This is a genomic window from Pseudomonas jinjuensis (genome assembly GCF_900103845.1).
Classification (GTDB): Bacteria; Pseudomonadota; Gammaproteobacteria; order Pseudomonadales; family Pseudomonadaceae; genus Pseudomonas; species Pseudomonas jinjuensis.
The window spans coordinates 57672-114315 of the sequence record NZ_FNIJ01000019.1; the positions used below are offsets into that span (position 1 = coordinate 57672).

Annotated in this window: 51 protein-coding genes, 1 other RNA gene and 1 pseudogene (2 of these 53 only partly in view); 15 read left to right on the plus strand and 38 right to left on the minus strand. The window is 66.3% G+C overall.

Annotated elements, in window-relative coordinates:
- Together BLR75_RS27415 and BLR75_RS27420 are read left to right on the plus strand one after the other, a co-directional pair.
- Nucleotides 1-502: pseudogene (locus BLR75_RS27415) on the plus strand (cache domain-containing protein) (its annotated part extends 539 nt beyond the left edge of the window); the annotation flags it as partial.
- A 90-nt stretch (nucleotides 503-592) separates the two neighbouring features.
- Entirely contained in the window at nucleotides 593-1357 is a 765-nt protein-coding gene (locus BLR75_RS27420) for a methyl-accepting chemotaxis protein (protein ID WP_371858098.1), read from the plus strand.
- Nucleotides 1358-1536: 179 nt separating this feature from the next.
- Here the strand turns inward: BLR75_RS27420 and BLR75_RS22650 are convergent, their stop codons facing one another.
- From BLR75_RS22650 to BLR75_RS22700, 11 genes are all read right to left on the minus strand, one after another.
- Nucleotides 1537-3003, minus strand: a complete 1467-nt coding sequence (locus BLR75_RS22650; RefSeq protein WP_084309472.1) for a helicase HerA-like domain-containing protein — start codon at nucleotides 3001-3003, stop codon at nucleotides 1537-1539.
- Between the two features lie 98 nt (nucleotides 3004-3101).
- Nucleotides 3102-4298 carry a nicotinate phosphoribosyltransferase gene (gene pncB, locus BLR75_RS22655; protein ID WP_084309471.1) on the minus strand — a complete coding sequence of 399 codons (1197 nt, stop codon included), beginning with the start codon at nucleotides 4296-4298 and terminating at the stop codon, nucleotides 3102-3104.
- A 229-nt stretch (nucleotides 4299-4527) separates the two neighbouring features.
- Nucleotides 4528-4755, minus strand: coding sequence for a hypothetical protein (locus BLR75_RS22660; RefSeq protein ID WP_084309470.1), 228 nt, complete (start codon nucleotides 4753-4755; stop codon nucleotides 4528-4530).
- Entirely contained in the window at nucleotides 4752-5456 is a 705-nt protein-coding gene (locus tag BLR75_RS22665; RefSeq protein WP_084309469.1) for a lipopolysaccharide kinase InaA family protein, read from the minus strand. The genes BLR75_RS22660 and BLR75_RS22665 overlap by 4 nt, the downstream gene beginning before the upstream one ends.
- A gap of 3 nt (nucleotides 5457-5459) precedes the next feature.
- Nucleotides 5460-6131 (minus strand): class I SAM-dependent methyltransferase, encoded by a 672-nt coding sequence (locus tag BLR75_RS22670; RefSeq protein ID WP_084309468.1) that lies wholly within the window; start codon nucleotides 6129-6131, stop codon nucleotides 5460-5462.
- An 82-nt stretch (nucleotides 6132-6213) separates the two neighbouring features.
- Nucleotides 6214-7488, minus strand: a complete 1275-nt coding sequence (locus tag BLR75_RS22675) for a sensor histidine kinase (RefSeq protein ID WP_084309467.1) — start codon at nucleotides 7486-7488, stop codon at nucleotides 6214-6216.
- Nucleotides 7478-8161, minus strand: a complete 684-nt coding sequence (locus BLR75_RS22680) for a response regulator transcription factor (protein ID WP_084309466.1) — start codon at nucleotides 8159-8161, stop codon at nucleotides 7478-7480. The genes BLR75_RS22675 and BLR75_RS22680 overlap by 11 nt, the downstream gene beginning before the upstream one ends.
- Before the next feature lie 199 nt (nucleotides 8162-8360).
- Nucleotides 8361-10001: a chaperonin GroEL gene (gene groL, locus BLR75_RS22685; RefSeq protein ID WP_084309465.1), complete on the minus strand. Its 1641-nt coding sequence runs from the start codon at nucleotides 9999-10001 to the stop codon at nucleotides 8361-8363.
- Between the two features lie 47 nt (nucleotides 10002-10048).
- Nucleotides 10049-10342 (minus strand): co-chaperone GroES, encoded by a 294-nt coding sequence (locus BLR75_RS22690; protein ID WP_084309464.1) that lies wholly within the window; start codon nucleotides 10340-10342, stop codon nucleotides 10049-10051.
- A gap of 193 nt (nucleotides 10343-10535) precedes the next feature.
- A complete protein-coding gene (locus BLR75_RS22695) occupies nucleotides 10536-11006 on the minus strand; it encodes an FxsA family protein (RefSeq protein ID WP_084309463.1) in 471 nt (156 codons plus the stop codon).
- A gap of 62 nt (nucleotides 11007-11068) precedes the next feature.
- Nucleotides 11069-11806: a HugZ family pyridoxamine 5'-phosphate oxidase gene (locus tag BLR75_RS22700; RefSeq protein WP_084309462.1), complete on the minus strand. Its 738-nt coding sequence runs from the start codon at nucleotides 11804-11806 to the stop codon at nucleotides 11069-11071.
- Nucleotides 11807-11917: 111 nt separating this feature from the next.
- Here BLR75_RS22700 and BLR75_RS22705 point away from each other — a divergent pair, with 111 nt between their 5' ends.
- Nucleotides 11918-12676: an SDR family oxidoreductase gene (locus BLR75_RS22705; protein ID WP_084309461.1), complete on the plus strand. Its 759-nt coding sequence runs from the start codon at nucleotides 11918-11920 to the stop codon at nucleotides 12674-12676.
- A gap of 52 nt (nucleotides 12677-12728) precedes the next feature.
- Here the strand turns inward: BLR75_RS22705 and BLR75_RS22710 are convergent, their stop codons facing one another.
- Nucleotides 12729-13736: a DUF481 domain-containing protein gene (locus tag BLR75_RS22710; protein ID WP_090416146.1), complete on the minus strand. Its 1008-nt coding sequence runs from the start codon at nucleotides 13734-13736 to the stop codon at nucleotides 12729-12731.
- A 216-nt stretch (nucleotides 13737-13952) separates the two neighbouring features.
- On the opposite strand from BLR75_RS22710, the gene BLR75_RS22715 reads away from it, so the two are divergent.
- Together BLR75_RS22715 and BLR75_RS22720 are read left to right on the plus strand one after the other, a co-directional pair.
- On the plus strand, nucleotides 13953-14324 hold the full coding sequence (locus BLR75_RS22715; RefSeq protein WP_084309459.1) for an MGMT family protein: 372 nt from the start codon (nucleotides 13953-13955) through the stop codon (nucleotides 14322-14324).
- A 36-nt stretch (nucleotides 14325-14360) separates the two neighbouring features.
- A complete protein-coding gene (locus BLR75_RS22720; protein WP_084309458.1) occupies nucleotides 14361-16160 on the plus strand; it encodes an AmpG family muropeptide MFS transporter in 1800 nt (599 codons plus the stop codon).
- A 65-nt stretch (nucleotides 16161-16225) separates the two neighbouring features.
- Here the strand turns inward: BLR75_RS22720 and BLR75_RS22725 are convergent, their stop codons facing one another.
- Entirely contained in the window at nucleotides 16226-17254 is a 1029-nt protein-coding gene (locus BLR75_RS22725) for a GlxA family transcriptional regulator (protein ID WP_084309457.1), read from the minus strand.
- Between the two features lie 193 nt (nucleotides 17255-17447).
- Entirely contained in the window at nucleotides 17448-18857 is a 1410-nt protein-coding gene (gene gabP / locus BLR75_RS22730; protein WP_084309456.1) for a GABA permease, read from the minus strand.
- Nucleotides 18858-19331: 474 nt separating this feature from the next.
- Here gabP and BLR75_RS22735 point away from each other — a divergent pair, with 474 nt between their 5' ends.
- From BLR75_RS22735 to BLR75_RS22745, 3 genes are all read left to right on the plus strand, one after another.
- Entirely contained in the window at nucleotides 19332-20096 is a 765-nt protein-coding gene (locus BLR75_RS22735; RefSeq protein WP_084309455.1) for an SDR family NAD(P)-dependent oxidoreductase, read from the plus strand.
- Nucleotides 20097-20195: 99 nt separating this feature from the next.
- Nucleotides 20196-21428, plus strand: a complete 1233-nt coding sequence (eutH, locus tag BLR75_RS22740) for an ethanolamine utilization protein EutH (protein ID WP_084309454.1) — start codon at nucleotides 20196-20198, stop codon at nucleotides 21426-21428.
- 123 nt (nucleotides 21429-21551) lie between these two features.
- Entirely contained in the window at nucleotides 21552-22358 is an 807-nt protein-coding gene (locus tag BLR75_RS22745) for a helix-turn-helix transcriptional regulator (RefSeq protein ID WP_084309453.1), read from the plus strand.
- A 65-nt stretch (nucleotides 22359-22423) separates the two neighbouring features.
- Here the strand turns inward: BLR75_RS22745 and BLR75_RS22750 are convergent, their stop codons facing one another.
- Nucleotides 22424-23269 carry a mechanosensitive ion channel family protein gene (locus BLR75_RS22750; protein ID WP_084309452.1) on the minus strand — a complete coding sequence of 282 codons (846 nt, stop codon included), beginning with the start codon at nucleotides 23267-23269 and terminating at the stop codon, nucleotides 22424-22426.
- Between the two features lie 111 nt (nucleotides 23270-23380).
- Nucleotides 23381-23860, minus strand: a complete 480-nt coding sequence (locus tag BLR75_RS22755; protein ID WP_084309451.1) for a YajQ family cyclic di-GMP-binding protein — start codon at nucleotides 23858-23860, stop codon at nucleotides 23381-23383.
- 138 nt (nucleotides 23861-23998) lie between these two features.
- Here BLR75_RS22755 and BLR75_RS22760 point away from each other — a divergent pair, with 138 nt between their 5' ends.
- Genes BLR75_RS22760 through BLR75_RS22775 form a run of 4 tightly spaced genes read left to right on the plus strand, consistent with a single transcriptional unit; the run spans nucleotide 23999 to nucleotide 28596 of the window.
- A complete protein-coding gene (locus BLR75_RS22760; RefSeq protein ID WP_084309450.1) occupies nucleotides 23999-24964 on the plus strand; it encodes a response regulator in 966 nt (321 codons plus the stop codon).
- 38 nt (nucleotides 24965-25002) lie between these two features.
- On the plus strand, nucleotides 25003-25914 hold the full coding sequence (locus BLR75_RS22765) for a putative 2-dehydropantoate 2-reductase (protein ID WP_084309449.1): 912 nt from the start codon (nucleotides 25003-25005) through the stop codon (nucleotides 25912-25914).
- Between the two features lie 54 nt (nucleotides 25915-25968).
- Entirely contained in the window at nucleotides 25969-28020 is a 2052-nt protein-coding gene (locus BLR75_RS22770) for a sensor histidine kinase (protein WP_084309770.1), read from the plus strand.
- Nucleotides 28021-28023: 3 nt separating this feature from the next.
- Nucleotides 28024-28596 carry a cob(I)yrinic acid a,c-diamide adenosyltransferase gene (locus tag BLR75_RS22775; RefSeq protein WP_084309448.1) on the plus strand — a complete coding sequence of 191 codons (573 nt, stop codon included), beginning with the start codon at nucleotides 28024-28026 and terminating at the stop codon, nucleotides 28594-28596.
- Nucleotides 28597-28693: 97 nt separating this feature from the next.
- Here the strand turns inward: BLR75_RS22775 and BLR75_RS22780 are convergent, their stop codons facing one another.
- From BLR75_RS22780 to secA, 4 genes are all read right to left on the minus strand, one after another.
- Nucleotides 28694-29641, minus strand: a complete 948-nt coding sequence (locus BLR75_RS22780) for a Nudix family hydrolase (protein ID WP_084309447.1) — start codon at nucleotides 29639-29641, stop codon at nucleotides 28694-28696.
- A gap of 15 nt (nucleotides 29642-29656) precedes the next feature.
- Nucleotides 29657-30286, minus strand: coding sequence for a glutathione S-transferase family protein (locus BLR75_RS22785; RefSeq protein WP_084309446.1), 630 nt, complete (start codon nucleotides 30284-30286; stop codon nucleotides 29657-29659).
- 106 nt (nucleotides 30287-30392) lie between these two features.
- A complete protein-coding gene (gene argJ, locus BLR75_RS22790; protein ID WP_084309445.1) occupies nucleotides 30393-31610 on the minus strand; it encodes a bifunctional glutamate N-acetyltransferase/amino-acid acetyltransferase ArgJ in 1218 nt (405 codons plus the stop codon).
- A gap of 87 nt (nucleotides 31611-31697) precedes the next feature.
- Entirely contained in the window at nucleotides 31698-34454 is a 2757-nt protein-coding gene (gene secA, locus BLR75_RS22795; RefSeq protein ID WP_084309444.1) for a preprotein translocase subunit SecA, read from the minus strand.
- Nucleotides 34455-34744: 290 nt separating this feature from the next.
- On the opposite strand from secA, the gene BLR75_RS22800 reads away from it, so the two are divergent.
- A complete protein-coding gene (locus BLR75_RS22800; RefSeq protein ID WP_084309443.1) occupies nucleotides 34745-35209 on the plus strand; it encodes a DciA family protein in 465 nt (154 codons plus the stop codon).
- Between the two features lie 46 nt (nucleotides 35210-35255).
- On the opposite strand, the gene lpxC is transcribed toward BLR75_RS22800, so the two are convergent.
- From lpxC to rsmI, 18 genes are all read right to left on the minus strand, one after another.
- Complete coding sequence (gene lpxC / locus BLR75_RS22805; protein ID WP_084309442.1) at nucleotides 35256-36167, minus strand: UDP-3-O-acyl-N-acetylglucosamine deacetylase; 912 nt, start codon at nucleotides 36165-36167, stop codon at nucleotides 35256-35258.
- Nucleotides 36168-36279: 112 nt separating this feature from the next.
- Nucleotides 36280-37458: a cell division protein FtsZ gene (gene ftsZ, locus BLR75_RS22810; protein ID WP_084309441.1), complete on the minus strand. Its 1179-nt coding sequence runs from the start codon at nucleotides 37456-37458 to the stop codon at nucleotides 36280-36282.
- Nucleotides 37459-37515: 57 nt separating this feature from the next.
- The gene (ftsA, locus tag BLR75_RS22815; protein WP_084309440.1) at nucleotides 37516-38760 is read right to left on the minus strand and encodes a cell division protein FtsA; all 1245 of its coding nucleotides are present in this window, start codon (nucleotides 38758-38760) and stop codon (nucleotides 37516-37518) included.
- Between the two features lie 23 nt (nucleotides 38761-38783).
- Nucleotides 38784-39650: a cell division protein FtsQ/DivIB gene (locus tag BLR75_RS22820; RefSeq protein ID WP_084309439.1), complete on the minus strand. Its 867-nt coding sequence runs from the start codon at nucleotides 39648-39650 to the stop codon at nucleotides 38784-38786.
- A 4-nt stretch (nucleotides 39651-39654) separates the two neighbouring features.
- A complete protein-coding gene (locus tag BLR75_RS22825; RefSeq protein WP_084309438.1) occupies nucleotides 39655-40602 on the minus strand; it encodes a D-alanine--D-alanine ligase in 948 nt (315 codons plus the stop codon).
- Complete coding sequence (gene murC, locus BLR75_RS22830; RefSeq protein WP_090416147.1) at nucleotides 40602-42056, minus strand: UDP-N-acetylmuramate--L-alanine ligase; 1455 nt, start codon at nucleotides 42054-42056, stop codon at nucleotides 40602-40604. Before murC ends, BLR75_RS22825 begins: the two co-directional genes overlap by 1 nt.
- Nucleotides 42049-43122: an undecaprenyldiphospho-muramoylpentapeptide beta-N-acetylglucosaminyltransferase gene (gene murG / locus BLR75_RS22835; protein ID WP_084309436.1), complete on the minus strand. Its 1074-nt coding sequence runs from the start codon at nucleotides 43120-43122 to the stop codon at nucleotides 42049-42051. Before murG ends, murC begins: the two co-directional genes overlap by 8 nt.
- On the minus strand, nucleotides 43112-44311 hold the full coding sequence (ftsW, locus tag BLR75_RS22840) for a putative lipid II flippase FtsW (protein ID WP_084309435.1): 1200 nt from the start codon (nucleotides 44309-44311) through the stop codon (nucleotides 43112-43114). Before ftsW ends, murG begins: the two co-directional genes overlap by 11 nt.
- On the minus strand, nucleotides 44311-45657 hold the full coding sequence (murD, locus tag BLR75_RS22845; RefSeq protein WP_084309434.1) for a UDP-N-acetylmuramoyl-L-alanine--D-glutamate ligase: 1347 nt from the start codon (nucleotides 45655-45657) through the stop codon (nucleotides 44311-44313). Before murD ends, ftsW begins: the two co-directional genes overlap by 1 nt.
- Nucleotides 45658-45670: 13 nt before the next feature.
- Complete coding sequence (gene mraY / locus BLR75_RS22850; RefSeq protein WP_084309433.1) at nucleotides 45671-46753, minus strand: phospho-N-acetylmuramoyl-pentapeptide-transferase; 1083 nt, start codon at nucleotides 46751-46753, stop codon at nucleotides 45671-45673.
- Nucleotides 46753-48117, minus strand: coding sequence for a UDP-N-acetylmuramoyl-tripeptide--D-alanyl-D-alanine ligase (locus BLR75_RS22855; protein WP_084309432.1), 1365 nt, complete (start codon nucleotides 48115-48117; stop codon nucleotides 46753-46755). Before BLR75_RS22855 ends, mraY begins: the two co-directional genes overlap by 1 nt.
- Nucleotides 48110-49573, minus strand: coding sequence for a UDP-N-acetylmuramoyl-L-alanyl-D-glutamate--2,6-diaminopimelate ligase (locus BLR75_RS22860; RefSeq protein ID WP_084309431.1), 1464 nt, complete (start codon nucleotides 49571-49573; stop codon nucleotides 48110-48112). The genes BLR75_RS22855 and BLR75_RS22860 overlap by 8 nt, the downstream gene beginning before the upstream one ends.
- Nucleotides 49573-51318, minus strand: a complete 1746-nt coding sequence (locus tag BLR75_RS22865) for a peptidoglycan D,D-transpeptidase FtsI family protein (protein WP_084309430.1) — start codon at nucleotides 51316-51318, stop codon at nucleotides 49573-49575. The genes BLR75_RS22860 and BLR75_RS22865 overlap by 1 nt, the downstream gene beginning before the upstream one ends.
- The gene (gene ftsL / locus BLR75_RS22870; protein ID WP_084309429.1) at nucleotides 51315-51608 is read right to left on the minus strand and encodes a cell division protein FtsL; all 294 of its coding nucleotides are present in this window, start codon (nucleotides 51606-51608) and stop codon (nucleotides 51315-51317) included. Before ftsL ends, BLR75_RS22865 begins: the two co-directional genes overlap by 4 nt.
- On the minus strand, nucleotides 51605-52546 hold the full coding sequence (rsmH, locus tag BLR75_RS22875) for a 16S rRNA (cytosine(1402)-N(4))-methyltransferase RsmH (RefSeq protein WP_084309769.1): 942 nt from the start codon (nucleotides 52544-52546) through the stop codon (nucleotides 51605-51607). Before rsmH ends, ftsL begins: the two co-directional genes overlap by 4 nt.
- An 8-nt stretch (nucleotides 52547-52554) precedes the next feature.
- On the minus strand, nucleotides 52555-53010 hold the full coding sequence (gene mraZ / locus BLR75_RS22880; RefSeq protein WP_084309428.1) for a division/cell wall cluster transcriptional repressor MraZ: 456 nt from the start codon (nucleotides 53008-53010) through the stop codon (nucleotides 52555-52557).
- Between the two features lie 306 nt (nucleotides 53011-53316).
- Nucleotides 53317-53673: RNase P RNA component class A (rnpB, locus tag BLR75_RS22885), an RNA gene on the minus strand.
- 40 nt (nucleotides 53674-53713) lie between these two features.
- Nucleotides 53714-54562: a 16S rRNA (cytidine(1402)-2'-O)-methyltransferase gene (rsmI, locus tag BLR75_RS22890; protein ID WP_169720206.1), complete on the minus strand. Its 849-nt coding sequence runs from the start codon at nucleotides 54560-54562 to the stop codon at nucleotides 53714-53716.
- A 125-nt stretch (nucleotides 54563-54687) separates the two neighbouring features.
- Here rsmI and BLR75_RS22895 point away from each other — a divergent pair, with 125 nt between their 5' ends.
- A complete protein-coding gene (locus tag BLR75_RS22895; RefSeq protein ID WP_084309768.1) occupies nucleotides 54688-56502 on the plus strand; it encodes a penicillin-binding protein activator in 1815 nt (604 codons plus the stop codon).
- On the plus strand, nucleotides 56499-56644 hold the 5' portion of the coding sequence (locus BLR75_RS22900) for a YraN family protein (protein WP_084309426.1). It continues 232 nt past the right edge of the window; 146 of the gene's 378 nt are visible here — the first part of the coding sequence; it begins with the start codon at nucleotides 56499-56501; its stop codon lies off the right edge, out of view. The genes BLR75_RS22895 and BLR75_RS22900 overlap by 4 nt, the downstream gene beginning before the upstream one ends.

A 56644-nucleotide genomic window follows, 5' to 3' on the forward strand; every position in this document is an offset into this window, starting at 1 on the left:
CGTAACCTCGATCGTCAATTCGCTGAAGTTCAATGGCAAAGGCTATGCCTTCCTGGTCAGCGACGCCGGCAAGATCCTGGTCCATCCCGACACCCAGCTGGTATTCAAGAACCTTTCCGAGGTCTATCCGGAAGGCGCACCGAAGCTGAGCGAAGGCCTGCAGGAGATCGACGCCAAAGGCCGAGCCGAACTGATCTCCCTGAGCCCGGTGAAGGGCCTGCCGGGGGTGACCTGGTACGTCGCCCTGGCGCTGGACAAGGACGCCGCCTACGCCAGCCTCGGCGAATTCCGCACCTCGGCGGTGATCGCCACGCTGATCGCCATCGTCGCCATCGTCCTGCTGCTCGGCATGCTGATCCGCGTGCTGATGCAGCCACTGACCGCCATGGGCCGCGCCATGCAGGACATCGCCCAGGGCGAGGGCGACCTGACCCGCCGCCTGGACGCGCACAGCCGCGACGAATTCGGCGCACTGGCGGAAGCCTTCAACCGCTTCGTCGAGCGCATCCACCAGTCGATCCGCGAGGTCGCCACCACCGCCCGCCAGCTGCATGACGTCTCGCAACTGGTGGTCAACGCCTCCAACTCGTCGATGAGCAATTCCGACGAGCAGGCCAGCCGCACCAACAGCGTCGCCGCCGCGATCAACGAACTCGGCGCCGCCGCCCAGGAAATCGCCCGCAACGCCGCCGACGCCTCGCACCACGCCACCGACGCCAGCCACCAGGCCGGCGACGGCCGCCAGGTGGTGGAGCAGACCATCGCGGCGATGAACCAGCTGTCGGAGAAGATCAGCGCGTCCTGCAGCAACATCGAGTCGCTGAACAGCCGCACGGTGAACATCGGCAAGATCCTCGAGGTGATCAAGGGCATCTCCGAGCAGACCAATCTGCTCGCCCTCAACGCCGCCATCGAGGCCGCCCGCGCCGGCGAGGCGGGCCGCGGCTTCGCCGTGGTCGCCGACGAGGTACGCAGCCTCGCCCACCGCGCCCAGGACTCCGCCCAGCAGATTCAGCAGATGATCGAGGAACTGCAGGTCGGCGCCCGCGAGGCGGTGGACACCATGACCGAGAGCCAGCGCTACAGCCTGGAAAGCGTGGACATCGCCAACCGCGCCGGCCAGCGCCTGGCCACGGTGACCGGCCGCATCGGCGAGATCGACGCGATGAACCAGTCGGTCGCCACCGCCACCGAGGAACAGACCGCGGTGGTGGAGTCGCTGAACATGGACATCAACGAGATCAACACGCTGAACCAGGAGGCCGTGGAAAACCTCCAGGCCACCCTGCGCGCCTGCGCCGAACTGGAAAACCAGTCCGGCCGGCTGCGGCATCTGGTGGATAGCTTCAGGATCTGACGACCAGGCGCTGCGGCGGGTTGCACCTGCCCTACGGTGCGAAGTGATGCGGCATTCGTAGGGTGGATCACGCTTCATCGATCCACCATGGCCGCGCATGCGGCCCCGCAATGGTGGATGAAAAAAGCCTCATCCACCCTACAGGGGCGATGCCATGCAGGGCGGGTGCAACCCGCCGCTTACCTCCGCTTGCCGCCCAGCAGCGCGCCCATCAACCCGCGCACCAGCTGCCGGCCGATCTGGTTGGCCGCCTGGCGCACCATGGTCTTCGCCGTCTGGCTGGCCAGCGTGCCGAGCAGGTCGCCGGCCAGGCTCCCCAGGTCGGTGCCTTTCCCCGCCTTTTCGGTACTCGGCGCCATCTTCTGGTCGGTGCGGCCGGTGAGCATCTCGTAGGCCGATTCGCGGTCGATCGGCTGGTCGTAACGCCCGGCCAGCGGCGAACGGCGCACCAGGTCGGCGCGTTCGGCGTCCGCCAGCGGGCCGATGCGCGATTGCGGCGGGGCGACCAGCACGCGCTGGACCATGGCCGGGGTGCCCTTCTCTTCCAGCGTGCCGACCAGCGCCTCGCCGATGCCCAGCTCGGTGAGCACCTTGAGCGTGTCGAACGCCGGGTTCGGACGGAAGCCGTCGGCCACCGCGCGCAGGGACTTCTGCTCCTTGGCGGTGAAGGCGCGCAGGCCGTGCTGGATGCGCAGGCCGAGCTGGGCGAGCACGTCGTCGGGCAGGTCGCTGGGCGACTGGGTGACGAAGTAGACGCCGACGCCCTTCGAGCGGATCAGCCGCACCACCTGCTCCAGGCGCTCCTGCAGCGCCCTGGGCGTGTCGTTGAACAGCAGGTGCGCCTCGTCGAAGAACAGCGCCAGCACCGGCTTGTCCGCATCGCCGCGCTCGGGCAACTGCTCGAACAGCTCGGCCAGCAGCCAGAGCAGGAAGGTCGCGTAGACCTTGGGCGCCTCGTGCACCAGCTTGCTGGCGTCGAGCAGGTGGATGCGGCCGCGGCCATCCGCATCGGGGCGCAGGAGATCTTCCAGCTGCAGCGCCGGCTCGCCGAAGAACGCCTCGGCGCCCTGCTGTTCGAGCAGCGCCAGGCGTCGCAGCAGGGCCTGGGACGAGGCGCCGGTGAACAGCGCGCTGTCCTGGCCGAGCACCTGCGGGTTTTCCTTGAGGTGGTTGAGCAGCGCCTTGAGGTCCTTCAGGTCGAGCAGCAGCAGGCCCTCGCGGTCGGCCACCTGGAAGGCGGCGAACAGCGCGGCCTGCTGGCTGTCGCTCAGCTCCAGCAGGTTGGCCAGCAGCAGCGGGCCCATTTCCGAGAGCGTGGTGCGCAGCGGGTGGCCGGTCTTGCCGGCGACGTCCCACAGGCTCACCGGGTAGGCCTGCGGCTGGTGGTTCAGCCAGGGCATGCCGGCGATCCGCTCGGCCACCTTGCCCTGCGGGTTGCCCGCCGCGGCGATGCCGCACAGGTCGCCCTTGATGTCGGCGGCGAACACCGCGACGCCGGCGTCGCTGAAGCATTCGGCCAGGTGCTGCAGGGTCACGGTCTTGCCGGTGCCGGTGGCGCCGGCGATCAGCCCGTGGCGGTTGGCCAGCTTCCAGGCCTGGCAGACCGGCTGGCCGTCCGGGCCGGCACCAATGATCAGTTCGTTCATCGCATTGCGTCCTTGAGTTGAGAAGCGCGCCGGCGGCGAGCCGCCGATCCATCAAGAGTGATACCTGCCGCGCCGCTGCGCAAACCGCGCGGTGCGATTCAGCCCACCCGGAACACGTGCCTGAGGTAGCGCAGGAAGTTCTCGTCGTTGCACTGGGTCTTGCCCGGCGCGTCGGAGATCTTCGCCACCGGGTGGCCGTTGCAGGCGGTCATCTTCAGCACGATGTTCATCGGCTCGACGCCGGGGATGTCGCAGGTGAAGTGGGTGCCGATGCCGAAGCTGACGTCGATCCGCCCGCGGGTCGCCCGGTAGATGGCCAGCGCCCGCGGCAGGTCGAGGCCGTCGGAGAACACCAGGGTCCTGCTGCGCGGGTCGATGCCCAGCTTCTCGTAATGGGCGATGGCCTTTTCCGCCCAGACCAGCGGGTCGCCGGAATCATGGCGCAGGCCGTCGAAGAGCTTGGCGAAGTACAGGTCGAAATCGGCGAGGAAGGCGTCCATGGTGATGCAGTCGGTCAGCGCGATGCCGAGCTGGCCGCGGTACTCGCGCACCCAGCAGTCCAGCGCGGCGCTCTGGCTGTCGATCAGCCGCGGGCCGAGCTGCTGGTGCGCCATCAGCCATTCGTGGGCCATGGTGCCGAGCGGCTTGACGTCGAGGATGCGCGCCAGGTGGACGTTGCTGGTGCCGACGAAGACGCCCGGGAAGTCGCTCTTCAGGCCGCGCACCACGGCTTCCTGCACCGGATAGGAGAAGCGCCGGCGGGTGCCGAAGTCGGCCATCCTGAAGCCGGCCAGTTCCTCGGCGCTGGCCTCGCGGCGCAGCCAGTCGAACTTCTCCTGCAGGCGCCCGTGCACCGCGTCGAGGCCGACCTGTGGATAACGCTGACGGTTGCGCAGTTCGCTGATGGTCGCCAGCAGCGGCACCTCGAAGAGGATCACGTGCAGCCAGGGGCCTTTCAGGCGCAGGCTGAACTCGCCCTTGTCGATGCCGACCTGCACGTAGTCGGGGTTGAAGCGGAACAGCCGGAGGAAGCGGATGAAGTCGGGCTTGAAGAACGGGATGCGCTGCAGGAACTCCAGTTCCTCGCCGCTGAACGCCAGCCCGGCGAGCGCCTCGATCTGCTCGCGGACCTGCGCCAGGTAGGGGCGCAGGTCTTCCCGGTTGCGGCAGCGGAATTCCCATTCGACTTCGGCGTTGGGGTAGTTGTGCAGGACCGCCTGCATCATGCTCAGCTTGTAGAAGTCGGTATCCAGCAGGTTCTGCACGATACGCGGGGAGAATGCGCTGTCGGTCATGCTCGAGGATTTCCAGGGCTGGGTCGGGGGTCAGTCTAAGGGATAAGCGGCTCGGGCGGAGGTCTGGACGCGGAAATCTGAGAACGATGAACGGTCGGGGCAGGCGTAGGGTGGATCAAGCTCGATCGATCCACCACGGCCGCGCAGGCGGCCCCGCGATGGTGGATGACGAAGTTGGCTGAAAAAAGAAAACCCCGCCAAGGCGGGGTTTTCCCATTGCAGCCATCCTTCAGCGCCACTGCGCCCCGGCGCCCTGCGACAGGCCGAACATCAACAGCAGCAGGTTGCGATCGGGACGGACTTCCTGCCGGGTCTGCTCCTGCCCGGCCGCCTGGCTGGCCTTTCCGTCCCTGGTCTGAATCACCGACAGTGAGGGTTCCTGCAAGGCGGCAGCGGCCAGGCTGGCGATGCCCAGCGCCCCGGCGAGGAGCAAACCTCGTGTGATTTCTAGTTTCATATATGCAACCCTTTGATAGCGCTGCCAAACGCCGTCTGGTAACCATAGACAAAGGCCTTCCATTGCGCTTCCGTCCACGACGAACGGCGGCGCACCTGCTCGAGGTCGCGTCGAACGGCGCGTTTCACGCTGAGGCGGCGGCGGGCCTTTTCCAGGTCGATCAGGGCTACCTCGATCTTCTCGCCTTCCACCCGCACGAACAGGTGCTTGGGATACAGGCAGCCATGCTGCCAGCGCGCGGCGTTCAGCCTGGCGATCATGCCGCCGAACTGCTGGAGGATGCGCTGGTGCATGGCCTCGCCCCAGCGATCCTGGTCGCGGCGGGCGTAGCACTCCGCCAGGCTGGAATAGCCGTCCAGCGCTTCGGTCACCAGCAGCGCCTGCCATTCGCCGTCGAGCTTGCGGCAGCCGGCATAGACCACCCGCGGCACCCTGATTCCCAGTTCGCCGATGGCCTGCAGGGAGTGGTATTCGCGGATGGCCGTCGGATAGCCGAAGGGATGCCGCCAGTCGCGGCAGATGTGGCCGACCTGCTGCTTGCGGTAGAGCAGGCGGCCGTCGTCGGCCAGCACCCGCTGCACCCCGCTTTCGCCACCACGCCGACGGTTCGGCTCCTCCACCCATTTGCCAGGCACCTGCAGCCAGCGTTCGAGAACGCCGTCGCCGGCAACCTGCTGCGGAAACGCCAGATCAGCAGCCATCCATCACTCCTTGCGCAGTATGTACACCCGCCACATGTGGATCAGCGGGCAGAAATCGATGCGGTCCTGCACTACAAACCCCGCCTGGCGGAACTCGGCCTCGACGGTGCGGGCCGGGATCACGAAACGGTTCTGGTACGGACGCCCCTCGCGCCGCGCCTCCAGCCGCTTGCGTTTCCACGACTTGAGGTTGCCATCGACCCACAGCGAGACGATCACGCTGTCCCGCGTCACCCGGTGGAACTCGCGAAGCATGTTCATGCGGTCTTCGGAACGGCCGATGTGGTGCATCAGGCGCATGCAGAAGATGCTGTCGACGGCGTTGTCCGACAGCTCGATGGCGAAGGCGGACGTCTGCAGCGGCCGCACGCGGCTGACCACTTCCGACGGCTGGCTGGCGCAGGCTACCGCGAGCATGTCGGCGGAATTGTCCGCGCCGATGATCACCCGGTTCCCCATTTCCGCCAGCATCGGCCAGAAGCGCCCTGCCCCGCAGGGAAGGTCCAGCACCAGGTTCGGCTGGCCGGCGAGCTTGAGTGCCTTGCGGGCTATCTGGACATCCCGCCAGTGGGAAAGTTTCCGGGAAAAGCCGTCCTGGTGCTTGTGCAGATACTCCTCGGAATGCTGGCGGTCGTACTTCCGGGAGAATTCGAGGGCGACGGATTTGTGAGGCATGTGGAGAGGTTCCTGTACAGATTCTGCACAGAACCTAAACCCCGCCTTGTCATCTGCCTGTCAGAGAGTCGTGAAGAAAAGGTCAAATGGCCGACAGCCTGACTTCGAACCGGCAGCCATGCGGCTCGACCTGATGCAGGTTCACCGTCCAGCCCTCCGAGGCGCAGATCCGTTTCACCAGCGACAGCCCCAGGCCAAGACCCTCGCCCCGGGGCGACTGGCCGCGGACGAAGGGCTGGAAGACGAGTTCGCGCTGGTCCTCGGGTATGCCCTGGCCGGTGTCCTCGACGACGAATCCGCTGCCGGAGAGCCGCAGGCGGATGCTGCCGCTCTCCGTGTAGTGCATGGCGTTGCGCAGCAGGTTGCCCATCACCGAACGCAGGAACGGCGCATTGAACTCGCCCTCCGGCACCTGTTCGGGCGTGTAGAGCATGGCCAGGCCCTTGGCCTCGATGGGGCCGCGCCATTGCTCGACCATCTCGTCGGCGACCTGCCGCAGCCCAGCGCGCGGCGCCATGTCCAGTTCGGCGCGGTTGGTCCGCGCCAGCAGCAGGAAGGTCTGCACCAGGTCGCGCATTTCCTCGCAGGCGCCGGTCATCCGCGCCAGCTGGGCGCGCGCCCGGGGTCCCAGCGTGGGCTCCTCGGCGAGCAGCTCGCAGCTGCTGGCGATCACCATCAGCGGCGTGCGCAGCTCATGGCTGACGTCGCTGGTGAAGAGCTTCTCCCGCGTCAGCACGTCCTGCAGGCGGCCCATGGCGTAGTCGAACGCCGCCGCCAGTTCGCCGACCTCGTCGTTGGCGTAGTCCGGCGCCAGGGGCGGCGCCACTTCCAGCAGCTGGTCGCGATGGCGGACCTGGCGCGCCAGGCGCGACACCGGTTCCATCACCTTGCGCGACAGCAGCCAGCCGAGCAGCGCGGCCAGGGTCAGGCTGAGGATGTAGCCGCTGACCACCGCGGCATAGAGCACCTGCTCGCGGGCCTCGAAATCGCTCTGGTCCTGCAGCAGCACATAGCGCCTGCCGCCAACGGTGCGCACCAGCGCGTGGAACGACAGCTCGCCGTCGAACACCTCGTGGAAGCCGTCGTCCAGCCGCGACAGCGCCGGCGGCATGGCGTAGATGCCGAAGCCGTCGCTGACGAAGAAACGCATGCCCGGATCGAGCCGCGGGCCCCTGCCGCTGGCGAGGTCCTCGCGGATGATGCGCACCAGCTCGCCGCCGAGATCGCGGGAGATCAGGCGTTCCTCGACCACGTGCACCACGCCGACGATGCCCACGGAAAACAGCCCGCCCACCGCGGCGGTCATCAGGATGAAGGCGATGACGATCCGCCGCGACAGGCTCTGCCTATATTCCATGGGTGTCCTCGGCCAGCCGGTAGCCGACGCCGTGCACGGTGTGCAGCAGCGGCCGGTCGAACGGCTTGTCGATCACCTGGCGCAGCTGGTGGACGTGGCTGCGCAGGCTGTCGCTGTCCGGACAGTCGTCGCCCCACACGGCTTCCTCGAGCACGTCGCGGCGCACCACGTGCGGGCTCTTCTGCATCAGCACGGCGAGCAGCTTGAGGGCGATGGGGTTGAGCTTGAGCGGCTTGCCGGCGCGGGTCACTTCGAGGGTGTCGAGGTTGTAGCCGAGATCGGCCACCTGCAGTTCGCGCTTGCCGCCGCCCTGGGTGCGCCGCAGCACCGCCTCGATGCGCGCGGCCAGTTCGGACAGGGCGAAGGGCTTGAGCAGGTAATCGTCGGCGCCGGAGCGGAAGCCTTCCAGGCGGTCGTCCAGCTGGTCGCGGGCGGTGAGCATGATCACCGGGGTGTCGCGGCGGGCCTCCTCGCGCAGGCGCCGGCACAGGGTGAAGCCGTCCAGCGCCGGGAGCATGACGTCGAGCACGATCAGGTCGTAATGTTCGGTCGCCGCCAGGTGCAGGCCGGACAGGCCGTCCTGGGCGCAATCCACGGTGTAGCCCTTGAGCCCGAGGTAGTCGGCCATGTTGGCCAGGATGTCGCGATTGTCTTCAACCAGCAGGATGCGCATGCGGATCTCCTCTGCGATTCCCTAGGGTAGCGCCACGCGGCCGGCAAGCCGACATCCTTGACGCTTTCTTCACACTCGATTCACCGCGCGGCAGCGGCCCGGCCGCCGAGGCGGTCCGCCAGGCATGCCGAAAAATCCGCACCCATGAAAAAGCCCCGCCGAAGCGGGGCTCTTTCCACAGCAGGTGCCGGGGGGCCGATTACATCATGCCGCCCATGCCACCCATGCCGCCCATGTCCGGCATGGCCGGACCGGCCTTGTCGTCGACCACTTCGGCAACCATGGCCTCGGTGGTGACCATCAGGCCGCCGATGGAAGCAGCAGCCTGCAGGGCCGAACGGGTGACCTTGGCCGGATCGAGGATACCCATCTCGATCATGTCGCCGTACACACCGGTAGCGGCGTTGTAGCCGAAGTTGCCCGAACCCTGCTTGACCTTGTCGACCACCACGCTCGGCTCGTCACCGGCGTTGGCGACGATCTGGCGCAGCGGAGCTTCGACAGCGCGACGCAGCAGAGCGATACCGACGTTCTGGTCTTCGTTGTCGCCCTTCAGGCCTTCGATGGCCAGCAGAGCGCGCACCAGGGCTACGCCACCGCCAGGAACCACGCCTTCTTCCACAGCAGCGCGGGTAGCGTGCAGGGCGTCTTCGACGCGGGCCTTCTTCTCTTTCATCTCGACTTCGGTGGCAGCGCCGACCTTGATCACGGCAACACCGCCGGCCAGCTTGGCCAGACGCTCTTGCAGCTTCTCACGGTCGTAGTCCGAGGAAGTCTCTTCGACCTGCTTGCGAATCTGCAGGACGCGGGCTTCGATGTCGGCCTGGGTGCCAGCGCCGTCGATGATGGTGGTGTTTTCCTTGCTCAGCACGACGCGCTTGGCGTTACCCAGGTGCTCCAGGGTGGCGCCTTCCAGGCTCAGGCCGACTTCTTCGGAGATGACGGTGCCGCCGGTCAGGATGGCGATGTCCTGCAGCATGGCCTTGCGGCGGTCGCCGAAGCCCGGAGCCTTGACGGCAGCGACCTTGACGATACCGCGCATGTTGTTGACGACCAGGGTAGCCAGGGCTTCGCCTTCGACGTCTTCAGCGACGATCAGCAGCGGACGGCCGGCCTTGGCGACAGCTTCCAGCACCGGCAGCATTTCGCGGATGTTGGAGATCTTCTTGTCGACCAGCAGCAGCAGCGGGCCTTCCAGCTCGGCAACCATGGTGTCCGGCTTGTTCACGAAGTAGGGGGACAGGTAGCCGCGATCGAACTGCATGCCTTCCACGACGGACAGCTCGTTCTCCAGGCCCGAACCTTCCTCGACGGTGATCACGCCTTCTTTACCCACTTTGTCCATGGCTTCGGCGATGATTTCACCGATGGATTCGTCGGAGTTGGCGGAGATGGTGCCGACCTGGGCGATGGCCCGGGTGTCGGTGCACGGCTTGGCCTGCTCCTTGAGCTGGGCAACGATGGCTACGGTGGCCTTGTCGATGCCGCGCTTCAGGTCCATCGGGTTCATGCCGGCGGCAACGGCCTTCAGGCCTTCGTTGACGATGGCCTGGGCCAGGACGGTAGCGGTGGTGGTGCCGTCACCGGCAGCGTCGTTGGCCTTGGAGGCAACGTCCTTCACCAGTTGGGCGCCCATGTTCTCGAACTTGTCCTTCAGCTCGATTTCCTTGGCGACGGAAACGCCGTCCTTGGTGATGGTCGGAGCACCGAAGGACTTGTCCAGCACCACGTTGCGGCCTTTCGGGCCGAGGGTGGCCTTGACGGCATCGGCGAGTACGTTCACGCCGATCAGCATTTTCTTGCGAGCGGAATCACCGAACTTAACTTCTTTGGCAGCCATGTTCTCTTTCCTCTAATTCGAATGCGATGAAAACGGGACGGGAGGGATCAGTCTTCCAGGACGGCGAGGATCTCGGACTCGCTCATCACCAGCAGATCTTCGCCATCGACCTTGATGGTGTTGCTGCCGGAGTACGGGCCGAACACCACCTTGTCACCCACTTTCACTGCCAGAGCGCGCACTTCACCGCTGTCCAGCACGCGGCCGGTGCCTACGGCTACCACTTCACCGCGGTTCGGTTTTTCCGCGGCGGAACCCGGCAGCACGATGCCGCCTGCGGTCTTGGTTTCTTCCTCGCTGCGACGGATGACGACGCGATCATGCAGAGGACGAAGCTTCATAGTCGTAACTCTCCCAAACAGTGGTTTCCAACGGCCGGATCGGTATCCGGCAAGTTTTTTTAGGCCGGCGTGGCCGGCTCGCGACCCGACGGGCGAATCGCATGAGATAGCCTGTCCGTTCGACAGGGGACCTTGCGGTGACTGCTACATAAGGCCGCACGGAAGCGTTTCAAGGGCTGGCCGGAAAAATTTTTCAGCGCAGCCGGTCGTTGTCGCGGCGCTGGTACTCGCCCTCGATCACATTGGGCCGCTGCGGCCCGGAGGCATCGCGCGCCTGCGGGTCGTCGGCGAAGGCGCGGCGGCGCTCCGCCTGCTCCTGCATGCTGCGGCGCACGCGGCCGAGCAGCATCCGGCGGGTGAACGGCAGCAGGCAGAACAGGCCGATGACGTCGCTGATGAAGCCCGGCAGCATCAGCAGGCCGCCACCGATGGCGATCACCAGGCCTTCGAGCATTTCCTGCTCGGGCAGCTCGCCCCGGGCCAGGCGCTCGCGGGCGCGCCAGGCGGTCGCCACGCCGGCTACGCGCAGCAGGGCCGCGCCAACGAAGGCGCTGGCGATGATCAGGAACAGGGTCCAGCCGACGCCGATGACGCTGCCGACCTTGATCAGTACGGCCAGTTCGATCAGCGGGAAAAGCAGGAACAGAAGCAGGGAAGCGCGCATGTGAGGATCCTTGGCGGGCAGCTGCCCGGAAAATTCTTAGGTGGAGCCGCCGCCCGCGATATTCAAGCCAGGATGACTTCGCTGCCCGGCCACGCCTCGGCGTGGGCGAGCTGCACCAGCGCCTGGCGAACCGCGCCAGGATTGGCGCACGGCGCGGGGAACGGCAGCCAGTGCAGGGCCTGGCCGATACGCAGGTGGAAACCTTCCGTATCGATTCCCGCCAGTTCCGCCGGGGCGTTGTCCGGCAGGCCGGCCAGTTCGACATAGTGGGCGATGGCACTGGCATGGTCGCTGTTCATGTGCTCGACCATGCTCCGCTCCGCCTCGCCGACGAAGGGATTGGCCAGCGGCACGCTGTCGGCGGCGAGCCAGTGGATATCGCCGAAGCCGCCGATGAAGCGCCATTGCACCGGCTCCAGCACCCAGAAATCGAAGTCGTGCACACGATGGTAGTCCTGCGAATCGGGGAAATAGCGGTAATAGCGCTGGGCGGCCGTCTCGATGGCATCCGCCTCGGTGATCTGCCGCGCCTCGGCGAGCAGGGTCAGGCGGCCGGCGGCCTGGATGTCGTCGGCGTTGCGCTCGCCGACCAGCATCGAACACTTGGCATCGACCTTGAGATTCTGGGTGTGCTGGGCGATCCGGCTGATCAGGATCAGCGGCCGCCCCGCCTCGTCCAGGCAGTAGGGAACCACCGAGCCGAAGGGGTAGCCCGCCCACTTCCGCGACTGGGTGGAGAGTACGGCGCGGTATTCCTTGAGCAGCATTTCTCGGGCATGCTTGGCAGCTTTGACACTCACGTTGTAACTCCTCGCGAAGAACCGTCTCGAACGGACGGGAAGAAAACGACCACCTAGAGTCTTACAGCTTCCAGCGGGGCTCCACCAGAATCTGCTCGTAGGGGTTTCAAGATGCAACTGAAAGACAAGGTCATCATCATTACCGGCGGCGGCCAGGGCCTGGGCCGCGCCATGGGCGAGTTCCTCGCCGCCAGGGGCGCGAAACTCGCGCTGGTCGATCTGAACGCCGAACGCCTGGAATCCGCCGTGGCCGCCTGCAAGGCCGCCGGTGGCGACGCCCGCGCCTACCTGTGCAACGTGGCCAACGAAGAGCAGGTTAGTCACATGGTGGCCCAGGTCGCCAGCGACTTCGGCCAGATCAACGGCCTGGTGAACAACGCCGGCATCATCCGCGACGGCCTGACCCTCAAGGTCAAGGACGGCGAGCTGAGCAAGATGTCGCTGGCCCAGTGGCAGTCGGTGATCGACGTCAACCTGACCGGCGTGTTCCTCTGCACCCGCGAAGTGGCGGCGAAGATGATCGAGCTGAAGAACGAAGGTGCGATCGTCAACATCTCCTCGATCTCCCGCGCCGGCAACATGGGCCAGGCCAACTACTCCGCGGCCAAGGCCGGCGTCGCCGCCGACACCGTGGTCTGGGCGAAGGAACTGGCGCGCTACGGCATCCGCGTCGGCTGCGTGGCCCCGGGCTTCATCGCCACCGAGATCCTCGAAGGCATGAAACCGGAAGCGCTGGACAAGATGACCGCCGGCATCCCGCTGCGTCGCCTGGGCCGTCCGGACGAGATCGCCCACACCGTGGCCTACATCCTCGAGAACGACTATTTCACCGGTCGCGTCGTCGAGCTGGACGGCGGCCTGCGTCTGTAGGGCTTTCGCCGGGAATGCAGAAAGGGCGCCATCGCGGCGCCCTTTTCATTTCCTACCAGCCGACGCCGAGGCCGAAGGTGTAGCGGCGCTCGTTGACGTCGCCGTCGTTGCTGCTGAGCTTGTCCCATTCCGCCTTCAGGCTGAGCGACGCCCAGGAAGTCAGCTTGTAGCGAATACCCGCCTCGCTTTCGAAGGCATAGTCCACGGCCGAATCCAGCGGCTTGCCCACTTCGCCATTGGTGAACAGCTCGAACTGCTTGGCCAGCAGGTAGCGGTTGTAATCCCACTTCACGCTGCCGGAATAGAAGTGCTCCTTCTCGCCGTTACGGAAGTCGTAATCGTTGCGGTTGACCAGGGTGGCGATGGAGAAGGCGCCCAGCTCGTTATCCCAGAACTGGTAGCCCGGGCCGGTACCCACAGTGCGCTTCTTCTCCAGGTCTTCGATCATGTCGCGCTTGAACTCCCCCCTGCCCTGCCAGAACCAGTGCTCGTCGAGGAAGCGGTCGAGGGCGTATTCGGCCGAGTAGTTGTCGGTGCTGACCACGTCGTCCTTCTTCTCGCGGTTGTATTCGCCGGCCAGGTTGTGCCGCCAGCGGCCGTGGCGCGCGTTGGTCTTGAAGTCGACATCGTAGTCCTCGACGTCGTTCTCCGCCTGCTTGTGGTCGAGGGAGAAGTCGACGTTGCCGTTCCATACCCAGTCCTCGAGGATCGGCTTGGGCGGCATCATCTGCTGGATCGCCGCCAGTTCGACGGTCTCGTCGGCGCCGTTGACCAGCTTGACGCGCCCAGGCTCCGCCGGCTTCAGCCCCTTGGAGTGCTCGCCGGTGGCGTCGTCGGTCTTCACCAGCAGATTCTGGTCGGATTCCAGGGTGGCGATCTTGTCCCACTTCAGCGGGATGTCGCCGGCGTAGTCGGTTTGCAGCAGCAGCTTGCCGCCGTCGTACAGCTTGATCTTGCCGGTGAGGCGGTCACCATTCTTCAGCCATACGGTGTCGGCGAAGGCCGACAGCGAGGACAGGGCAAGGACGAAGCACAGCAGGTTTCGCAACAACATGAGCAATATTCAACTGGGTCCGATGAACGAAAGGCCGGGCATTATCCAGAAGCCAGGCGCTGGAGCAAGGACTGACCGGGGTACTTGCATGGAGTTCAGCATCACTGATGAACGGGACCGTCCGGAGTGGAATCCGCCGCTCCGCCGGCAGTCCAATTCCGGAGGCGATGGCGGAAATGCCGCGGCGGCCGGAAAATGCAGGCAAGACACTGGAGACGAGCCATGACCCGCCGCGAAAAAGCGCCCGCCAGCGACAGCTCCGCCCTGGAAACCGCCCAGGCGCGGCGCGAGGCGGTGTTCCTGGTGCTGGCCGGGATTCCCGAAGGCCGCGTGCTCAGCTACGGCGAAGTGGCCCGCCTCGCCGGCCTCGGGCGGGCGGCGCGGCTGGTCGGGCGCATCCTCGGGCAGTTGCCGGAAGGCACGCGCCTGCCCTGGCACCGGGTGATCGCCGCTGGCGGCCGCATCAGCCTGCCGGCCGGCAGCCCCTCGGGCGTCGAACAGCGCGCCAGGCTGCGCGCGGAGGGCGTCAGAATCCATAATGATCGGGTAGACGTACGTCGACACGGCTGGCTTCGGGACGAGCAGTCCGAGTAGAGTGCGCGGTAATTTTTTCTTGCTGGAAACGACTGCATGAAACAGCAATCCTGGCGAGAGGCACTGGTTGCCTTCAAGTCTCCCGCCAGTCTGGCCCTGCTCCTGTTGGGCTTCGCCGCCGGCCTGCCGACCATGCTGGTGTTCAACACCCTCTCGGTCTGGCTGCGCGAAGCAGGAGTAGCCCGCGAAACCATCGGCTTCGCCAGCTGGCTGGGCCTGGTGTACGCCTTCAAGTGGGTGTGGTCGCCGATGCTCGACCAGTGGCGCCTGCCCGGCATCGGCCGGCTCGGCCGCCGGCGTTCCTGGCTGGTGTTCTCGCAGATCCTGATCGGCCTCGGCCTGCTCGGCATGGCGCTGTGCAACCCGCAGATGCACCTGCCGGTGCTGATCGGCCTGGCCCTGCTGGTGGCCTTCGCCTCGGCGACCCAGGACATCGCCATTGACGCCTATCGCCTGGAGATCGCCGAGGACAAGCGCCAGGCGGTCCTCGCCGCCTGCTACATGACCGGCTACCGCATCTCCCTGCTGCTGGCCAGCGCCGGCGCGCTGTTCATGGCCGACTGGCTGGGCTCCAGCAACCTGCACTACAGCCAGACCGCCTGGGGCCTGACCTACGCGCTGTTCGCCCTGCTGGTGCTGCCGGGGCTGATCACCAGCCTGGCGATCCGCGAGCCGGCGGTGAACGTGCAGCCGCAGCCGGGCAGCTCGGCCTTCGCCTTCAACCACCAGTTGCTGTCGGTGCTGCAGCTGCTGGTGCTGCTGATCTCCGTGCCGGCGATGATCACCGCGCTGATGGATTCCGCCTGGCCGCGCGCGGCGCTCTACGCCATCTTCATCGGCCTGTGCATGACGCCCCACGGCCGCCGGCAGATCCGCCCGGTGCGCGAGCTGATGTCCAGGGTGCGCCGCCCGCTCCTGCTCGCCGCGCATGGCAGGGGCCTGCCGCAGTTCGACTTCGTCCACCAGGCGGTGTCGGTGATCATCCTGATCGTCCTGCTGGTGACCACCACAGCCATGACCCGGGCCTTCGGCGCGCAGAAAATGTGGCTGGGCGCCATGTACCTGCTGATCGCCCTGAGCTGCATCTCCGCCCCGGGCCGCCTGCTGATGGCGCCTGTGCTGACGCCGATCACCGAATTCGTCCGCCGCTACCGCTGGCAGGCGCTGCTGCTGCTCGGGCTGATCTCCACCTATCGCCTGTCGGACACGGTGATGGGCGTGATGGCCGGCGTGTTCTACATCGACATGGGCTTCTCCAAGGACGTGATCGCCAGCGTTAGCAAGATCTTCGGCGTGATCATGACGCTGCTCGGCGCGGCCGCCGGCGGCCTGCTCATCGCCCGCTTCAGCATCCTGCCGATCCTGTTCCTCGGCGGCGCCGCCTCGGCCGGCACCAACCTGCTGTTCGCCATGCTCGCGCAGATGGGTTCGATCACCGATCCGCAGGTGCTGAGCCAGGATGTCTTCACCCTGCTGCGCCAGCTGGAGCCGCACGTCAGCATGTTCGTGCTGACCATCATGCTCGACAACTTCAGCGGCGGCCTGGCGGCGTCCGCCTTCGTCGCCTACCTGTCGAGCCTGACCAACCTGAAGTTCTCCGCCACCCAGTACGCCATGCTCAGCTCGACCATGCTCCTGCTGCCGCGCTTCGTCGGCGGCTATTCCGGGACCATGGTGGAGTCCATGGGCTACGAGCGCTTCTTCCTGCTCACCGCCATACTCGGCATCCCCACCCTGCTGCTGATCCTCTGGCTGTGGGGGCAGCGCAAGCCGGAACCCGCCCCCGTGAGCGCCGAGAAGCCCGGCGTGGCGCCGAGCGAACAGCAGTCCAAATGAGAAAGGCCGGCGTCGCGCCGGCTTTTCCATCTTCGCACCCTCGCCGGTTCCCCGGCGCTCTGCCTCTACTTCATCGATTTCACATGCCCGAAGCGCCGCTCCCTGGATGGTGAATAGCCATAGAAGGCGGCATAGCACTTGCTGAAATGGCTGGGCGAGACGAAGCCGCAGGCAAGCCCGACGTCGAAGATGGGCAGGTCCGAATGCTGCAGCAGGCGTCGGCATTCGGTGATGCGCAGCTCCAGGTAGAAGCGTACGGGCGTGGTGCCGAGCTGCTGCCTGAACAGCCGCTCGATCTGCCGCTTGGAACGGCCGACGTAATGGGCGAGCTGGTCCTGGCTCAGGGGTTCCTCGATATTGGCGTTCATCAGCGTGATGACTTCGCGCAGCGGCTCGCTCATCTTCTCGTGGAAGGACGGTTGCGCCCGGCGGAAGCGTGACTCCTCGAAAGCCAGGATGTCGGCGATCGCATCGACCAGGCCCCGTCCGTGGAGCCTGTCGATCCACTCCAGCACCATGTTGAACGCGCCAGTGGGGCTGGCGGCGGTCAGGCGGTTGCGATCGATCACGTAGCTCTCGCAGGTCACCTGGGCGTTTTTGGCGATCTCGGCGAGAGCGGCGCGGTTCTCCGGATGCACCGCGCACTTGTGGCCATCGAGCAGGCCCGCCTCGCCGAGGAACCATGCGCCATTCCACAGCCCGCCCAGGGTGATGCCCTTCTCCTGGGCCAGCCGCAGCACCTGCGCCAGCTGCGGCAGCGGGCGCAGCGGCGTCCTCAGGCCGCCGCAGACCACGAGCAGGTCGAGGCCCTGCAACCGCTCGATATCCAGTGCCGCTTCAGGGCATATGGCCAGGCCGAGATCGCTGGCGATGGGCTGCCCATCCAGACTGAAGGTCGTGGTGGTGAAGGCGTTTTCCCGGATCAGGTTGGCGGTGACCAGCGTGTCGAGCGCCTGGGTGAACGCGGGTAGCGAAAAATATTCGAGCAGGACGAAGCCCACTCGAACATGCCGTGGCGACTCACTGTCCTGTTCTCCGACGAACCGAAGGTTGCGTCTTTGCAGGATGTCGCTGAACTGCCGCCTTTCTACCAATCTCTGCCTCTTCTCATTCCAACGTATCCACGAAACTCAACCACTCGCAATCATCGAACCTGGCCCCCCTTCGATCGCACGAGACGAACGCGCCCTGCCGCAAGGCAGGGCGCGTTCGCCATGTTCAATCACCACCCGACGGCAACCGCTCAGGGCTGCCCTCGCGCTTCCCCGGTGTTCCCGCAGCGCCGGGTCACACCGCCTTGCCGACGGCGCCGAGCCGGCCGGGCTGGGCTTTCTGCCGATGGTTGAAGACGCCGATGAGCAATATCCCGCCGGCCAGCACCAGGGTCGCCGTCACTTCGATGCGATGCTGCGGCATGACGAACATGACCCCCAGGGCGAAGACGATGAAGACGATGACCGCCCAGGTCAGCCAGGGGAACAGCCACATCCTGAAATCGATCCGGACGCTCTGCTTCTCCAATTGGGACCGCATGCGCAGCTGGGAGAAGGCGATCACCAGATAGACCAGCAGGGCGATGGAGCCGGAGCTGGCCAGGAGGAATGCGAACACATGGGAGGGGGCGAAGTAATTTACCACCGTCGCCAGCATGCCGATGACCGTGCTGGCGATGACCGCCGCCCGGGGCACGCCCGCCCCGGAGGTCCGCTGGATGAAGGCCGGCGCATCGGAGCGCTTGCTCAGCGAATAGATCATGCGCGAGGAAATGTAGATCGAGGAGTTCAGGCAGCTCGCCACCGCGACCAGCACCACCAGGTCGACCAGGAACTTGGCGTGGGGGATGTGCATGATTTCCAGGGCGCGCTGGTAGGAGCCCTGGACGGGCAGCAGCGGATCGTTCCACGGCACGATGGAAATGATCATGAAGATCGAGAGCAGGTAGAACACGCTGATCCGCCAGATCACCGAGCGGGTCGCCTTGGCGATGTTCTTGGCGGGGTTGCTCGACTCGGAAGCGGCGATGGTCACCGCTTCGGTGCCCATGTAGCTGAACATGGTGGTCAGCAGGGCGCCGAAGATCGCCGTCCAGCCATTGGGCATGAAGCCGCCGCTGGTCTCCAGCAACCGCTGCAGGCCGCTCACCTCGCGTTCGGGCAGAAGGCCGGCCAACGCTACGGCGCCCAGCGCGATGAACGCCACGATGGCGATGATCTTGAGCATCGCGAACCAGAATTCGAACTCGCCGTACTTGGCCACGCTGAAGAGGTTGGTGCCGGTCAGCAGTACCGTCATCGCCAGCGCGAAGAACCACGCCTCCACCTGCGGGAACCAGTTGTTCAGCACCACGCCCGCGGCTATCGCTTCGATGGGGATGACCAGGACCCAGAACCACCAGTACAGCCAGCCGATGGTGAAGCCCGCCCAGCGGCCGATCGCGTGGTCCGCATAGGTGGAGAAGGAGCCGGTATCGGGACTGGCAACGGCCATTTCCCCGAGCATGCGCATGACCAGGACCACCAGGGCCCCGGCCAGCGCATAGGCCACGATCGCCGCCGGGCCGGCGGCCGCGATGGCGTGTCCCGAGCCGACGAACAATCCCGCGCCAATGATGCCGGCGATCGAGAGCATGGTTATATGGCGAGGCTTGAAGCCCTGCGCCAGTTCACTGCTGCCGCTTTCCGCTCTGGTGATGGTCATTCTTACCTTCTCTTGGACTTATTATTCGGAGGTGCATCGCTGCCATCGGGCCGCTGCACGGCCCGGACGCGTCCTGTCGCCGTCGGCCACCCGACGGCGAAACGCGGCCTTGGCAGGCGTGACGCGACGCCAAAATAGTCCACGCCCTCCGACGATCGATTGGCCTCGATCGCCGCAAAGTTGACCAAAAGCGACATCGTCTTACTCGCAGGCGGCAGGATCGGGGCGAAAAATGGCAAGGGCGGCGATGACCAGGCCCCTTTCCACCGGTGAAAGCGATCAGCCACGGCCATGTGCCGCTGCGGGAAGACGCGGACGGCCGCTGCCGCAGAACCGTCCCGACCGTCTGATCGGACAATTATTCCTTTGAAAACAATAAGATAGAAAAGCGTATATCGACCAGTATATGGACACCGTCCAGGCCCGTCCCTACCGTGGAAACCAACCGACTCCCCAGCTGACAGGAGACATTCCATGGGACGATTGAACGGCAAAGTGGCGCTGATTACCGGCGGTGCGGGTGGCTGCGGTCTGGCCGCTTCCGAACTCTTCGCGCGGGAGGGCGCCAGGGTCGCCATCCTCGATCTTCCGCGCAGCGACGGCAAAGCGATCGCCGAGCGAATCAACGCGGCGGGCGGTACGGCGTGCTTCGTTGCCACCGACGTTTCCGTCGCCGACCAGGTCAACAGCGCGGTCGCCCAGGTGGAGGAGCGCTTCGGTGCGATCACCGTGCTGATGAACCACGCCGGCACCATTCATGTCGGGCCGTTCCTGGAGACCAGCGAGAGCGACTGGGACCGGCTGATGAACATCAACGTCAAGAGCATGTTCCTGGTGACCCGGGCGGTGCTGCCGAAGATGATCGAAGCCGGCGGCGGCAGCGTGATCTGCACCTCGTCGATCTCCGGCGTGGTCGGCACGCCCATGGAGGTCCTGTACTGCACCACCAAGGGCGCCTGCCACATGTTCGCCCGCGCCATCTCGGTCGAGTACCGCGACCGCAACATCCGCAGCAACGCCATCTGCCCGGGCTTCATCGGCACGGCGCATGGCCGCCGCGAGCTGGACCTGCTGCGCGAGTTCGGCACCGAGGTTTCCGACGAGGCGCTGCGCGCCATGCAGGGCCGTCTCTGCGATCCCGCCGAGGTGGCGGCAGCCGCGCTGTTCCTCGCCAGCGACGACTCGAGCTTCGTCAACGGAACGCACCTGTTCGTCGACAACGCCTACACCGCGGCGTGATCCCCGGGCCCGACTCCAGGCCCGCACACCCATAACAGGATCCCCCGCACGCCCAGCTCTGCCACGCGACAAGAAACCTACAAGAGACAGAGGCAGCTAATGGAAAACATCGGCACGTACGTCATCTACCTCATCATGGCCTGCGCCGTGATCGGCGCCATCGCGTCCATCCTCGATGCGGAGTCGGAGCTGGGCAAGGAATTCACCGCCGGCATCCACAGCATCGGCCCGATATTCATTCCCGTCGCCGGCATCATGGCGGCGATTCCCTTCATCTCCAGCTTCATCAGCCACTGGATCGGCCCGCTGTTCACCGCGATGGGCGCGGACCCCGGCATCGCCGGCCCGATCTTCATCGCCTCGGACCTCGGCGGCTACCAGTTGGCGGAAGCCCTGGCCCACGATCCCGAAGGCTGGATCCTCGGCCTGATCACCGGATTCCAGTCGGGCTCGACCATCATCTTCGTCATCCCGGTGGGCCTGGCCATGCTGAACAAGGCCGACCACAAGTACATGGCGCTGGGCATCATGGCCGGCCTGCTGAGCATTCCGATCAGCATCGTCATCATCGCCATGACCATGCAGGGACTCGGCCTGGGCGTGCGTCCGGACATCGCCACCACCGGCGAGGCCACGCAGGCGCTGCACTTCACGCTGCCGCTGCTGCTGCGCAACCTGTTGCCGCTGATCCTCTTCTGCGTCGCCCTGGCCGCGGCGCTGCGCTACGTCCCGGGCCTGATGGTCAGGCTGTTCCTCAAGCTGGGGAGCCTCATGTACATGGCGGTCACGCTCATCCTGGTGGCGTCCATCGTCGAGTACTTCACCGCGTTCTTCACCAGCAACTTCGGCGGCTGGGGCTTCGCGCCCATCATCGCCGACAAGGAGGACCAGTTCCGCGCGCTGGAGATCGCGGGTTACGTGGGCATCATGCTGTGCGGCGCCTTCCCGATGGTCTACCTGATCAAGCGCTTCCTCTCCCGCCCCATCGAGCGGGTCGCCGCCCGCCTCGGCCTGTCGCCGGTGGGGGCTGCGGGAATCCTCGCGGCTTCGGCCAATATCCTCGCGATGTTCCGCCTGGTCGCCGACATGCCGCCGAAGGACAAGGTCCTGGTCATCGCCTTCTCGGTCTGCGCGGCCTTCACCTTCGGCGACCACATGGCCTATTCGGCCAACTTCCAGCCGACCCTGATCCTGCCGCTGATCATTGGCAAACTCAGCGGCGGCCTGATCGGCATTGGACTGGCGTACTGGCTGGCGGTCCCCAAGGCCGAGCAACTGGGCAGCGAGGAAGCCGCGGGCGGCGCGTTGCGCACCTCGCCGGGACTGTCCTGACTCCGGGGGCGCCTTCCGGGCGCCCTTTGTCCAATGCATGCGCCGGTCGCTTCGCGATGCCGTATCTTCCGGACTGACTCGCCTGGCGACCCCGCGAATTCACGACAGACCATGCAGCCATTCATGAACAGCCAAGACGCGAAGGACATGGCGGACATCATCGCCGCCGTCGGCACCGAAAAGCTGGGGCACAGTCTCTGCTCGCTGCTGAGCCGGGACATCGGCTTCGACATGAGCTGCGCCTATCTCTTCCGCTTCGACCGCAATGCCGAGCTGCTCCACGACGGCTACAACGGCCTGGTATCGCCGGCGACGCTGGAAGGCTACTCCCGCGGCGGCTACCTGCTCGATCCGTTCTACGTGGCGAGCATGAACCAGCATCCGGCCGGGGTATGGCGCATGAGCGAGCTGGCGCCGGACAGCTTCTTCTCCTCGGGTTTCGCCATCTCGCGGGACATCCACCCCTGCGTATCCTCCAGCCACGGCACCCTCGTCGAGGAAATCGGCTACATCGTTCCCCTGCAGCCGCAGACCGCCATCGTCCTGTCGCTGATGAAGGCCGAGAACCAGGGCCCCTTCGAGGCCGCCGAAGTCCGGCGGCTCGAAGCCCTGGCGCCGATCGTCAGCTCGGCCCTGGAACTGCACTGGCGCGTATTCCTGAAAGGCCCCGATGCCACCCTGGCCAGCCCGGAAAGCAAGCTCGAAAGCGCATTCGTGAATTTTCTCCAGGGCCAGCTGACCGACGCCCAGCGCTACATCGCCAAGCTCATCCTGCAGGGCCACAGCAATGCCTCCATCGCCCGCCTGCTGGGCATTTCCGAAGGCACCGTCAAGGTCCACAAGCACAACATCTACCAGCGGCTGGAGATATCCAGCAATTCGGACCTGTTCCGGCTGTTCATCGGCTATATCGCCAAATCCGCCCGATAGGGATCTCGAAGGCGCAGTCGTGAAAAAGCCGGCATCGAGCCGGCTTTGTTCGTTCCGCAGGGTGCTTACTCGACGAAGGCTTCCTCGCCGCTGCGCACCACCCGCACCATGCGGCTGGGCACGGCCATGTCGATGCCGCTGGACAGCAGGCGCTGGCGCACCTGGTCGTTGAGCATGAAGGTGACCGCCCAGTAGTCGGCATTGGCGGTCCACAGGCGCAGCGAGAGCGTCGCCGAGTTCTCGCTGAGCCCGGCGATCACCACCTCCGGTGCGGGGTCGCGCAGGACTCGCGGGTCCCTGGCCAGCTCCTCGAGGATCGAGCGGGCATGCTCCAGGTCGGCGTCATAGGCCAGCTTGAGATCGAAGATCACCTTGCGCGTTTCCTGGCGCGAGGTGTTTATGATGATGCCGTTGGACAGCACGCCGTTGGGCACGATCACCGTGCGGTTGTCGCCGGTGCGCAGCACGGTGTGGAAGATCATGATGCTGTCCACGGTGCCGGCCACGCCCTGCGCCTCGATCCAGTCGCCCACCTTGAACGGGCGGAACAGCAGGATCAGCACACCGCCGGCGAAGTTCGACAGGCTGCCCTGCAGGGCCAGGCCGATGGCCAGGCCGGCGGCGCCGATGGCGGCGACGAAGCTGGTGGTCTGGATGCCGATCATCGAGGCGACGCTGACGACCAGCAGGACCTTCAGAATGATGTTCACCAGGCTGCCGACGAAGCCCTGCAGCGTGCGGTCGACATGCTGGCTGGCGAGCAGCCCGCCGATCCGGTGGGTGAGAGTGTTGACCAGCCACCAGCCGACCACCAGGGTCACCAGCGCGAGGAGAATCTGCCCGCTGTACGCCAGTACCACCGGCAGCCAGGTCTCGGTCGCCTTGACCAGTTGGTCGTAGTTCATATCCATGGAAACTCCTTTCTCTTCAACCTGAAACGCAACCGCCATGGCCAGGGCCATGGCGGCAAAGTGCCCACTCGGCCTACATGCGACGCCGGGTGGCTGCGGAGGTTCCCCCGCTCAGTCGCGGAAGTTGGTGAACTGCAGGGGCATGCCCAGCGATTCGCCACGCAGCAGGGCGATCGCCTCCTGCAGGTCGTCGCGCTTCTTGCCGGTGACCCGCACCTGCTCGCCCTGGATGGCGGCCTGGACCTTCATCTTGCGGTCCTTGATCAGGCCGACGATCTTCTTCGCCAGCTCCTTGTCGATGCCCTCGCGGAAGTTCACCTCCTGCTTGACCACCTTGCCCGACGGGTAGGCATCCTTGATTTCCATGCACTGGCTGTCGATCTTCCGCTTGATCAGGTTGCCGCGCAGGATGTCGAGCATCTGCTCCAGCATGAAGTCGGCTTCGGCGGTGAGAGTGACCGACTTGTCCTTGGGCTCGAAGCTGCACTTGCCCTTGAGGTCGAAACGGCGGTCGAGCTCCTTGGTGGCGTTGTCCAGCGCATTGGTCAGTTCGTGCTTGTCCAGTTCGGACACCACGTCGAACGAAGGCATCGTGATCTCTCCAGATGGATGGCGCGATCGGGTTCACAGAGGGAACGCGCCTGGCTTGACGGTAAAAATGAGCGCTCATTATAACTGACCGACACGCCGTCGCCCGGCCCCCGCGCACCACCTGCCTGCGAGCACTCCATGCCAACCAACAACCTCAGCATCCTGGTGGTCGACGACGCGAAATTCTCCAGCGCCATGATCGGCCGCACACTCACCCAGGCCGGCTACCGCAACGTGAGCTTCGCCAGCAGCGCCAGCCAGGCGCTGGAAATGCTCGAAAGCCAGCCCACCAGCATCCTCCTCGCCGACTGGCTGATGCCGGAGATGGACGGCCTGGAGCTCACTTCCCGGGTCCGCCAGCTCGACGAGAACGGCGACCACTACACCTACATCATCCTGCTCACCGGCAAGGAGGGCGACAAGGTGCTGGCCGAGGCCTTCGACCGCGGCGTCGACGACTTCGTCAGCAAGTCCTCGATGCACGAGCAGCTGCTGCCCCGCGTGCTGGCCGCCGACCGCCTGTGCAACACGCTGCAGCGCCTGCTGGTGGAAAACCGCCTGCTCACCGAGAACATCGTCCGGCTGGAGGAACGCAACCTGGTGGATACCCCCACCGGGCTCGGCAACCTGCGCTACCTGCGGCTGAAACTGGCGGACAGCATCCGCCAGCTGGAATCCCGCGGTGGTGCGCTGTGCTACCTGCTGATCGGCATCCCCGAGCTTCCCGAGCTCTGCGCCCGGCATGGCGACATGGCCGCCCACGAGCTGCTGCACGGCATCGGCCGCCGCCTGCAGCAACTGGTGCGGCCGCTCGACGTGCTGGCGCGCATCGACGACCAGCATTTCGCGCTCATCGCCATGCTCCCCGACCTCCAGGAGTGCTCGCCGAGCAGCTTCCGCCGCCTGCACGACGGCCTCAACCTGAAGGCCTTCAGGACCAGCGCCGGCTTCATCAGCCTGAAGGCCGGGATCGGTCTGGTCGGCCTGGATACCAAGGCCCTGCCGGTGCTCTTCGAGGAGGTACTGGAACACGGCCACTCGCTGCTGCCCGAGGCCTACGCCAGCGGGCGAATCAATGCCAGCCGGCTGACCGGCCTGCGCTAGACTTCGCCTATCGAAGTCAGCCTGCGAAACCCCATCCCATGACCTGGTACATCCTCGGCGCCGGCAGCCTCGGCAGCCTGTGGGCCGCGCGTCTCGCCCGCGCCGGCCAGCCCGTGCGCCTGCTGCTGCGCGACCGCCAGCGCCTCGACGCCTACCGCGCCCGCGGCGGCATCACGCTGGTCGAAGACGGCCGCGAAAGCCTCTATCCGATCCCCGCGGAAACCGCCGACCAGTCCGGCCCGATCCGCCGCCTGCTGCTGGCCAGCAAGGCCTACGACGCCGAAACCGCCGCCGCCAGCGTCGCCGCGCGCCTGCAGCCCGGCGCGGAGCTGGTCCTGCTGCAGAACGGCCTCGGCAGCCAGCAGGCGGTCGCCCGGCACCTGCCGCGGGCGCGCTGCCTGTACGCATCGAGCACCGAAGGCGCATTCCGCGACGGCGATTTCCGCGTGGTGTTCGCCGGCAAGGGGCAGACCTGGCTCGGCGACGAGCGCCAGGGACCGGCCCCGGCCTGGCTGGAAGAATTGCACGCCGCCGGGATTCCGGTGGAATGGAGCACCGACATCCTCGAACGGCTGTGGCGCAAGCTGGCGATGAACTGCGCCATCAACCCGCTCACCGTGCTCCACCAGTGCCGCAACGGCGAGCTGGCCGGACATGCCGAGGAAGTCTCGGCACTCTGCGACGAACTGGGCAAGCTGCTGCACGCCTGCGGTTATCCACAGGCCGCCGAACAGCTGCACGGCGAAGTCGAGCGGGTCATCGCGGCGACGGCGGCGAACTTCTCCTCGATGTACCAGGACGTGGCCCAGGAACGCCGCACGGAAATCGCCTATCTCCTCGGCCACGCCTGCCGCGAAGGCGAGCGTCTCGGCCTGCCGCTGGGACGGCTGCACGCCCTGCACGGGCGCCTGCGCGAATACCTGCGGCAACGCGGATTGCCCGACGCCTGAGGGCGGGCTAACCTGCCCGCCTTTCCGCTGACGATCGCGCCTATGTCCTCCCTCATGATCCTGCGCCAGCGCCTGGAAAACCTGCCGGTCGGCCAGAAGATCCTCGCCGCCCTGCTGGTGCTGCTGGCCACCGTGCTGCTGGTGGCCAACTTCGCCTTCATCAGCGCCGCCTACTGGATCTCCCAGGACAGCGTGGCGCCCCAGGCCATCCAGACCATCGGCCGGCTGATCGCCAACCCGGCGCTCAGCCAGCCGGCGCTCAGTTCGCCGGAAGAAGCCAGCATCCTCCTCGACCAGCTCGACGACTACCAGCCGCTGCGCGCCGCCGCGTTGTACAACAGCGACGGCCTGCGCATCGCCCAGGTCCCGCGGGCGGGCTCGATGGACCTGCCGGCGCGGCTCGACCAGCTGGAACGCTGGCGCCGCCAGGAATACCGCCTCAACGCCCTGTTCGAACTGCCCCAGCCCGACGGCAGCGCCGGCTACCTGCTGCTGGTCGCCAGCAGCGAACTGCCCGGCGCCTTCTATACCGGCACCCTCACCGCCAGCCTGGCGATCCTCGCCGTCAGCGTGCTGCTCTGGATGCTCATCGCCCGGCAGATCCGCCGGCTGATCACCCGGCCGATCCGCAACCTGGAGGAAATCTCGCGCCAGGTCACCCGCGAGGAGAACTACTCCCTGCGCGCCGAGCGCGGCAACGCCGACGAGATCGGCCGCCTGGCCGACGCCTTCAACACCATGCTGACCCGCATCGAGGCCCGCGAACAGCAGCTCAAGCGCGCCCGCGACGACGCCCAGGAAGCGGTGGAACAGGCGCAGTCGCTGGCCGAGGAGACCCGCCGCTCGAACCGCAAGCTGGAGCTGGAAGTCCAGGTCCGCAGCAAGATCGAGAAGAAGCTCACCGGCTTCCAGAACTACCTGAACAGCATCATCGACTCCATGCCCTCGGCGCTGATCGCGGTGGACGAGCAGTTCTACGTCACCCAGTGGAACCAGGAGGCCAGCCGGCTATCCGGCACCAGCCTGGACGACGCGGTGAACCAGCCGGTGTTCCTAGCCTTCCCCTCGCTCAAGCCGTTCCTCGCCCAGCTCAACCGCGCCGCCGAGCAGCACCGGGTCGAGCGCATCGAGCGGGTGACCTGGGCGCTGACCGACTCGCCGCGCCACTACGCCCTGACCTTCTACCCGCTGATGGGCGGCACCGGCCGTGGCGCGGTGATCCGCATCGACGACATCAGCGAGCGCCTGACCATGGAAGAAATGATGGTGCAGTCGGAAAAGATGCTCTCGGTGGGCGGCCTCGCCGCCGGCATGGCCCACGAGATCAACAACCCGCTGGGCGCCATCCTGCACAACGTGCAGAACATCCGCCGGCGGCTCTCGCCGGAGCTGCTGAAGAACCGCGAGAACGCCGCGGAAATCGGCATTTCCCTGGACGATCTCAACCACTACCTGGAAGCCCGCGAAATACCCAAGCTGCTCGACGGCATCCAGTACGCCGGCTCCCGCGCGGCGAAGATCGTCAGCCACATGCTCTCCTTCAGCCGCCGCAGCCACCGGCAGATGACCCCCTGCGAACTGCCCGCGCTGCTGGAGCAGGCGCTGGAGATCGCCGGCAACGACTTCGACCTGGTCAGCGGCTTCGACTTCAAGTCGCTGCAGATCATCCAGCAGTTCGACCCCCAGCTCGGCCCGGTGCCGGTGATCGCCAACGAGCTCGAGCAGGTCATCCTCAACCTGCTGAAGAACGCCGCCCAGGCCATCCACCTGCGCGATGACGAGGAGGAAGGCGAAACCGGCCGCATCATCCTGCGCACCCGGCTGAACCCGCCGTGGGCGGAAATCCAGGTGGAGGACAACGGCTGCGGCATGCCGGAAAGCGTGCGCAAGCGCATCTTCGAGCCGTTCTTCACCACCAAGGAAGTCGGCCAGGGCACCGGGCTCGGCCTGTCGGTCTCGTATTTCATCATCACCAACAACCACAAGGGGCAGATGGAGGTGCAGTCCGAACTCGGTCAGGGCACCTGCTTCACCCTGCGCCTGCCGCTCGGCGACGAAGCCGGCACCGCCGCTGCGCAGCCGGCGCGCGAAGACACGGAGTACTGAACCATGGGAAACCGCCTGTCGAAGATCTACACCCGCACCGGCGATGCCGGCGAAACCGGCCTGGCCGACGGCCGCCGCGTGCCCAAGCACCATCCCCGGGTGGAAGCCATGGGCGCGGTGGACGAGCTGAACAGCCATCTCGGCCTGCTGCTGGCCGGGCTGAACGAGGCGCGCAGCAGCGCGCTGGAAGAAGTGACCGGTGTACTCGCGCCGATCCAGCACCGCCTGTTCGACCTGGGCGGCGAACTGGCGATGCCGGAATACCGTGCGTTGAACGACGCCGAGGTGGAGCACCTGGAACAGGTGATCGACCGCTGGAACGAGGAACTCGGGCCGCTGAAGAACTTCATCCTGCCCGGCGGCTCACGCCTGGTGGCGCTGGCCCACCTGTGCCGCGCCCAGGCCCGCAACGCCGAGCGCCGCTGCCAGCAGCTGAACGCCGAGGAACCGCTGGAAGGCATCGGCCTGCGCTACCTGAACCGCCTGTCCGACCTGCTGTTCGTCGCCGCCCGCATCATCGCCCGGCGCCAGGGCGTGGCCGAAGTCCTCTGGCAGGCGAAGGACAAGCCAGCCTGATCCAGCCGCATGGGTTTCGTAAACTCAACCCATCCTACGACGACTTGCGCGCCCGCAGGATGGCGTTGAGCGCAGCGATACCCATCGATTCCTCCGCCTAGCTCGCCGTCGGCCAGAACGCGCGGATACCCGCGACGCCCTGAGCCCCCGCCTCCCAGGCGCGCTGAACGTCCTGCGGGCCGACGCCACCGAGCAGGAACACCGGCTGGTTGAAGCCGGTGATCAACGCCTTCGCCGCCTCCCAGCCCAGAGCCGGCTCGCCCGGATGGCTCGCGGTGGGCTGCAGCGGCGACAGGGTGACGAAATCCACCCCCATCGCCGTGGCCAGGGCCAGCTCCTCGGCATCGTGGCAGGACGCCGCCAGCAGCCGCCCTTCCGGGAAAGGCCGGCCATTGGGCGCGTACTTGCGCAGCTGTTCGGCGGTCAGATGCCAGCCGGCGGCGGGGAAGTCGCCCAGCCACTCCAGCGGCCCCTTGAGCATCAGCTGCGCCTTGCCGGCGCAGAGGCCCATGGCGTCCACCGCCAGGTCGCGGTACTCGGGGCTGAACATGTTCGGCGCGCGCAGCTGGATCAGGCGGAAACCCTGGGCAATGGCGGTCCGCAGGCCCTGCAGCAGCTCCTGCGGCTCGAGGCCGTCCGGGGTGATCAGGTAGCGTTCGGGCAGGCGCGCGGCTTGGACGATCGGCGCGTTGGCGGCGGGGAAATCGTAGTTCGGCAGCTCACGGGCGCTGACCCAGGCCAGCGGCTGCCCTTCGGCGCCGTGCGGTTCGCCGGAGAAGGCGCTGACTTCCCAGACGTCCAGCAGCACGTGCTTGTCCGGATAGTCGTGGTGCACCTGGATCAGCGGGCGCGCCTGCTCGACGACGATGCCCAGCTCTTCCTGCAGTTCCCTGGCAAGGGCGAGCGGCACCGCCTCGCCCTCCTCCACCTTGCCGCCGGGGAATTCCCACAGGCCGCCCTGGTGCTTGTCGTCCGCTCGCCGGGCGATCAGCACCCGGCCATCCGCCCCGCGAATCACCGCGGCGGCGACATGTACTCGTTTCACTGCAACTACTCCTCGTCAGGCCTGCTCGGCCAGCGCCGCCTGCAACCACGGCTGGAACGCCGGCCACTGATAGATGGTATCGACATAGGTCTTGGCGATCGGCGGCAAGGCCACGGCATAGCTGCGGAACCGCGTGGCGACCGGCGCGTAGAAGGCGTCGGCGATGCTCGCGTGGCCGAACAGGAACGGCCCGTCCTGGCCGAAGCCCTGCCGGCAGAACGTCCACAGTTCGACGATGCGGGCGATGTCCGCCTCGACCTCGGCCGGCACCTGCTCCAGCGCCTGGTGGCGCTGCAGGTTCATCGGCATGTGCGTGCGCAGCGCGACGAAGCCGCTGTGCATCTCCGCACAGACCGACCGCGCCAGGGCCCGCGCCGTCTCCCCGCGCGGCCACAGATGGGCCTCGGGAAAGCTCTCGGCCAGGTACTCGGCGATCGCCAGGGAGTCCCAGATCGCGCCGTCCGCGCATTTCAGCAGGGGCACCTTGCCGGTGGGCGAGTGCTCGCGGATGAGCCGGGCGGTATCCGGGCGGTCCAGCGGGATGAGGACTTCCTCGAACTCCTCGCCGGTCAGTTGCATCGCCAACCAGCCGCGCAGCGACCAGGACGAGAGATTCTTGTTGCCAATAACCAGTGTCATGGACATGTGCGCCGCTCCTCGATCGTTCACCTTCTGACGACCATAGGAGCCACGCACGACGAATACAAATTCCCGATTTTCATCCAGGGATGAAAACCGGGAATCGGAACGATCAGGTGCGGTATTCCGCGTTGATCTTCACGTATTCGTGGGACAGGTCGGTGGTCCAGATGGTCTCGCTGCAGCTGCCGCGGCCCAGTTCGATGCGGATGGTGATCTCTTCCTGGGCCATGACCTGCGCGCCCTGGTCCTCGCTGTAGCTGGCGGCACGGCCGCCGCGGCTGGCGATGCAGACCTCGTCGAGGAACACGTCGATCAGGCTGACGTCCAGGTTCGGCACGCCGGCGCGGCCGACCGCCGCGAGGATGCGCCCCCAGTTCGGGTCGGAGGCGAACAGCGCGGTCTTGATCAGCGGCGAGTGGGCCACCGCGTAACCGACGTCCAGGCATTCCTGGTGGTTGGCGCCGCCGTTGACCGCCACGGTGACGAACTTGGTGGCGCCCTCGCCGTCGCGGACGATGGCCTGGGCCAGCTCCATGGACACTTCCAGCACCGCCTGCTTGAGCGCGGCGAACAGTTCGCCGCTGGCGCTGGTCACTTCCGGCAGCGCCGCCTGGCCGGTGGCGATCAGCATGCAGCAGTCGTTGGTCGAGGTGTCGCCATCGATGGTGATGCGGTTGAAGGACTTGTTCGACGCGTCGCGCAGCAGGTCCTGCAGCACGCCCTGGGCGACCCGGGCGTCGGTGGCGATGTAGCCGAGCATGGTCGCCATGTTCGGCTTGATCATGCCGGCGCCCTTGCTGATGCCGGTGACGGTGACGGTGACGCCGTCATGCACGAACTGGCGGCTGGCGCCCTTCGGCAGGGTGTCGGTAGTCATGATGCCGGCAGCGGCGTCGGCCCAGTTGTCCACGGACAGATTGGCCAGCGCGGCAGGCAGCGCGGCTTCGATCTTCTCCACCGGCAGCGGCTCGCCGATCACGCCGGTGGAGTACGGCAGCACGGAGTTCTCGTCGACGCCGGCCAGCTCGGCCAGCTTGGCGCAAGCCCGCGCGGCGGCGGCCAGGCCCGGCTCGCCGGTACCGGCGTTGGCGTTGCCGGTATTGGTCAGCAGGTAGCGCACGTTACCGAGGAAGCGCTTGCGGGAGAGGATCACCGGGGCGGCGCAGAACGCGTTGGTGGTGAAGACTCCGGCGACGGTGGAGCCTTCGGCGCAACGCATCACCACGATGTCCTTGCGCCCGGGGCGCTTGATGCCCGCGGAAGCGATACCGAGTTCGAAACCGGGAACCGGGTGCAGGGTGGGCATGGGGCCGAGACCGACAGCCATGTGACGCGCTCCTTCAGGATAGGTAGGGATGAGAAAAACGCCGCGAGCGGCTGGGCCGGTCGCGGCGTCGATATCACGGCAGGCGGATCAGTTCACCTGGCCGTGGCAATGCTTGTACTTCTTGCCGGAACCGCAGGGGCAGGGCTCGTTGCGGCCGATCTTCGGCTCGTTGCGAACGGGCTCCAGCGGCACCACGGCAGCGGGGACTTCCTGCCCGTGCTCATGCTCTTCCTCGCTCTCTGCGGCCTGGTCGAAGGCCGGCGCGGCGGCATGCTGGAACTGCATGCGCTTGGCCATTTCCTCCGCCTCGCGGCGCAGACGGGCTTCTTCCTCGGCCGGGTCTTCGCGGCGGACCTGGACGAACGACAGCACGCGGATGGTGTCGCGACGGATCGAGCCGAGCAGCTCCTGGAACAGGTTGAACGACTCGCGCTTGTATTCCTGCTTCGGGTTCTTCTGCGCGTAGCCACGCAGGTGGATGCCGTGACGCAGGTGATCCATGGTCGACAGGTGGTCTTTCCACAGGTCGTCGAGGACGCGCAGCAGCATCTGCTTCTCGAAGGTGCGCAGCGCCTCGGCGCCGGCCAGTTCTTCCTTCTCGTTGTAGGCGGCGACCAGCAGGGTGAGGATCTTCTCGCGCAGGGTTTCCTCGTAGAGCTTGTCGTCTTCGTCCAGCCACTGCTGGATCGGCAGCTTCAGGCCGAAATCGCTGTACAGCGCGGCTTCCAGGCCGGGGATGTCCCACTGCTCGGGCAGCGACTGCGGCGGAATGTGCTCGCTGATGGTGTTGTTCAGCACTTCCTCGCGGAACTCGACGATGGTCTCGCCGATGTCGTCGGCCGCCAGCAGGCTGTTGCGCATGTGGTAGATCACCTTGCGCTGTTCGTTGGCGACATCGTCGAACTCCAGCAACTGCTTGCGGATGTCGAAGTTGCGGCCTTCCACCTTGCGCTGCGCCTTCTCGATGGCGTTGCTCACCATGCGGTGCTCGATCGCCTCGCCGTGCTGCATGCCCAGGGCCTTCATGAAGTTCTTCACCCGGTCGGAGGCGAAGATGCGCATCAGGTGGTCTTCCAGGGACAGGTAGAAGCGGCTGGAACCCGGGTCGCCCTGACGGCCGGCACGGCCGCGCAGCTGGTTGTCGATACGGCGGGATTCGTGGCGCTCGGAGGCGATGACGTGCAGGCCGCCGGCCTCGATCACCTGCTGGTGGCGCTTCTGCCATTCGGCCTTGATCTGCGCGACCTGCTCGTCGGTGGGGTTTTCCAGGGCGGCGATTTCGGCCTCCCAGTTGCCGCCGAGGAGAATGTCGGTACCACGACCGGCCATGTTGGTGGCGATGGTGACCGCTCCCGGACGCCCGGCCTGGGCGATGATCTCGGCTTCCTTCTCGTGGTACTTGGCGTTCAGTACCTTATGCTCGATACCCGCCTTCTCCATCAGTTGGGAAACGTATTCGGAGGTCTCGATCGATGCAGTACCGACCAGGATCGGCCGACCGAGTGCCTGGCTCTGCTGGATGTCGGCGATGATCGCGTCGTATTTCTCGTCCTGGGTCAGGTAGACCAGGTCGTTGAAGTCCTTCCGCGCGACGGGACGGTGGGTCGGGATCACCACCACGTCGAGGCCGTAGGTCTGGCGGAACTCGAAGGCCTCGGTGTCGGCGGTACCGGTCATGCCGGACAGCTTGGCGTAGAGGCGGAAGTAGTTCTGGAAGGTAGTCGAGGCGAGGGTCTGGCTTTCCGCCTGGATCGGCAGTCCTTCCTTGGCCTCGATGGCCTGGTGCAGGCCTTCGGAGAGGCGGCGGCCGGGCATGGTGCGGCCGGTGTGCTCGTCGATCAGCAGGACCTGGTCGCCCTGGACGATGTACTCGACGTTGCGATGGAACAGGCTGTGCGCGCGCAGCGCCGCGTAGACATGGGTCAGCAGGCTGAGGTTGTGCGCGGAATAGAGGCTCTCGCCCTCGGCGAGCAGACCATTCTGGGTCAGCAGTTCCTCGATGAACTGGTGGCCCTGCTCGTTCAGTTCGACCTGGCGGGCCTTCTCGTCGATGCTGAAGTGGCCCTGCTGGGTGACCTCGCCCTCGACTTCCTCGATATGCTGCTTCAGGCGCGGAATCAGCTTGTTGATCTTGATGTACAGCTCGGAGCTGTCTTCGGCCTGGCCGGAGATGATCAGCGGGGTACGCGCTTCGTCGATGAGGATGGAGTCCACTTCGTCGACCACGGCGAAGTTCAGCTCGCGCTGGAACTTCTCGTCCAGGCTGAAGGCCATGTTGTCGCGCAGGTAGTCGAAGCCGTATTCGTTGTTGGTGCCGTAGGTGATGTCGGCGGCGTAGGCGGCGCGCTTCTCTTCCGGCGGCTGGAAGGCGGAGACGATGCCTACGCTCAGGCCAAGGAATTCGTACAGCGGACGCATCCAGTTGGCGTCACGGCGGGCCAGGTAGTCGTTCACCGTGACCACGTGCACGCCCTTGCCGGACAGGGCGTTGAGGTACACGGCCAGGGTCGCTACCAGGGTCTTGCCCTCGCCGGTGCGCATCTCGGCGATCTTGCCCTCGTGCAGGGTCATGCCGCCGATGAGCTGGACGTCGAAGTGGCGCATTCCCATGACCCGCTTGCCCGCTTCGCGCGCCACGGCGAAGGCTTCCGGGAGGATCTGGTCGAGAGTTTCGCCCTTGGCCAGGCGCGCCTTGAACTCTTCTGTCTTGGCCTTCAATTGCTCATCGGAAAGCGCCACCATCTGGGGCTCGAGCGCATTGATGGCCTGGACCTGCTTGGCCATGCGCTTTACTTCACGCTCGTTCTTGCTTCCAAAGAGTTTCTTCAACAAAGGCGCAAACATATCGACTGGGTCATCCGAACTTGGGAAATGGAGGGCTGCCCGACTGGCTGGCCGCGCTGCGGAACCGCTACGAAGACGGCATTCTAACCGGAAACGCCAGCGAAAGTAGTGCCGGCATCGTCAGGGGGAACCGGGAATCGTCCGGCGCCATCGGGGGGATGGTGCGGGCCAGAGGCTATCAGCATTTCCGGCTATATTGGGACGACCAGCGCCCATTTCAAGTTCGCCTCCGGCCGGCCGCTCGCGTCTATCTGCTACTATCGCGGTCAACCCATCAGGCATCGTTCACCATGGCATTCCGTCCCCTGCCGGCGCAGGCAATGACCAAGCTGCTGCGCGAGGCCAAGCCGCTGCAATCGCTGTTCAACCAGGCCCAGCACCTGGCGCAACTGCAGCAACTGCTCGACAGCCAGCTGCAGCCGGCCGCGCGCCCGCACTGCCATGTCGCCTCGCTGCGCCAGGGCAGCCTGCTGCTGGTCGTCACCGACGGCCACTGGGCCACCCGCCTGCGCTACCAGCAGCGCCGCCTGCTGCGCCAGCTGCAGACCTTCGAGGCGTTCGCCGGGCTCGAACGCATCCTGTTCAAGGTGCAGCCGAGCGTCGAACGGCAGGCGCCGGTCCGCACCGTGCAACTCTCCGCCTCCGCCGCCGAAACCCTCCATGAAGCCGCCCAGGGCATCGCCGACCCGCGCCTCAGGGCCGCCCTCGAACGCCTGGCCAGCCGCAGCGGCAAGACTCCCGGCGACAAGGAATAAAAAAAGCCACCCGAAGGTGGCTTCAAATATAGAAGGAGGAGGTTCCCTATACGGCCGCGGCGGGTCGCATATAGGAGATCGGCGCAGTCTTGGCGTCGTCGAAGGTCACCACTTCCCAAGCGTCCTTGTCCGCGATGAGAGCACGCAGCAGGCGGTTGTTCAGGGCATGACCGGACTTGTAGCCACGGAATTCGCCGATAAGGCTGTTACCCAGCAGGTACAGGTCGCCGATGGCGTCCAGAATCTTGTGTTTGACGAACTCGTCCTCGTAACGAAGGCCATCTTCGTTGAGCACGCGGTATTCGTCGACCACGATGGCGTTCTCCACGCTGCCACCGAGCGCCAGGTTCTGCGAACGCAGGAACTCGATGTCACGCATGAACCCGAAGGTACGCGCGCGGCTGACTTCCTTGACGAAGGAAGTGCTGGAGAAATCCACGGTGGCCTTCTGGGTGCGACCACGGAAGACCGGGTGATCGAAATCGATCTCGAAGCCCACCTTGAAGCCGTCGAACGGAACGAAGGTGGCGCGCTTGTCGCCCTCTTCCACCGTCACTTCGCGCTTGATGCGGATGAACTTCTTCGGCGCGTCCTGCTCCTGCAGGCCGGCCGACTGGATCAGGAACACGAAAGGACCGGCGCTGCCATCCATGATCGGCACTTCCGAAGCGGACAGCTCGACGTAGGCATTGTCGATGCCCAGGCCGGCCATGGCGGAGAGCAGATGCTCGACCGTATCCACCTTGACGTCGCCCTTGACCAGGGTGGTCGACATGGTGGTCTCACCGACGTTCGAGGCCCGCGCGGGAATTTCCACCACGGGGTCGAGATCGGTTCTGCAGAACACGATGCCGGTGTCCACCGGCGCCGGTTTCAGGGTGAGGTAAACCTTCTCCCCCGAGTGCAAACCAACACCGGTGGCCCGGATGATGTTCTTCAAGGTGCGTTGTCTGATCATGGCTTTGGCCGTTTTCGCGCTAGTTGCGAACTATTTTCAACAATGGGCGGGGATGATAGCAGAACCGCCCTTTGCTGAAAACCAATCACAACAATACTCCTGATAAATTACTTCAATCAGCCTGGCGACGCAGGAATGCCGGGATATCCAGGTAGTCCAGGTCGTCCTGCGGGTTGAGTTTCGCCGCGGTGGCCGCGCCGCCGTGGTTCTGGCGCATCACGGTCGGACGGTCCAGGTCGCGGTAGTTCACCGACTGCTGCTCGCGTACCGGAGCCTGGGCGCTGACGGACTGGCTCTGCACGGTGTTGTCGACGACCTTGACCGGCTTCTCCAGGCGCGCGCCGAGGCCGGTGGCGACCACGGTGACGTGCAGCTCGTCGCGCATGTCCGGATCGATCACGGTGCCCACCTTGACGGTGGCGTGCTCGGAGGCGAACTGCTCGATGATGTTGCCGACGTCGGAGTACTCGCCCAGGGACAGGTCCGGACCGGCGGTGATGTTCACCAGGATGCCGCGGGCGCCCTGCAGGTTGACGTCTTCCAGCAGCGGGTTGCGGATCGCCGCCTCGGTGGCCTCACGGGCGCGGTTCGGGCCGCTGGCGCAGCCGGTGCCCATCATCGCCATGCCCATCTCGCTCATCACGGTCTTCACGTCGGCGAAGTCGACGTTGATCATGCCCGGACGCTTGATGATGTCGGAGATGCCACGCACGGCGCCGGCCAGCACGTCGTCCGCCTTGGCGAAGGCGGCCAGCAGGCTGGCGTCCTTGCCGAGGATGGTCAGCAGCTTCTCGTTGGGGATGGTGATCAGCGAGTCGACGCTCTCGGCGAGCGAGCGGATGCCTTCATCGGCGATCTGCATGCGCTTGCGGCCTTCGAACGGGAACGGACGGGTCACCACGGCAACGGTGAGGATGCCCATTTCCTTCGCCACTTCGGCAATGATCGGCGCCGCACCGGTACCGGTACCGCCACCCATGCCGGTGGTGATGAAGACCATGTCGGCGCCTTCCAGCACTTCGGCGATGCGGTCACGGTCTTCCAGGGCGGCCTGGCGGCCCACTTCGGGGTTGGCGCCGGCGCCCAGGCCCTTGGTCACGCCCGGGCCGAGCTGCAGCACGGTGCGCGCCGCGATGTTCTTCAGCGCCTGGGCATCGGTGTTGGCGCAAATGAACTCCACGCCGTCGACGATGTTCTTGGCCATGTGGTTGACCGCGTTGCCACCGCCGCCACCCACGCCGATTACTTTGATTACCGCCGTTTGCGGAACGTTATCTACCAGTTCAAACATTTCCCCTCTCCTTCCTTTTCTAGTTCTGTTGCCTGCTGTTTTTACCGCGGTGTTACATCAGAAATTTCCCTGAACCCAGCGCCTGAGGCGCTCGAACACCGGAGCCCTGGGTTCGTCGTTGAAGCTGCTGCCGGGCATGGCGATGCCGTCGGACTGCTTCTGCAGCCCGTAGAAGAGCAAGCCGACGCCCGTGGAATAGATCGGATTGCGCACGACGTCGGTGAGACCCTTGACGCCCTGCGGCACGCCCAGGCGCACCGGCATGTGGAAGATTTCCTCGGCCAGTTCCACGGCCCCTTCCATCTTCGCGGTGCCACCGGTGAGGACGATCCCCGCGGGAATCAGGTCCTCGTAGCCGCTGCGGCGCAGTTCCGCCTGGACCAGGGTGAACAGCTCGTCGTAGCGCGGCTCGACCACTTCGGCCAGCGCCTGGCGGGAAAGTTCACGCGGCGGGCGATCGCCGACGCTGGGCACCTTGATGGTTTCGCCGGCGCCGGCCAGCTTGGCCAGGGCGCAGGCGTAACGGATCTTGATTTCCTCGGCGTACTGGGTCGGCGTGCGCAGCGCCATGGCGATGTCGTTGGTGACCTGGTCGCCGGCGATCGGGATCACCGCGGTGTGGCGGATGGCGCCTTCGGTGAAGATGGCGATGTCGGTGGTGCCGCCGCCGATGTCCACCAGGCAGACGCCCAGTTCCTTCTCGTCCTCGGTGATCACCGAGTGGGCCGAGGCCAGTTGCTCGAGGATGATGTCATCGACCTCGAGGCCGCAGCGGCGCACGCACTTCTCGATGTTCTGAGCCGCGTTGACCGCACAGGTGACCACGTGGACCTTGGCCTCCAGGCGCACCCCGGACATGCCCAGCGGCTCGCGCACGCCTTCCTGGTTGTCGATCACGTAGTCCTGGGCCAGCGTGTGCAGCACGCGCTGGTCGGCGGGGATGGCGACCGCCTGGGCCGCGTCGAGGACGCGGTCGATGTCCGCCGAGCTCACCTCGCGGTCGCGGATCGCCACGATGCCGTGGGAGTTCAGGCTGCGGATGTGGTTGCCGGCGATGCCGACGAATGCCGAGTGGATACGGCAGCCGGCCATCTGCTGGGCCTCGTCGATGGCGCGCTGGATCGACTGCACGGTGGACTCGATGTTCACCACCACGCCCTTCTTCAGGCCGCGGGACGGATGGGTCCCGATGCCGACGATCTCCAGCTTGCCGTCGGCCGCGACCTCGCCCACCAGCGCCACCACCTTGGAGGTGCCGATGTCCAGGCCGACGACCATTTTGCCGCTCTGCACGCTTGCCATGTTTACCGAATTCCCCCTCAAATTCACTGCACGGTTCCGGCCGCAGCCACCGTCGTCTCGGGCATCGGATCACGCCACGCCACGGCCAGGCCGTTGGGGTAGCGCATGTCGATGCGCGCAATTTTCGAAATCTGTTCCTTCAGCGCCTTCTCGTAGATGGTCACGAAACGGCGAATCTGTTCGACCGCATGGTCGCGCCCCAGCACGATCTGCACGCCCCGGGCGGTGCTCAGGGTCCAGGCCCCGCGCGAACTCATCTCCAGGCTGGAGATGCTGAAGCCCAGCGGGCGCAGCATCTGGCTGAGGATCTGGTACTGCTGCATCACCTGCTGCTGGGCGCGCTGCGGCCCGGACAGGCGCGGCAGGTGTTCGTAATTGGCCAGCTCCCGCGGCGCGAAGGCCTGGCCCTGGTTGTTCAGCAGCGCCTCGTCGCCCCAGCGGGCGATCGGCAGCTGTTCCTCCAGGCGCACCACCACCTGGTCCGGCCACACGCGACGGACTTCGGCGTGGGCGATCCACGGCATCTGCTCCAGCTCCTGGCGCATGCCGGCCAGGTCCACGCTGAAGAAGCTCGCCGAAACGAACGGGCTGATGCGCTGCTGCACCGCCTGCTGGCTGATGTAGCTGAGGTCGCCCTCGACGCTGACCTTGGCGATCGGCCGGTCGGCGTACGGCAGCACGTACTGCGCACCGTGGTAGGCGCCGAAGCCGAGCCCGGCCAGCAGCAGCGGCCACAGCAGCAGCTTGATGAAGCCGAAGCTCGGCTTCGGCACGCGCGCGCTCAACGGTTCCTTGGCTACCAGACGGCTGGCGCCACGCGGCACCTGCTTGCGCGCAGGTGCGGAGCGGCCGTAGCCGGGTTGCGGATGGCGGAGCGTCGCGCCGTTCATGGTCTTATCTCCTTGCCTCCAGGCTGTCGGCGAGGATCGCCAGCACCAGTTGCTGGAAATCCAGGCCGGCCGCCCGCGCGGCCATGGGCACCAGGCTGTGGTCGGTCATGCCCGGTGCGGTGTTGACTTCGAGGAGCCAGAAACGCCCTTCGGCGTCCTGCATCACGTCCGCGCGGCCCCAGCCCTGGATGCCGAGGGCATCGCAGGCGCGTGCAGTCAGGTCGCACAGTTCCTGTTCCTTCTCCGGCGAGAGGCCACAGGGAATCTGGTACCGGGTATCGCTGGCCAGGTACTTGGCGTCGTAGTCGTAGAAGGTGTGCGGGGTGCCCAGGCGGATCGGCGGCAGCACCTCGCCGCGCAGCACCGCGACGGTGAACTCGGGACCGGTGATCCACTGCTCGACCAGCACCTGCGAGTCGTAGCGGGCGGCGTCCTGCCACGCGGCGATCAGCGCATCGACGCTTTCCACCTTGGCCATGCCGATGCTGGAGCCTTCGTGCGCCGGCTTGACGATCAGCGGGAAGCCCAGTTCCTCGGCCACCCTGCGGCAGTCTGCCTCGCTGGCGAGCACGCCGTAGTTCGGCGTCGACAGGCCGAGGCTCAGCCACACGCGCTTGGTGCGCAGCTTGTCCATGGCCAGGGCGGAGGCCAGCACGCCGCTGCCGGTGTAGGGAATCCCGGCGACTTCGAGCAGGCCCTGCATGGTGCCGTCCTCGCCGCCGCGGCCGTGGAGGATGATGAAGGCGCGGTCGATCTTCTCGCTGAGCAGGCGCTGCAGCAGGTCATCGCCGACATCGATGCCGAACGCGTCGACACCGGCCGTCTGCAGCGCCTGCAGGACCATGGCGCCGGAGTTCAGCGACACCTCGCGCTCGGCACTCTTGCCGCCATAGAGCACGGCGACGCGGCCGAAGTCGCGGGGATCGATGGTGGATTTGAGTGCATCGCTCATCAGGCTTTCCTCTCGGTGCCGCCGGCCTTGGCGGCGCCGAACATCGGGTTCTGGATCAGTTGCGGAGCGAGCCCGCCGATATCGCCGGCGCCCTGGCAGAGCAGGATGTCGCCGGGACGCAGCAGCGGCTTGAGCAGCGTGGCGAGATCGCCGTCGCGCTCCAGGTAGATCGGATCGAGCTGGCCGCGCTGGCGGATGCTGTGGCACAGCTGGCGGCTGTCGGCGCCGGGAATCGGTTCCTCGCCGGCCGGATAGACCTCCATCAGCAGCAGCACGTTGGCCTCGCCGAGCACCTGCACGAAGTCCTCGTAGAGATCACGGGTGCGGGTGAAACGGTGCGGCTGGTAGACCATCACCAGGCGCCGCTCCGGCCAGCCGCCGCGCACGGCCTTGATCACCGCCGCGACTTCGCGCGGGTGGTGGCCGTAGTCGTCGACCAGCATCACGCTGCCGCCGTCGACCTGCAGTTCGCCGTACACCTGGAAGCGCCGGCCGACGCCCTGGAAGCCGGACAGGCCCTGGACGATGGCCTCGTCGGAAATGCCCTCGTCGGTGGCGATGACGATGGTCGCCAGGGAGTTCAGCACGTTGTGCAGGCCCGGCATGTTCACCGAGACATCCAGCGGCGCGCGCTCGGGGCGCAGCACGGTGAAGAAGGTACGCATGCCTTCCTGGCGGATGTTGATCGCGCGGACGTCGGCGTCCTCGCTGAGACCGTAGGTGACCACCGGGCGCGCCACCTGCGGCAGGATCTCGCGCACCACCGGGTCGTCCACGCACATCACCGCCAGACCGTAGAACGGCAGGTTGTGCAGGAACTCGACGAAGGTCTTCTTCAGCTTGTTGAAGTCGCCGCCGTAGGTGCTCATGTGGTCGGCGTCGATGTTGGTCACCACCGACACCATCGGCTGCAGGTGCAGGAAGCTGGCGTCGCTCTCGTCGGCCTCGGCCACCAGGTAGCGGCTGGCGCCGAGCTGGGCGTTGGTGCCGGCCGCGTTCAGGCGGCCGCCGATGACGAAGGTCGGGTCGAGGCCGCCGGCGGCGAACACCGAGGCGATCAGGCTGGTGGTGGTGGTCTTGCCGTGGGTGCCGGCGACGGCGATGCCGTGGCGGTAGCGCATCAGCTCGGCGAGCATTTCCGCGCGCGGCACCACCGGCAGGCGGCGCTCGAGGGCGGCGGCGACTTCCGGGTTGGCCTTGTTCACCGCGCTGGAGACGACCAGCACGTCGGCGCCATCGGCGTTTTCCGCGCGATGGCCGATGAATATCTGCGCGCCGAACTTCTCCAGGCGCTCGGTCACCGCCGAGGCCTTGAGGTCGGAACCGGACACTTCGTAGCCGAGGTTCAGCAGCACTTCGGCGATGCCGCACATGCCGGCGCCACCGATGCCGACGAAGTGGATGCGGCGGATGCGGCGCATGGTGCGGGTGATACCGGTGGGTTCCTTAACCACGGGCCACCTCCAGGCAGGCATCGACTACCGTGCGGGTAGCCTCGGGCTTGGCCAGCGCGCGGGCGCGGGCGGCCATGCGGGTCAGGGTTTCGGGTTGCATCAGGACCTCGGACAACTGCGCAGCCAGTTCGGCGGCGCCGGTGGATTTTTGCGGCAGCAGGCGCGCGGCGCCCTCGCTTACCAGGAATTCGGCATTGCGGGTCTGGTGATCATCGATCGCGTGGGGCAGGGGCACCAGGAAGGACGGCAGGCCGGCTGCGGTCAGCTCGCTGACGGTCAGCGCGCCGGCGCGGCAGATAACCAGATCGGCCCAGGCGTAGGCCGCAGCCATGTCGCTGATGAACGGAGCGACGTCGGCTTCGACAGCGGCTTCGCGATAACGCTCCGCAGTGATTTGCGCATGCTGACGACCGGCCTGATGGCGAATCGCCGGACGCTGCTCCGCCGGCACCAGCGCCAGCGCGGCCGGCAACAGCTTGTTCAGCGGCTCGGCACCCAGGCTGCCGCCCAGCACCAGCAGGTTGACCTTGCGCCCGGCCAGCGGCGCACGCGCCTGTTCGTCGAGGAACAGCTCGCTGCGCACCGGATTGCCGGTGGTGAGGCGCTTGGCGCCGGCCGGGAAGGTATCCGGGAAGCCTTCGCAGACACGCCGGGCCATCGGCGCCAGGCTGCGGTTGGCGGTGCCGGCCACGGCGTTCTGCTCGTGGATCACCAGCGGCGCGCCGCTCAGGCGGGCCGCCAGCCCGCCGGGACCGGTGACGAAGCCGCCGAGGCCGAGCACGCACACCGGCTTCAGCCGGCGCATCACGCCAAGCGCCTGGAACAGCGACTTGCACAGGTCGAACGGCGCGCGCAGCAGCGACTTCAGCCCCTTGCCGCGCAGGCCGCTGACATTGATCAGGTGCAGCGGCAGGCCGGCCTTCGGCACCAGGTCGTTCTCGATGCCGCGCGGGGTGCCCAGCCAGTGCACGCTGTAGCCGCGCGCCTGGAATTCGCGGGCGCAGGCCAGCGCCGGGAAGACGTGCCCGCCGGTACCGCCGGCCATGATCAGGACATTACCTTTCATCGGCAAAGTCCTCCTCGCTGAATTCGTACTCTTCGCTGCCCACCGCGGTGCGCCGCTCCCATTCGATACGCAGCAGCACACCCAGGCAGACGCAGCAGATCACCAGCGAGCTGCCGCCGTAGCTGAGGAACGGCAGGGTCAGGCCCTTGGTGGGCAGCAGACCGACGTTCACCCCGACGTTGATCAGGAACTGGCCGATCCACAGGAAGGCAAGGCCGTAGGCCACGTAGGCGGAGAAATACTGCTTGGCCTGCTCGGCCCAGATGCCGATGTACAGCGCGCGCAGGCTGACGAAGACGAACAGGCCGACGGTCGCCAGGGCGCCGACTATGCCGAGTTCCTCGGCCAGCACGGCGAAGACGAAGTCGGTATGCGCTTCCGGCAGGTAGAACTGCTTCTGGATGCTGTTGCCCAGGCCCATGCCGAACCAGCCGCCGCGGCCGAAGGCGATCAGCGCCTGGCTGAGCTGGTAGCCGGCGCCGAACTGGTCGGCCCAGGGATCGGTGAAGTTGGTCAGGCGCGCCATCCGGTAGGGTTGCGCCTGGATCAGCAGGACCACCGCGCCGACCGCCAGCGCCACCATCAGGCCGAAACGGAACAGGCCGACGCCGCCGAGGAACAGCATGGCGGCGGCGGCGCCCATCATCACCACGGTGGCGCCGAAGTCCGGCTCGCGCAGCAGCAGGCCGGCCATCGGCAGCAGGACCACGAAGGGCTTGAAGAAGCCGACCCAGCTTTCCCGCACTTCCTGCTGGCGGCGCACCAGGTAGCCGGCCATGAAGATCACCACGAAGACCTTGGCGATCTCCGACGGCTGGATGTTGAACAGGCCGAAGCCGATCCAGCGCATCGAGCCGTTCACCTCGCGGCCGATCCCCGGGGTGATCACCAGCACCAGCAGCCCGAAGGCCACCAGCAGCAGCTTCCAGCCCAGGCGCTGCCAGGTTTCCATGGGGACCAGCAGGGTCATGCCGCAGCTGATGACGCCGATCGCCAGGTAGATCAGGTGGCGCACCGAGAAGTACAGCGGGTTGTCCGACTGCGCTGCCGCCACTTCGGAAGACGCCGAAGTGACCATCACCAGGCCGAGGCCGAGCAGCGCCAGGCAACCCGCCAGCAGCGGGAAGTCCAGATCGATGCCGTTGCGGCTGATCAGCGGGGACGGGTAAGGGCGCAGGAAGGAGAGCATCAGGCCAGCTCCTCCACGGCCCTGGCGAACAGGCGGCCGCGCTCTTCGAAGTTCTTGAACATGTCCAGGCTGGCGCAGGCCGGCGACAGCAATACCGCGTCGCCCGGCTCGGCCAGCTCGGCGGCGCGCTGCACCGCCTCTTCCAGGGTCTTCACCCGAACCTGCGGGAGCACATCGCCCAGCGCCGAACCGACCAGTTCGGCATCGCGGCCGAGCAGCACCACGGCGCGGCAGTACTTCGCCACGGGAGCGCGCAGGTCGCTGAAGTCGGCGCCCTTGCCGTCACCACCGGCGAGCAGCACCAGCTTGCCGTCGATATCCGCTCCCAGCCCCTCGATGGCCGCCAGCGCGGCACCGACATTGGTGGCCTTGGAGTCGTCGTAGAAATTCACGCCCTTGCGCTCGCCAACCCACTGGCAGCGGTGCGGCAGGCCGGTGAAGCCGCGCAGGGTCGCCAGCATCGAGGCGAACGGCAGGCCCACGGCATGGCCGAGCGCCAGCGCCGCCAGGGCGTTGGACTGGTTATGCGCGCCGCGGATCTTCAGCTCGCTGGCCGGCATCAGCCTGTCGAACTGGAAGGCCAGCCACTTCTCGCCGTCCTCCTCGATCAGGCCGAAGGCCTTGAAGTCGGGCTTGTTGGTGCCGAAGGTCCAGCACGGCACGTTGTCGGCGATCAGCGGACGGCTCAGCGGGTCGGCACGGTTCACCACCACCTGCTTCGCGCCGCGGAAGATGCGGTGCTTGGCCAGGTGATAGTCGGCCATGCCGGCGTAGCGATCCATGTGGTCTTCGCTGACGTTCAGGCAGGTGGCGACTTCGGCGTTCAGCCGCTCGCAGGCCTCCAGCTGGAAGCTGGACAGCTCCAGCACGTACAGCTCGACGTCGTCGGCCAGCAGGTCGAGCGCCGGGGTACCGAGGTTGCCGCCCACCGCCACGCGCATGCCGGCCGCCGCGGCCATCTCGCCGACCAGGGTGGTGACGGTGCTCTTGGCATTGGAGCCGGTGATGGCGACGATCGGCGCCTTGGCATGACGGGCGAACAGGTCGATGTCGCCGGACATCTTCACGCCCTGCGCGGCAGCGGCGGCCAGCGCCGGCGTGCGCAGGGAAAGACCGGGGCTGACGTAGAGCTCGCGGGCGCGGCAGAGGAACTCGACGTCCAGCTCGCCGCAGCGCACTTCCACCTGCGGGAACTGGGTGCGCAGGGTAGCCAGCTCTGGCGGATTCTCCCGCGTATCGGCGACGGCGAACGGCACGCCCAGGCGCGCCAGGAAGCGCACCAGCGACATGCCGCTCTTGCCGAGGCCGACAACGATGCGGAAGTGGTCAGAGGCGATCAGGCTCATCTTCTCGCTGCCCTCAACGCAGTTTCAACGTGGCCAGGCCGATCAGCACGAGAATCACCGTGATGATCCAGAAGCGCACGATCACGCGCGGCTCCGGCCAGCCCTTGAGTTCGAAGTGGTGGTGGATCGGCGCCATGCGGAACACGCGCTTGCCGGTCAGCTTGAACGAGGCGACCTGGATCACCACCGACAGGGTTTCCATGACGAACACGCCACCCATGATGAACAGCACGATCTCCTGGCGGACGATCACCGCCAAGGTGCCCAGCGCGGCGCCCAGCGCCAGTGCTCCGACGTCGCCCATGAAGACCTGCGCCGGATAGGTGTTGAACCAGAGGAAGCCGAGGCCCGCGCCGACTATCGCCGCGCAGAACACGATCAGCTCGCCCGCCCCCGGAACGTTGGGGATCAGCAGGTATTCGGCGAATTTCACGTTGCCCGACAGGTAGCAGAAGATGCCCAGGGCGCCGCCGACCATCACCGTCGGCATGATCGCCAGGCCGTCGAGGCCGTCGGTCAGGTTCACCGCGTTGCTCGAGCCGACGATGACGAAGTAGGTCAGCACGACGAAGAAGATCCCCAGGGGGATTTCCACGTTCTTCAGCAGCGGCACGATCAGGGTGGTCTCGACTGGTGTTTCGGCGGTCATATAAAGGAAGAGCGCTGCGGCGAGACCGAACACCGACTGCCAGAAATACTTCCAGCGGCTCGGCAGGCCGCGGGAGTTCTTCTCGATCACCTTGCGGTAGTCGTCGACCCAGCCGATGGCGCCGAACAGCAGGGTAACGACCAGCACCACCCACACGTAGCGGTTCGTCAGGTCGGCCCAGAGCAGGGTGCTGATGGCGATGGCGGTGAGGATCAGCGCGCCGCCCATGGTCGGCGTGCCCTTCTTCGACAGGTGCGATTGCGGCCCGTCGTTGCGCACGGCCTGGCCGATCTGGCGGATCTGCAGGGTGCGGATCATCCACGGCCCCAGCCACAGCGACAGGGCGAGCGCGGTCAGCACGCTGAAGATGCCGCGCAGGGTCAGGTACTGGAAGACGCCGAAGCCCTTGTAGAACTGTTGCAGGTACTCGGCGAGCAGCAGCAGCATTAATGAGTCTCCTCGGAGGAACCGCACAGCGCCGCGACGACCTTGTCCATCGCGGCGCTACGGGAACCCTTGATCAGAATGGTGGTTGTCGGTTGCTCGCCGGACAGCGCCTGGATCAGGCTGGCCTGGTCGGCGAAGTGCCGGCCCTGTGCCCCGAATGCCTGGACGGCGTGGGCCATCAGCGGACCGACGGCGTAGAGCGCACTGACCTTGCCCGCGGCGTAGGCGCCCACCTCGCGGTGTGCGGCCTCGGCCCAGGCACCCAGTTCGCCCATGTCTCCGAGGACCAGGACGGTCCGGCCGGAAAAGCCGGCGAGTATATCAACGGCCGCGCAGATTGACGCCGGGTTGGCGTTGTAGCTGTCGTCGATCACGCGCATGCCGTTGGCGGCCAGTTGCGCTACGGCGCGGCCCTTCACCGGCTGCAGGCTCTGCAGGCCGTCGACGATCCCGACCAGTGGCACGCCGAGGGCATGGGCGGCGGCGGCGGCGGCCAGCGCATTGCTGACGTTGTGCTCGCCCAGCAGGTTGAGCTGGATGCGCGCCTCGCCGGCCAGGCCGCGCAGGGTGAAGCCGACGCAGCCGCGCGGATCGCGGGAAACGTCGCTGGCATGGAAGTCGGCGGCGGCATCGCGCAGGCCGAAGCCCAGCACCTTGCGGCCGGCGACGCGGGCCTTCCAGACATCGAAGGCCGGATCGTCGCGATTGAGTACCGCGATGCCATCGGCATCCAGGCCTTCGAGGATTTCGCCCTTGGCCTGGACGATCTTGTCCTGTCCGCCGAACTCGCCGACATGGGCGGTTCCGGCATTGGTGATGATCGCCACCTGCGGCCGGGTCAGACCCACGGTGTAGGCGATCTCGCCGATGCGCGAGGCGCCGAGCTCGATCACCGCGCTGCGGTGATCGGCGCCGATCTGCAGCAGGGTCAGCGGCGCGCCGAGGTCGTTGTTCAGGTTGCCGCGGGTGGCCAGCACGTCGCCCTGGGTGCGCAGGATGCTGGCGAGCATTTCCTTCACCGTGGTCTTGCCGCTGGAGCCGGTGACGGCGGCCACCTTGCCGCGGAAGGCATCGCGATTCAGCGCGCCAAGCTGCCCCAGCGCCACCCGGGTATCACGCACCACCAGTTGCGGCAGCGGCGCATCTGCGACTTCCCGCTCGACCAGCGCAGCGACCGCACCGCGGGCAGCCACATCGGCCAGATAGTCGTGACCGTCGAAACGCGGCCCGGTGAGCGCGATGAACAGCTGGCCGGCGGCGATGGAGCGACTGTCGGTGCCGACCGCGTCGAAGGACAGGTCGGCTCCGACCAGGCGGCCATCGAGCGGAGCAGCGACTTCGCTGAGCAGACGCGGCTCAAGCATGCTTCACCTCCCAGGCATCCAGCGCCCTGGTGGCCTGATCCAGATCGGAGAACGGCTGGCGAACACCGTCGATCTCCTGGTAATCCTCATGCCCCTTGCCGGCAAGCAGCACAACGTCGTCGGCACCGGCAGCGGCGATCAGCCGGGCAATGGCCTCGCCGCGGGCGGAAACGAAGGTCACCGCCTCGGGATGGGCGAAGCCGGCACGGATGTCGTCGATGATCTGCGCGCTCTTCTCGGTGCGCGGATTGTCGTCGGTCACCAGCACGGCGTCGGCGTGGTGCTCGGCGACCTCGGCCATCAGCGGACGCTTGCCGCGGTCGCGGTCGCCGCCGCAGCCGAACAGGCACAGCAGCTTGCCACGCACGTGCGGGCGCAGGGCCAGCAGGACTTTTTCCAGCGCGTCCGGGGTATGCGCGTAGTCGACCACCACCAGCGGCTTGTCGCCGCCACCCAGGCGCTGCATGCGCCCCATGGGACCCTGGAGTTGCGGCAGCACGTCGAGGATCTCGCCCAGCGGATGGTCGAGGGCCAGCAGCGCGCCGACCACCGCCAGCAGGTTGCTCAGGTTGAAACGTCCCAGCAGCGGGCTGCGCAGCAGGCCTTCGCCACGCGGGGTGACCAGTTGCGCCTCGACGCCGGCCTCGCTGAAACGCGCTTCACGGCAATAGAGGAAGGCAGACGGATCGCTCAGGCTGTAGCCCATCAGGCGCGACGGTTGCTTTTCCGCCGCCAGCTGGCGGCCGAACTCGTCGTCCAGGTTGACCACCCGGCAACGCAGGCCGGGCCAGGCGAACAGCCTGGCCTTGGCGGCGGCGTAGGCATCCATGGAACCGTGATAGTCGAGGTGGTCGCGGGACAGGTTGGTGAATACCGCGACGTCGAAGGACAGGGCGGCCACCCGGCCCTGTTCGAGGCCGTGGGAGGAAACTTCCATCGCCACCGCCCGCGCGCCGTCCTGCTTGAGCCGCGCCAGGGTGGCCTGCAGCGCCAGCGGATCGGGTGTGGTGTGGCGGCCGCTTTCCAGCGCGCCGTGGAAACCGGTGCCCAGGGTGCCGACGATGCCGCAACGCTCGCCGAGCCGGTCGAGCGCCTGGGCCAGCAGCTGGCTGACGCTGGTCTTGCCGTTGGTGCCGGTCACGCCGACCAGGTCCAGGCCACGGCTGGGCTCGCCATAGAAGCGCCCGGCAATCGCCGACAGCTGCATGGCCAGCCCCTTGATGGCGATCAGCGGCACGTCGCTGGCCGGCAGATCTCCAGCGCCTTCGGCTTCATAGGCAATGGCCGAGGCGCCACGGGCGATGGCGTCGGCGATGTGCGCACGGCCATCCTGGCGCCCGCCGGGAATGGCCAGGAACAGGTCGCCCGGCTTGACCGCGCGGCTGTCCAGGGTGAGTTCGCGAATCAGCAGGCTGCTTTCCGCCTGCGGCAGCAGTTGGTTCAGGCTCATCGGCATCAGCCACGCCCTCCTTTACCGGGCGCAGCATCGGCTTGCTGCTGCGGTGTTGCCGGGAGATTGTCCGGCGGAATGTTCATCAGTCGAAGCGTGCCGGACATCACCTTGCTGAATACCGGAGCGGAAACCAGGCCGCCGAAGTAACCGGCCTTGCTCGGCTCGTCGATCACCACGACGATGGCGAAACGCGGGTTGCTCATCGGCCCGAAACCGGCGAACAACGAGCGGTAGGAGTTTTCCTTGTAGCCCTTGGAGCCGACCTGGACCTTACGCGCCGTACCACTCTTGCCGGCGACATGGTATCCGGGTACCTGGGCGCGGAACACGCCGTTCGGCGCCTCGACGACCTGTTGCAGCATGCCCTGGACGGTCTTGGCCACATCCTCGGAAATCACCTGGCTGGCCGCCGCCGGACGGTCGGCGCGAACCATGGTCAGCGGCACGCTGCGGCCGTTGTTGGCCAGCACCGAATAGGCGTGCACCAGCTGCACGGCGGTCACCGATACGCCGTAGCCATAGGACAGCGTCGCCGTTTCGGCCTTGCGCCACTCGCGATAGTTGGGCAGGTTGCCGACGCGCTCGCCGGGGAAGCCGAGGCCGGTGTCCTGCCCCAGGCCGACCTGCTGCATCACGTTGTAGATGGCCTCGCCGCCGATATCGAAGGCGATCTTGCTCATGCCGACGTTACTGGAACGGATCAGGATGCCGGTCAGGTCGAGCACCGGCCCTTCGCTCCTGGAGACGTCGCGAATGGTGTAGCGGCCGATCTGCAGGCTGCCGGGATAGACCTCGACCTTGTCGCTGGGCTTCCAGCGTCCGCTCGCCAGCGCCGCGCTCATGGAGATCGGCTTCACCGTGGAACCGGGCTCGAACACGTCGATCAGCGCGCGGTTGCGCATCATCGCCGGCTGCAGGTTGCGGCGGTTGTTCGGGTTGTAGGTCGGCTGGTTGGCCATCGCCAGGATTTCGCCGCTCTTCACGTCCATGATGACCAGGCTGCCGGCCTTGGCGCCGTTCTCCACCAGGGCGTTGCGCAGCTCTCGGTTGGCCAGGTACTGCAGGCGCAGGTCGATGGACAGCGCCAGGGTCTTGCCGGCCTTGGCGTTGCGGGTCACCTGCACGTCACGGATCAGATGGCCGCGACGGTCCTTGAGCACCTGGCGCTTGCCCGGGACGCCGGCCAGCCAGCTGTCGAAGGCCAGTTCGACGCCTTCGCGGCCGCGGTCGTCCACGTCGGTGAAGCCGACGATCTGGGCGGCCACCTCGCCCGCCGGATAGAAGCGGCGGAACTCTTCCATGGAATAGACGCCCGGGATGCGGTGCGCCTTGACCTGGGCCATCACCGCTTCGCCCTGCTCCGGGGTCATGCCGCGTTCCAGGTAGATGAATTCCTTCTCGGCATTCTGTTCCAGCCGCTCGCTCAGCGCGGCCCGGGATTGCCCGAGCGCCTGGGCCAGCACCGGCCACTTGTCCTTTTCCGGCTGCAGTTCCTTCGGGTTCGCCCAGAGGGTCGCGACCGGAGTACTGACGGCGAGGGGCTCGCCGTTGCGGTCGGTGATCAGGCCACGGTGAGCCGGAATCGAGATGTGCCGTACGCTGCGCGCGTCACCCTGGCCCTTGAGGAAGTCATGATCGATCACATGGAGGTCGACGATGCGCCAGACGATGGCCGCCACCATCGCCAGCAGCAGGCCGACGACGACGCGAAAACGCCAGGGATAGAGGGCACCGTCGAGATTCTTCATGGCGCCACCATCATGATCTCGACCGGATCCGGAACGCGCATCTTCAACTGCTCGGTCGCCAGCGCCTCGATCCGGCTATGGGCGGTCCAGGTGCTTTGCTCGAGGATCAGCCGGCCGTATTCGGCCTGGGCCTTGTCGCGCACGCTCAGCTCGGCATACAGCGAGTTGAGCAGCTGGCGATTCCAGTAGGCGCTGTAGGCCACGGAAATCGCCGACAGCAGGACCGCGACGAACAGCACCAGCATGAAGAAGCTGCCGGTCGGCAACGGCTTGGCGAACAGGCGGCTCATTTCAGCTTCTCCGCCACGCGCATGACCGCGCTGCGCGAACGCGGGTTCGCCTTGAGCTCGGCGTCCGAAGCGTACTGCGGCTTGCCCAGCAGGCGCAGGCGCGGCTCGAAGGCCTTGGCGCGGATCGGCAGGTCGCGCGGCAGATTGTCGGCCTCGCCCTTGGCGTGCTTGCGCATGAACTGCTTGACGATGCGGTCTTCCAGCGAATGGAAGCTGATCACCACCAGGCGGCCGCCCACGGCCAGGCCTTCGAGGGCCGCTTCGAGGCCCTTCTCGAGATCGCCCAGCTCGTTGTTGATATGGATGCGCAGCCCCTGGAAAGCGCGGGTGGCGGGATTCTTGCCCTTTTCCCAGGCCGGATTGGCGGCGGTGATCACCGCAGCGAGGTCCGCGGTACGCTCGAAGGGCTTTTCGGCACGGCGCTGCACGATGGCGCGCGCCATCCGCTTGGCGAAGCGTTCCTCGCCGTACTCCTTGAAGACCCGGGCGATCTCGTCCTCGCCGGCGGTGGCGATCCATTCCGCCGCGCTCACGCCACGGGACGGGTCCATGCGCATGTCGAGGGGGCCGTCGTTGAGGAAACTGAAGCCGCGATCGGGATCGTCCAGTTGCGGCGACGACACGCCCAGATCGAGCAGAACGCCATCGACCCTGCCCTGCAAACCGCGCGCAGCGAGCTCTTCGCTCATCTCCGCGAACGAACGCTGCACAATGACGAAGCGGCCGTCTTCGGCCGCCAGCGCTTGCCCCGTCGCTATCGCTTGGGGGTCCTTGTCGAACCCGAGCAGCCTGCCGCCCGGGTCGAGCCTGTCAAGCAAGGCCCTGCTGTGCCCTCCCCTGCCGAAGGTGCCATCCACATAGCAGCCACCGGCCCTGGGGACCAGAGCATCGACGGCCTCCTCGAGCAATACGGTGATGTGTTGGTAAGTGGCGTTCACAGGCAGGCTCACAAAATCAGGTCGCGTAATTCATCCGGCAGGCCGCCGGGTTGTTTGATGGCTGCCAGGTCGGCCTCGGCAACCGCATTCCACTTGTCTTCGTCCCACAACTGGAACTTGTTCAGCTGGCCGACCAGCATCGCCTTCCTGTCCAGGCCGGCGTAGTCGCGCAGACGCGGCGGAACGAGGAAACGTCCGCTGCCATCCAGTTCCAGATCTACTGCATTGCCGATCAACAGACGCTGCAGACGGCGGGTTTCCTCGCGCAGGGAGGGCAGCTCGCGCAGCTTGGCTTCGATGATTTCCCATTCAGGGAGGGGGTAGACGGTCAGGCAGGTATCCACGGCATCGATGGTCACGATGAGCTGGCCGCCACAACGCGACATGAGCTCGTCACGATACCGGCTGGGCATCGCGAGTCGTCCCTTGGCGTCGAGACTGATGGCGTTGGCTCCGCGAAACACGTCAGCGTTTCCCCTGTGGTTGGCTTTCCCTGCCTGTTGATCCCACTTTTACCCACTTCCTACCACTCCCGCACACTATAGAAATGCGCGGTCCCCACCGTCAAGGCGAGCCCAATCGGAAAAATCCTTATGTGGCCGAGATTTAGCGTGCTTTTTCAACGCGCGGAAATGCCTTTGCAGGCATTAGAAATGACAAAAGCCCAGTGTTTTCAAAACACTGGGCTTTTTACTTAAAGCAATTTATTAAGTTTCTTCGCTTTCCCAACGAGCGACAAATGGTCGTGGTGGAGCGAAGTGGGAGAAATCGGGGAGAGTCGATCTATAAGCCGGGTTCTGTCGAGGACAGCCATTCCTCTGGGACGTACATCACTGCACGCCTCAAGCGACCTACCCGAATCCAGCGCGGGCCGCGCCAATGGATTCCTATTTGGTCTTGCTCCGAGTGGGGTTTACCTAGCCACGAACTGTTGCCAGCCGTGCGGTGCGCTCTTACCGCACCTTTTCACCCTTACCGGCGCTGTTGCGCTTAGGCGGTTATTTTCTGTGGCACTTTCCGTAGGCTCGCGCCTCCCAGGCGTTACCTGGCACTCTGCCCTGTGGAGCCCGGACTTTCCTCCATCCCATGACGGAACGTCATGAAACAGCGACTGTCCAATCGACTCTCCGGCGCAAAGGTTAGCGACTGATGGCCCGAAGGACAAGGTCAGGACTTATCCTGGCGCTCAAGTGCGACCTGGTAGAGCAGGTTCTTGCGCACTCCCGTGATCTCGGCGGCCAGCGCCGCGGCACGCTTCAAAGGCAGTTCGGCGAGAAGAAGATCGAGCACGCGCAGGGCCTCGGCATTCACCGCAGCGTCGCCCGTGGGGGCCTGCCAGCCACCCACCAGGATCACGCACTCGCCGCGCTGCTGGTTGCTGTCCGCCGCGACCCAGTCACGCAATTCGCCGACCGGCAGCCCTTTCAGCGTCTCGAAGGTCTTGGTCAGTTCCCGCGCGAGCAGGGCCGGACGTTCGCCGCCGAAGGCCGCGACCATGTCGTCCAGGCATTCCAGCAGCCGATGCGGCGCCTCGTAGAAGATCATGGTCCGCGGCTCATCCCGCAAGGCTTCCAGCCGTGCCCGCCGCCCCACCGTCTTCGCCGGCAGAAAGCCCTCGAAGATGAAGCGATCGGACGGCAGCCCCGCCGCCGACAGCGCCGCGATCAGGGCGCAGGCACCGGGCACCGGAACCACCGCGACGCCGGCCGCGCGCGCCTGGCGCACCAGGTGATAGCCCGGATCGGAAATCAGCGGCGTGCCGGCATCGGAAATCAGCGCGACATCCTCGCCCGCCAGCAGCCGGGCGAGGAAGCGCCCGCCCTGCTCCCGTTCGTTGTGTTCGTGACAGGGCTCCAGCGGCGTTCCTATCCCGAAATGTTGCAGCAGCCTGATGGAGTGCCGCGTGTCCTCGGCCGCGATGAGCGCCACTTCGCGCAGCACCTTGAGCGCCCTCGCACTGATGTCATCCAGATTGCCGATAGGTGTGGCGACCACGAAAAGAGTGCCGAACGACACGCTGCAACCTCGCAAGACTTTGAATCGATCGCGCATTGTAGCCGGTTTCGCAGCCTCACCATCGCCGCACGGAGATTGCTTGGATACAATTGCCGACTCTTTGAATGCGCCACGAGATGCCCGACATGATCGCTCGCCTGCGTCCGCTTCCCGCTCTTTTCCTGGCCGGCCTGCTTGCCGCCTGCGCCAGTTCGCCCTCGTCCAATCTCGGCGACCTGCCGCGCACGCCGGACGCCAGCATCGAACAGCTTCTCCAGCAGGCTTCCACCGCCAAGCCGGAAGAAGCCGTGCTGCTCCGCCTTTCTGCGGCGGACCTGGCCTATCAGCAGAAGGATTTCGCCCGTTCGGCGCAGATTCTCGAACAGGTCCCGCTGGATAGCCTGAAACCCGCCCAGCAGATCTTCTCCAGCACCCTGCAGGCGCAACTGGCCCTGGCCCGCAACAAGCCGAAGGCTGCGTTGCAGGCCCTGCAGCACCCCAGCTTCGAACGGCTCGGCGAGCTTCCCGTCGAACAGCAGGCACGCAGCGGCCTGATCAAGTCCCAGGCGCTGGCCGCCGACGGACAAATCCTGGCAGCCGCCCGCGAGCGCGTATTCGTCGACCCGCTGCTGAATGCCGAAGCAACCGCAAAGAACCACGAGGAAATCTGGACGCTGGTCTCCCGCCTGCCCGTCGAACAGCTACAAGGCAGCGGCAGCGAGGGCGACCTGGATGGCTGGCTGGAACTGGCCCGCATCACCAAGACGTCCTCGACCCTGGCCGAACAGCAGGCGAACATCGAAACCTGGCGCAGCCAGCATCCTGACCATCCGGCGGCCAAGCGGCTTCCGGAACCGCTGGAAAAACTCAAATCCCTGGCCAGCCAGCCGCTGAACAGGATCGCCCTGCTGCTGCCCCAGCAGGGCCAGCTCGCCAATGTCGCACGCGCCCTGCAGGACGGCTTCCTCGCCGCCCACTATCAGGCGCAGCGCAGCGGTCAGCCGCAGCCGTCCATCAGGATCTACGACAGCACCCAGGTGCGCTCGATGGACGACTTCTACCGCCAGGCGCAGACCGACGGCGCGCAACTGGTGGTCGGCCCGCTGGAGAAGCCGCTGGTCAAGCAGCTCAGCACCCGCCAGCAGTTGCCGATCACCACGCTGGCCCTGAACTACGCCGACAGCGGCCAGGAATCCCCCGCCCAACTGTTCCAGTTCGGCCTTTCCGCCGAGGACGAAGCTCGCGAGGTTGCCAACCGCGCCTGGAAAGACGGCATGCGCCGCGCCGTCGCACTGGTGCCGCGCGGCGAGTGGGGTGACCGCGTGCTGGCATCCTTCAGCCGCAGTTGGCAGGCCAATGGCGGCACCCTGATCGCCGCCGAGCACGTCGACCAGCCGGTCCAACTGGCCCAGCAGATCGCCGACCTGCTCCAGCTGCGCCAGAGCGAAACCCGCGCCAAGCGCCTCGAAGGCGTGCTCGGCAGCAGCGTGGACACCCAGCCGTCGCGCCGCCAGGACATCGACTTCATCTTCCTCGCCGCGACGCCCCAGCAGGCCCGCCAGATCAAGCCCACCCTGGCTTTCCAGTACGCGGGCGACCTGCCGGTGTACGCCACCTCGAACCTGTATACCGGGGTCAGCAATCCCGCGCAGGACCAGGACCTGAACGGCATCCGCTTCTGCGAAACCCCATGGCTGCTGCAGCCGAACAACTCGCTGCGCCAGCAGGTCACCGCGCAATGGCCACAGGCCGCAGGCAGCCTGGGCCGCCTGTACGCCATGGGCGCCGATGCCTATCGCCTCGCACCGCGACTGCCCGAGCTGAAGGCCGTGCCGACCATGCAGCTCGACGGCCTGAGCGGAACGCTGAGCCTCAACCCGAGCCAACGCATCGAGCGCCGGCTGCCGTGGGCGGAGTTCCGCAACGGCGAGGCCTATCCGCTGGAGAACAGTGGCATTTGAGCGACCGCCAGCCCAGCACCCGGAGCAAGGGGCACGCCGCCGAAGCCCAGGCGCGTGCCCATCTGGAAAAGCACGGATTGCGCCTGCTCGCGCAGAACTGGCTGTGCCGGCGCGGCGAGCTTGATCTGGTCATGCTGGACGG

Bases quoted from the DNA above. Each gene is read 5' to 3' on its own strand.
- mraY (WP_084309433.1), bottom strand. From the start codon at position 46,753: ATGCTGCTGCTGCTCGCCGAGTACCTGCAACAGTTCTACAAGGGCTTC.
- BLR75_RS22735 (WP_084309455.1), top strand. From the start codon at position 19,332: ATGGGACGATTGAACGGCAAAGTGGCGCTGATTACCGGCGGTGCGGGT.
- ftsA (WP_084309440.1), bottom strand. From the start codon at position 38,760: ATGGCAAGCGTGCAGAGCGGCAAAATGGTCGTCGGCCTGGACATCGGC.
- BLR75_RS22755 (WP_084309451.1), bottom strand. From the start codon at position 23,860: ATGCCTTCGTTCGACGTGGTGTCCGAACTGGACAAGCACGAACTGACC.
- BLR75_RS22745 (WP_084309453.1), top strand. From the start codon at position 21,552: ATGAACAGCCAAGACGCGAAGGACATGGCGGACATCATCGCCGCCGTC.
- BLR75_RS22715 (WP_084309459.1), top strand. From the start codon at position 13,953: ATGACCCGCCGCGAAAAAGCGCCCGCCAGCGACAGCTCCGCCCTGGAA.
- lpxC (WP_084309442.1), bottom strand. From the start codon at position 36,167: ATGATCAGACAACGCACCTTGAAGAACATCATCCGGGCCACCGGTGTT.
- BLR75_RS22650 (WP_084309472.1), bottom strand. From the start codon at position 3,003: ATGAACGAACTGATCATTGGTGCCGGCCCGGACGGCCAGCCGGTCTGC.
- ftsZ (WP_084309441.1), bottom strand. From the start codon at position 37,458: ATGTTTGAACTGGTAGATAACGTTCCGCAAACGGCGGTAATCAAAGTA.
- gabP (WP_084309456.1), bottom strand. From the start codon at position 18,857: ATGACCATCACCAGAGCGGAAAGCGGCAGCAGTGAACTGGCGCAGGGC.
- BLR75_RS22765 (WP_084309449.1), top strand. From the start codon at position 25,003: ATGACCTGGTACATCCTCGGCGCCGGCAGCCTCGGCAGCCTGTGGGCC.
- BLR75_RS22670 (WP_084309468.1), bottom strand. From the start codon at position 6,131: ATGCCTCACAAATCCGTCGCCCTCGAATTCTCCCGGAAGTACGACCGC.
- BLR75_RS22665 (WP_084309469.1), bottom strand. From the start codon at position 5,456: ATGGCTGCTGATCTGGCGTTTCCGCAGCAGGTTGCCGGCGACGGCGTT.
- murG (WP_084309436.1), bottom strand. From the start codon at position 43,122: ATGAAAGGTAATGTCCTGATCATGGCCGGCGGTACCGGCGGGCACGTC.
- BLR75_RS22660 (WP_084309470.1), bottom strand. From the start codon at position 4,755: ATGAAACTAGAAATCACACGAGGTTTGCTCCTCGCCGGGGCGCTGGGC.
- BLR75_RS22760 (WP_084309450.1), top strand. From the start codon at position 23,999: ATGCCAACCAACAACCTCAGCATCCTGGTGGTCGACGACGCGAAATTC.
- argJ (WP_084309445.1), bottom strand. From the start codon at position 31,610: ATGGCTGTCGGTCTCGGCCCCATGCCCACCCTGCACCCGGTTCCCGGT.
- BLR75_RS27420 (WP_371858098.1), top strand. From the start codon at position 593: ATGAGCAATTCCGACGAGCAGGCCAGCCGCACCAACAGCGTCGCCGCC.
- BLR75_RS22705 (WP_084309461.1), top strand. From the start codon at position 11,918: ATGCAACTGAAAGACAAGGTCATCATCATTACCGGCGGCGGCCAGGGC.
- BLR75_RS22675 (WP_084309467.1), bottom strand. From the start codon at position 7,488: ATGGAATATAGGCAGAGCCTGTCGCGGCGGATCGTCATCGCCTTCATC.
- ftsW (WP_084309435.1), bottom strand. From the start codon at position 44,311: ATGCTCTCCTTCCTGCGCCCTTACCCGTCCCCGCTGATCAGCCGCAAC.
- BLR75_RS22690 (WP_084309464.1), bottom strand. From the start codon at position 10,342: ATGAAGCTTCGTCCTCTGCATGATCGCGTCGTCATCCGTCGCAGCGAG.
- BLR75_RS22695 (WP_084309463.1), bottom strand. From the start codon at position 11,006: ATGCGCGCTTCCCTGCTTCTGTTCCTGCTTTTCCCGCTGATCGAACTG.
- BLR75_RS22680 (WP_084309466.1), bottom strand. From the start codon at position 8,161: ATGCGCATCCTGCTGGTTGAAGACAATCGCGACATCCTGGCCAACATG.
- secA (WP_084309444.1), bottom strand. From the start codon at position 34,454: ATGTTTGCGCCTTTGTTGAAGAAACTCTTTGGAAGCAAGAACGAGCGT.
- groL (WP_084309465.1), bottom strand. From the start codon at position 10,001: ATGGCTGCCAAAGAAGTTAAGTTCGGTGATTCCGCTCGCAAGAAAATG.
- BLR75_RS22720 (WP_084309458.1), top strand. From the start codon at position 14,361: ATGAAACAGCAATCCTGGCGAGAGGCACTGGTTGCCTTCAAGTCTCCC.
- eutH (WP_084309454.1), top strand. From the start codon at position 20,196: ATGGAAAACATCGGCACGTACGTCATCTACCTCATCATGGCCTGCGCC.
- BLR75_RS22800 (WP_084309443.1), top strand. From the start codon at position 34,745: ATGGCATTCCGTCCCCTGCCGGCGCAGGCAATGACCAAGCTGCTGCGC.
- BLR75_RS22865 (WP_084309430.1), bottom strand. From the start codon at position 51,318: ATGAAGAATCTCGACGGTGCCCTCTATCCCTGGCGTTTTCGCGTCGTC.
- ftsL (WP_084309429.1), bottom strand. From the start codon at position 51,608: ATGAGCCGCCTGTTCGCCAAGCCGTTGCCGACCGGCAGCTTCTTCATG.
- BLR75_RS22770 (WP_084309770.1), top strand. From the start codon at position 25,969: ATGATCCTGCGCCAGCGCCTGGAAAACCTGCCGGTCGGCCAGAAGATC.
- BLR75_RS22785 (WP_084309446.1), bottom strand. From the start codon at position 30,286: ATGTCCATGACACTGGTTATTGGCAACAAGAATCTCTCGTCCTGGTCG.
- BLR75_RS22750 (WP_084309452.1), bottom strand. From the start codon at position 23,269: ATGGATATGAACTACGACCAACTGGTCAAGGCGACCGAGACCTGGCTG.
- BLR75_RS22855 (WP_084309432.1), bottom strand. From the start codon at position 48,117: ATGCTTGAGCCGCGTCTGCTCAGCGAAGTCGCTGCTCCGCTCGATGGC.
- pncB (WP_084309471.1), bottom strand. From the start codon at position 4,298: ATGACCGACAGCGCATTCTCCCCGCGTATCGTGCAGAACCTGCTGGAT.
- BLR75_RS22825 (WP_084309438.1), bottom strand. From the start codon at position 40,602: ATGAGCGATGCACTCAAATCCACCATCGATCCCCGCGACTTCGGCCGC.
- BLR75_RS22895 (WP_084309768.1), top strand. From the start codon at position 54,688: ATGATCGCTCGCCTGCGTCCGCTTCCCGCTCTTTTCCTGGCCGGCCTG.
- BLR75_RS22860 (WP_084309431.1), bottom strand. From the start codon at position 49,573: ATGCCGATGAGCCTGAACCAACTGCTGCCGCAGGCGGAAAGCAGCCTG.
- murD (WP_084309434.1), bottom strand. From the start codon at position 45,657: ATGAGCCTGATCGCCTCTGACCACTTCCGCATCGTTGTCGGCCTCGGC.
- BLR75_RS22775 (WP_084309448.1), top strand. From the start codon at position 28,024: ATGGGAAACCGCCTGTCGAAGATCTACACCCGCACCGGCGATGCCGGC.
- BLR75_RS22820 (WP_084309439.1), bottom strand. From the start codon at position 39,650: ATGAACGGCGCGACGCTCCGCCATCCGCAACCCGGCTACGGCCGCTCC.